Below are 43,649 nucleotides of genomic sequence, written 5' to 3'. Positions count from 1 at the left end.
GGAAGCCTCTCGCTCGCGTCGCCTGAAAGTATCTTTCCGGGTCTGCCGTGCCGAGTGAAACTTTCCCGTCATGGGTGCCCTCCCGGCCCTTCATGGGTCGCTATGGGGCCGGCGGACCTCGGAACGGCGGGCCTCACCTCAGGGCTCCTGGGGCAACCCGGCCGGCACCGGCTGGACGGGGACCGTCCACGGGAGCTCGATGGAGACCGTCTTGCCGCCCTCCCGGGTCGGTACGACGGTGAGCCTGCCGCCGCATTCGGCGGTGAGCCAGCGGATGATCACCATGCCGCGGCCGTTGTCCTGCTGGACAGCCGCGGGCAGCCGCTTCGGAAAGCGCGGATGGCTGTCGGTGACACCGATACGCAGCCGCTCCTCCCGGTCGAGACGCACGCCGACCGTGAAGGTGGGCGACTGCCCGAACGTGTGCTGCACGGCGTTGGTGGCCAGTTCGGACACGATCAGCCGCACGGTCTCGGCGACTTCGCAGTCCCCCGGCAGACCCCATTCGGACAGCACATCGGCGACGAATTTTCGGGCCACGGAAACCGAGACCGGTTCGCTCGGCAGGGTGACGGATGCTTCCTGATGGTCTGCCATGGCGACGTTCGTCCCTTTCCCACGGGACCGGAGCCCGACACCGAGCGGATGGTTCGAGTACGGTCCCGGACTGGTGCTTGCGCCAGACTGCCATTACCGGGCCGGTCGCGGGTGCGATCCACCGAGTAATGCATATATCTGTCGCTCGATGCGGTGAACTCTGCGTCGGCAGAGCGTATTCGGACGACTTGGAAGGAGTAAGGAGAACAGCCATGCAGCACGGTCCCGCGGTGCGCCGCCGCAAGCTCGGTGCCGAACTGCGCGCACTGCGCGCGGGCACGGGTCTCACGAGCGGAGAGGCGGCCCGCCTGCTCGGCTGGCACCAGTCGAAGGTGAGCCGCATCGAAACCGGCACCAGCGGGGTGAAACCGGCCGATGTGGAACGCCTGTTACACACGTACGGCGTCGAGGATTCCGAACTGCGTCGGCTTCTGGTCGTGTTGGCGGGATCCGAGGTCAACGGCCGGCACCACTGGTGGCACGCGTACCGCGGGGTGCTCCCGCCGGAGTACCGCGACTTCATCAGCCTGGAGTCCGGCGCCAGCGCCATGCGCACCCTGGAGACCTCTGTCGTACCCGGGCTGCTGCAGACGCCGGAGTACGCCCGCGCGGTGACGCGGGCCGCCGTGGACGGACTGGAGGAGAGCAAACTCGACACTCTGGTCGAAGTGCGCCTGGCCCGGCAGGACGTGCTGCGCTCGGACCCACCGCTCGAACTGTCCGCCGTCCTGGACGAAGCCGTGTTACGCCGCGAGGTGGGCGGCCCCGATGTCATGGCACGCCAGCTCCGCCGGCTGCGCGAGGCCGCCGTCCTGCCTCAAGTACGGCTCCAGGTACTGCCGTTCGCGGCCGGCGCGCACATCGGCGTGACCGGTCCTTTCGTTATTTTCTCATTTCCGAACACAACCGATCTGGATGTGGTTGTTCTCGACCACTTGACGAGTAGCCTCTATCTCGAACGGAAAGAAGACCTCCAGGCCTACGCCGAGGCCTTCAACGCCCTTCAGTTCCACGCCCTTTCACCCGAGGACTCGTTGGACTACATCGCCGCGATAGGCGACGACACGTAAGGAGGCACGTCATGTCTGCAATGCCTCGGTACGTACCCTCCAGCACTTCACTGCGCCATGTGTGCTGGCTGCGCAGCAGTCGCAGTACCGGGATGAACAACTGCGTAGAGACGGCACGCCCGAGCACCGGACCCTGGTCCGGAATGGTCGCGGTGCGCGATTCCAAGAACACGGCGGGACCCGCCCTGCTGTTCACCCCGGACGTCTGGGAGGGGTTCATCACCGGGCTGAACTGACCCCGCACGGTTCACCGCTCCACCGCACAACCGGCCGGCCGCCCCCGCGGACCACCGGCCGATCGCTCCACCCGCTCGTCGATCGATCGCTCCACCGGTTCACCGGTTCCGGCTGATCACGTCCACCGCGTGCTCGATCTGCTCCTCGGTGAGGTCCGCGCGGGCCGTCAGCCGCAGCCGCGAAACACCGTCGGGCACCGACGGGGGACGGAAACAGCCGACAGCGAGGCCCGCCTCGCGACAGTCGGCCGCCCATCGCACCGCCCGTTCGGGGGACGGTGCCCGCACGGAGACGACCGCGGCGTCGGGTCGTACCGCGGAGAGACCCTCCGCCGTCAGCCGCGTGTGCAGCGCCCTGGCCACCTCGCGGGCCCGCGCCGCCCGCTCCGGCTCACGGCGCAGCAGGCGCAGGGCCGCGAGGGCCGCGCCCGCAGCGGCCGGCGCCAGGCCGGTGTCGAAGATGAAGGTGCGCGCCGCGTTGATCAGATGATCGATGACGGGCGCCGGGCCGAGGACCGCGCCGCCCTGGCTCCCGAGCGACTTGGACAGTGTGACGGTGACGACGACGTCCGGGTCCCCCGCGAGCCCCGCGGCGTGCGGCGCGCCCCTGCCGCCGTCGCCCAGGACGCCGAGCCCGTGGGCGTCGTCGACGATCAGTCCGGCACCGTACTCCCGGCTCGCGAGGGCGAGTTCGGCGAGCGGGGCCGCGTCGCCGTCCACCGAGAAGACCGTGTCGGAGACGGTGACGGCGGGTCCGTCGTGAGTGCCGAGCGCCTTGCGCACGGCGTCGGGGTCCGCGTGGGAGACCACCTGCGTCGTGCCGCGGGCCAGCCGGCAGCCGTCGATCAGGGAGGCGTGGTTGCCCGCGTCCGAGACGACCAGCGAGCCGTGCGGCGCGAGCGCGGTGACGGCGGCGAGGTTGGCCGCGTAGCCCGAGGACAGGACGAGCGCGGACTCGAAGCCGCAGAAATCGGCCAGTTCGCGTTCCAGCTCGCTGTGCAGTTCGGTGGTGCCGGTGACGAGCCGGGAGCCGGTCGCGCCGCCGCCCCATCGGCGGGCGGCCTCGGCGGCGCCTTCGGTGACCTCCGGATGGCGGGCGAGCCCCAGGTAGTCGTTGCTCGCGAGATCGAGGAGCGGCGACTCGGCGGGGCGCGGGCGCAGCGTACGCACGAGTCCGGCCCGGCGGCGCGCCTCGGCCTGCTCGTCGATCCAGCCGAACGCCATGTGTCCTCCGGGTCTCGCTGCGGTGCGGTGGCAGTAATTTGTAGGCAGTGAACAGACCCTAGCGGTCGCCCCGACGGCGCATGATGTGGCAATACCCACACGTCGAACCATCTCTGTTGTGCAAACTCTCCTTGGCCGGGAGCGGTCGTATGGTCCAGGATCGGACCTCATGGACCTGCTGAACACGCTGGTGGACAAGGGGCTTCGGCGCGAGCTGCCGACCCGCGACGAGGCGCTGGCCGTACTGGCCACCTCCGACGACGACGTACTCGACGTGGTGGCCGCGGCCGGAAAGGTACGCCGGCACTGGTTCGGCCGACGGGTGAAACTGAACTATCTCGTCAACCTGAAGTCGGGCCTGTGCCCGGAGGACTGCTCGTACTGCTCGCAGCGTCTCGGCTCCACGGCCGGCATCCTCAAGTACAGCTGGCTCAAGCCCGACGAGGCCTCCAGGGCCGCGGCGGCCGGGCTCGCCGGGGGCGCCAAGCGGGTCTGCCTGGTGGCCAGCGGGCGGGGCCCGACGGACCGTGACGTGGACCGGGTCTCCGACACGATCAAGGCCATCAAGGACCAGAACGAGAACGTCGAGGTGTGCGCCTGCCTCGGTCTGCTCTCCGACGGCCAGGCCGAGCGGCTGCGCGAGGCGGGCGCGGACGCCTACAACCACAACCTGAACACGTCCGAGGGAACGTACGGGGAGATCACGACCACCCACACGTACGCCGACCGGGTGGACACCGTCCAGAAGGCGCACGCGGCGGGACTGTCCGCCTGCTCGGGCCTCATCGCCGGCATGGGCGAGTCGGACGAGGACCTCGTCGACGTCGTCTACGCGCTGCGCGAGCTCGACCCCGACTCCGTTCCGGTGAATTTCCTGATCCCCTTCGAGGGAACCCCGCTCGCCAAGGAGTGGAACCTCACCCCGCAGCGCTGTCTGCGCATCCTGGCCATGGTCCGCTTCGTCTGCCCGGACGTCGAGGTCCGGATCGCCGGCGGCCGCGAGGTGCATCTGCGCACCCTCCAGCCGCTGGCCCTGAACCTCGCCAACTCGATCTTCCTCGGTGACTACCTCACCAGTGAGGGCCAGGCGGGCAAGGCCGACCTGGAGATGATCGCGGACGCCGGCTTCGAGGTGGAGAACGCGGGCGAGGTGACGCTGCCCGAGCACCGCGCGCCGTCCGGCGGCGGATGCGGCTCGCACGCGGAGGACGGGTGCGGATCGCACGGCGCCGCCGGCTGCGGATCGCACGCCGAGGCGGGCTGCGGGTCCCACGAGGGCGGCGGCGTGTGCGGTTCGGCGCCCGTGGCTCCGGCCGAGGCGCCCGCCGACGCCCGTACGGATCTGGTCTCCGTGCGCCGCCGCGGTGCCGGAACGGATCTCGCGCCCAATGCCTGAGCTGTCCGTGCGGGAACTGCTCGACCTCGACCGGCGGCACGTCTGGCATCCGTACGGGCCCATGCCCGGCCGCCAGGAGCCGCTGGTCGTGGAGTCGGCGAACGGGGTCCGGCTGCGGCTGGCCGACGGCACGGGCGAGCTGGTCGACGGCATGTCGTCCTGGTGGTCGGCCATCCACGGCTACAACCACCCGGTCCTGAACGACGCGGCGCGCGGCCAGCTCGACCGCATGAGCCATGTGATGTTCGGCGGGCTCACCCACGAGCCCGCCGTGCGGCTGGCCAAGCGGCTGGTCGACATCTCGCCGGACGGTCTGGAGCATGTCTTCCTCGCCGACTCCGGCTCGGTCTCGGTCGAGGTCGCCGTCAAGATGTGCCTCCAGCACTGGCGCTCGCTCGGCCGTCCCGGCAAGCAGCGGCTGCTGACCTGGCGCGGCGGCTATCACGGGGACACCTGGCAGCCCATGTCGGTGTGCGACCCCGAGGGCGGGATGCACGAGCTGTGGCAGGGCGTGCTCCAGCGCCAGGTGTTCGCCGACGCGCCGCCGGCCGCGTACGAGGAGTCGTACGCGGACCATCTGCGCGAGCTGATCGGGCGGCACGCCGACGAGCTCGCCGCCGTCATCGTGGAGCCGGTGGTGCAGGGCGCGGGCGGGATGCGCTTCCACTCCCCCGCGTATCTGCGGGTGCTGCGCGAGGCCTGCGACGAGCACGACGTCCTGCTGGTCTTCGACGAGATCGCGACGGGTTTCGGCCGTACGGGTGAGCTGTTCGCGGCGGACCACGCGGGCGTGACCCCGGACGTGATGTGTGTCGGGAAGGCGCTGACCGGCGGCTATCTGACGATGGCGGCGACGCTGTGCACCTCGCGGGTGGCCGACGGCATCTCGCGCGGCGAGGTGCCGGTGCTCGCGCACGGCCCGACGTTCATGGGCAATCCGCTCGCCGCCGCGGTGGCGTGCGCCTCGGTCGACCTGTTGCTGGGGCAGGACTGGCGGACCGAGGTGAAGCGGATCGAGGCGGGACTGACGGAGGGCCTCTCGGAGGCCGCCGCGCTGCCGGGCGTGCGGGACGTACGGGTGCTCGGCGCGATCGGAGTCGTCCAGCTCGACCACGAGGTGGACATGAAGGCGGCGACGGCGGCCGCGGTACGCGAGGGCGTGTGGCTGCGGCCGTTCCGCGACCTCGTCTACACGATGCCGCCGTACGTCACCGGCGACACGGACCTGGCACGGATCACGCGCGCGGTGTGCGCCGCGACGCGGGAGGGCTGAGATGACGGTACTGGTGATCACGGGTACGGGCACGGAGGTGGGCAAGACGGTCGTCACGGCCGCCGTCGCCGCCACGGCCCTCGCGGCCGGACGGTCCGTGGCCGTGCTGAAGCCCGCGCAGACGGGTGTACGACCGGACGAGCGCGGCGACGCGGACGAGGTGGCCCGGCTCGCCGGTGCCGTCACGACGCTCGAACTGGGCCGCTACCCCGAGCCGTTGGCACCCGCGACGGCCGCCCGGCGAGCCGGACTGCCGCCCGTGTCGCCGGAGTCGGCTGCGGAAGCCGCGGCGAAGCTGGCCACCGAACACGATCTGGTGCTGCTCGAGGGGGCGGGCGGTCTGCTCGTCCGGTTCGACCACGAGGACGGGACGCTCGCGGACGTGGCCCGGATGCTGGACGCGCCCGTGCTGGTCGTCGCTTCGGCGGGGCTGGGAACGCTCAACACCACGGAACTGACGGCTCGTGAACTGCGGCTTCGGGAGCTGGAGTTGGCGGGGGTGGTGATCGGGAGCTGGCCGGACTCCCCCGATCTGGCGATGCGGTGCAATCTCGCGGACCTGCCGGCGGTGTCCGGGGCGCCCCTGCTGGGCGCCGTCCCGGCGGGCGTGGGCGGCCTCTCGCCCGCCGACTTCCGTGCCGGTGCGCCGGGTTGGCTGGATCACCGGCTGGGCGGACGCTGGAACGCCGGGGTCTTCGCGGCGGCACACACGGCCTGACGTCGGCCAGGGGACGCGCCGCGCCGCCCACGACCCGCGCCGCACGCCCGCCGCGCCACCCGGCAGGGAGCCGCCACGGCTGAGCCGTGCGGCTCCCTGCCGGGTGAACTCGCCTTCCGCGTGGCGCGGCGGGCGTGCGGCTGGCTTCCCGGGGGGACAATTCCGGTGAACCCTGTCTCCCGGGAGGTCCGAGATGCCGTTCAAGCCGCTCCGTTCGGCCGACTCCGGCAAGGTCTCCGCGGGGGCCGTGCACCATCCGGTGTTCGCCCGCTACTACGCCCGTCTCAGCGTCGGCGCCGAGACCCGGATGGGGATCGGCGGGCTGCGCGGACGGCTGCTCGACGGACTGTCCGGGCGGGTGATCGAGATCGGCGCGGGCAACGGGCTGAACTTCGCCCACTATCCGGGCACCGTGTCGGAGGTCGTGGCCATCGAACCCGAGCGGCTGCTGCGGCAGTTGGCGATGGAGGCGGCGCTGCGCTGCGAGGTGCCCGTCGATGTGGCGCCGGGCGTCGCGGAGGCCCTGCCGGTCAAGAGCGAGGCGTACGACGCCGCCGTGCTCTCGCTCGTGCTGTGCAGCGTGCGGGACGTGCCGAAGGCGCTCGCCGAGGTGCGGCGGGTGCTGCGCCCGGGTGGCACGGTGCGGTTCTTCGAGCACGGCCGGGGCGGCGGACGGGTCATGGGCGCCGTCCAGCGGGGCCTGGACGCCACGGTGTGGCCGCGGCTGTGCGGCGGCTGCCACGTGGCCCGCGACCCGATCGCCGCGCTGCGCGAGGCTGGATTCGAACTGGGCCCGTACCGGCGGCTGTTGCTGCCCGAGAAGGGGCCGCGCCTGCCCACGTCGTACTGCGTCCTGGGCACGGCCCGGAGGCCGCTCGACTGACGAGCACGCCCCCGGGGCTTCCGCGCCGGGGTCACAGACTCCAGCGGCGCAGTTCGTGGGCGATGTCGTGCACGGTCGCCTGACCGCTCTTCACCAGGCGGGCCAGTTCCCTCACCTGTTCGGGCGAGGTGACGACCTTCAGGCCGCTGGCGACGAGATAGGCGTAGGCGACGGCCGAGGCGAACATCGCGTTGGAGCGTTCGAGCGCCGGGACGTGCAGCAGGAGCTGGAGCAGCGCGGCGGCGCGGGCGTGCGGACTGTCGTACACGGGAATGCCGAGGATCTCCGCCTCGTGCCGGCTGACCGCGGCGACGAGGGCTCCCCAGTCGGTGACCTGGGGGTCTCCCGGTGTTTTCTGTTCGGCGATCATGAGGAGCCAGGCAAGGTCGACTCTGAGACTGCTCAAGGGATCAACGACGACCTTCGCTGGTGCCTTCACGCTCCGCGCCGAACTCCTCGGCGAAGACGGACTCGTACTGCTTCATGAAATCCGCGGCGGCCTCCACGAAGGTGTGGCCCACCTCCCCGGTGTCCTGGCGGACCAGTTCCTCGATGTAGCGGTTCACGCTCATCCCTCGTTCCAGGGCTCTCTCCCGGGCGGCGCGCGCGGTGCCTTCGTCCACCCGGACGTTCAGCTGAGTCTTCGCCATGCTTCGAAGCTAGCGCGATATCGCTAGCACAGGCAAGAGGGGCCGGGGGTGGAGAACCACGGTGGAGATTGCCCCTTACATCCATACGAGGGCCACACCCTGGGACGGAGACCGTGTGGCACCTCGGGGGGATACCGGGTGTGCGTCCGATCACACTACGCTCGGGCCGACCATGTGTCCGGACATCCATCCCAGGAGGAGGCGGTCTTGTCCACAGCTGCTGCCGAGCAGATTCCCGGCCGCGCGGAGGGGGACGGGATCGCCGCCCGCGCCCGCGGCCTGACCAAGGCGTACGGTTCCGGCGAGACCGCGGTACTGGCCCTCGACTCGGTCGACGTGGACATCGCGCGCGGCCGGTTCACCGCCGTCATGGGTCCCTCGGGCTCCGGGAAGTCCACCCTCATGCACTGTCTGGCGGGCCTGGACACCGTCTCGGCGGGGCAGGTGTGGCTGGGCGACACCGAGATCACCGGGCTGAAGGACCGCGAGCTGACCCGGCTGCGGCGGGACCGGATCGGCTTCATGTTCCAGTCGTTCAACCTGATCCCCACGCTCAACGCGGCGGAGAACATCACGCTGCCCATGGACATCGCGGGCCAGAAGCCCGACCAGAAGTGGCTCGACCAGGTCATCGACACCCTCGGGCTGCGCGACCGGCTCAAGCACCGGCCCGCCCAGCTCTCCGGGGGCCAGCAGCAGCGCGTCGCCTGCGCGCGGGCGCTCGCCTCCCGGCCGGAGCTGATCTTCGCGGACGAGCCGACCGGCAACCTGGACTCGCGGGCGGGCCTCGAAGTCCTCGGGTTCCTGCGCGAGGCCGTGGACGAGCTGGGCCAGACCGTCGTCATGGTCACCCACGATCCCGGCGCGGCCGCCCACTCCGACCTCGTGCTCTTCCTCGCGGACGGGCGGATCGTGGACGAGATGGAGCGGCCCTCCGCGGACGCCGTGCTGGAACGGATGAAGCGTTTCGACACCGTCCGGGTCACCTTCGACGGCGGGCGCGGCGAGCCCGGTGGAGCGGCCTCCGAGGGCGAGGGGGGTCCCGCGGCGGACGCCCGCGGCGCGGGTGACACGGCTCCCGTCGCCGGTGACACGGCCCACGGCAGCCCCGGCGGCACCGCTCCCGGCGGCGGCTCCGGCGACGCAACCCCCGACAAGGACTGAGGCGGTCGTGCTCAAGGCGACACTGCGAAGCTTTCTCGCGCACAAAGGGCGACTGCTGCTCTCGGCCCTGGCCATCGTGCTGTCCGTGGCCTTCGTCGCGGGCAGTCTCATCTTCTCGGACACGGTGACCCGTACGTTCGACCGGCTCTTCGCCTCCACCGCGGCCGACGTGACCGTGGAACCGAAGAACGATCTGACGTCCCAACTGCCCACCGGCGCCACCGAGACCGTCCCCGCCTCCCTCGTGGACCGGCTCGCCGGCGTCGAGGGAGTCGCCGCGACCCACGTGGACGCGTCGGTGGAGAACGCCCCGGTCGTCGACGGCGCGAACAAGTCGGTCGGACCGACGACGGGCGCCCCCACGATCGTCACCAACTGGGAGATCACCGAACGCAGTCCGGTGAAGCTGACCTCCGGTCACGAACCGCACGGCGCCGGCGAGGCACTGCTCGACGCGGACACCGCCGACAAGAAGCACCTCGGTATCGGCGACACCCTCACGGTGCAGGCGCAGCCCGGCTCCTTCAAGGTGCGGATCGTCGGCATCGCCACCTTCACCACCACCAACCCCGGTGCCGCGCTGATCTTCCTCGACACCCCGACCGCGCAGTCGAAGCTGCTCGGCCGCCCGGACGCCGGCACGAGCATCTCCGTGGACGCCGCGCCGGGTGTCGACGACGCCGTGCTCAAAAAGCGCGTCTCCGCCGCACTCGGCGCCGGGCCCTACGACGTGAAGACGGCCGAGGAGCAGGCGAAGTCGTCCGCCGAACAGCTCGGCGGATTTCTCGACGTCATTAAGTACGTGATGCTCGGCTTCGCCGGGATCGCGGTGCTCGTCGGCATATTCCTCATCGTCAACACCTTCTCCATGCTGATCGCCCAGCGCACCCGGGAACTCGGGCTGCTGCGGGCGCTGGGCGCCGACCGCCGGCAGGTCCGCCGGTCGGTGCTCACCGAGGCGCTGCTCCTCGGCCTGGTGGGTTCGACGCTCGGCCTCGCGGCCGGGATCGGGCTGGCGATCGGGCTGATCAAGCTGATGACCGCCTTCGGCATGAACCTCAAGTCCACCGAGATGGTGATCGGTTGGGGAACCCCCGTGGCGGCGTACGTCGTCGGCGTCGGCGTCACGTACATCGCGGCCTATCTTCCGGCCAGGCGGGCGGCGGGCGTCTCCCCCATGGCGGCCCTCTCGGACGCCGAAGTCGCGGGCGTGGGAAGGCCGTTGCGGGTACGGGCCGTGGTCGGCGGGGTCGTCGGCGCGGCCGGGGCCGCGGCTCTGGCGGGATGCGCGGCCTCGTCGAAGACCTCGACCTCGGCCTCGCTGCTGGGACTCGGTGTCGTCCTGACCTTGATCGCCACGGTGATCGCCGGGCCGCTGCTCGTGCGGCCGGTGATCCGGGTCCTCGGCGGCGCGTTCCCGGCGATCTTCGGGCCGGTGGGCCGGATGAGCCAGCGCAACGCGCTGCGCAATCCCCGGCGCACCGGCGCCACCGCGGCCGCCCTGATGGTCGGTCTCGCCCTGGTCGGCGGGATGTCCGTGGCCAGCGCGTCCATGAGCAAATCATTCGACCAGCAGATCGACAAAACCCTCGGTGCCGACTTCGTGCTCCAGAACGCCAATTACGTGCCGTTCTCGCACGAGGTCACGGACAAGGTGCGCGCCACCGAGGGGGTCGGGCTGGTGGTCCGGCAGCGGTTCACGCCGGTCGCGGTGAAACTGCCCGACGGCAAGCGGGTGGAGACGACCGCCTCGGCCTACGATCCGCGGCTCGACGACGTCGCCCACCTCACGTACACGCGGGGCGACTCTGCGGCGGCGCTCGGCGAGGGGCGCATCGCGATGGACGCGACGTTCGCCGAGGACCACGACGTGCGGGTCGGCAGCACGATTCCCGTCGAGTTCCCCGCCGACCGCACGACGACCCTGACCGTGGGCGCGCTCACCGACCAGGACGGCGGGGGGTTCGGGACGCAGGGCGGACTCTTCTTCGGCTTCGGCACGATCGAGAAGTACGTGCCCGGCGGGCAGGACTCGGCGCTGTACGTCAACGCGGCCCCGGGCACGGCCCCGGACCAGCTGCGGCCACGTCTCGAGAAGACCCTTGAGCCGTACCCGCAGGTCCAGGTCCGCGACCAGGCCGACTACAAGAAGCTCGTCCACGACCAGATCGCCGTGCTGCTCTACCTCGTGTACGCGCTGCTCGGGCTCGCGATCGTCATCGCCGTGCTCGGCGTGGTCAACACCCTCGCCCTGTCAGTCGTGGAGCGCACCCGCGAGATCGGGCTGCTGCGCGCCATCGGTCTCGGCCGGCGCCAACTGCGCCGGATGATCCGTCTGGAGTCCGTGGTGATCGCCGTTTTCGGCGCGGTGCTCGGACTGGCCCTCGGGATCATCTGGGGAGTCTGTGTCCAGCAGGTGCTCGCGCTGCAGGGCATGAAGGCGCTCGCCATCCCCTGGACGACGATCGTCGCGGTCGTGATCGGCTCGGCCGTCGTCGGCATCGTGGCGGCCCTGCTCCCGGCCCTGCGCGCTTCACGCATGAACGTCCTGGCGGCGATCGCGCACGAGTGACCGCACGGCGGCTCGGCCCCGGTCCGTCAGGGCCGGGGCCGACCGCGTGTTCGCCTCGGTCCTCAGGTCCGGGGACCAACCGTCGGCTCGCTCACAGGGGGCGAGTCCGACCGCGCGAAGGGACAGCCGATGTCACGCCCGTTCCGTTTCGGTGTCAGCCTCATCGCTCCCGCGACCGGTGCCGGGTGGGCCGCCAGGTGTCGCCGCGCCGAGGAGCTCGGTTACGACGTGATCACCGTCGCCGACCATCTGGGGATGCCCGCCCCCTTCCCCTCGCTGGTCGCCGCCGCGCAGGCGACCCAGCGGCCCCGGCTCGGCACGTTCGTGCTCAACGCGGCTTTCTGGAACCCCGCGTTGCTCGCCCGCGAGGTAGCCACCACGGACGCGCTGACGGGCGGCCGTCTCGAACTCGGCCTCGGCACCGGATACGTACCGGCCGAACACGAGACGGCGGGCCTGCCCTTCGGCACCCCGCGCGAGAGGGTCGACCATCTCCTGCGCACGGTCCAGGAGTTGGAGCGCCTGCTCGGCCCGGACGGACTCTCCCTCGGCACGCCGTGGCCGGGCGGGAAGGCGCCGGAGACCCCGGGCGGCGGACCGCCGCGGGTACCCCTGCTCATCGGGGCCAACGGCGACCGGATGCTCCGCATCGCCGCGGAGCACGCGGACATCGCCTCGTTCACGGGAGCGCGCACCGGGCGGAACGGCACCCTGGAACCGCTCTCGGCTACCGAGCTCGACGGACGCGTCACGCTCTACCGGAAGGCGTCCGCCGGACGCGAGGAACCCGCCGAGCTCAACCTGCTGATCCAGATCGTCGCCGTCACCGACGACCGCGGTGCCGCCGTCCGGCCGTGGCTGCCCCGGCTCCCGCATCTGACCGAGCGCGAGGTGCTGGACCTGCCCGTCGTCCTGATCGGTTCCGTGGAACAGATCGCCGGTCAGGTCCGGGACCTGCGCGAACGCTTCGGATTCTCGTATCTGACGGTGCTGGAGCCGAACCTGGAGGTCTTCGCTCCGGTGGTCCGCGCACTGAGCGGCCGGTGATCGTCGCCCCGCACGGCAGGTGATCGTCCGCATGTCGGAAATCCCGTTCCGGCACCTGGTCCCCGTGATGGGATCGGACCATGACCGACTTGCGGATACGGGCCGCGCGGCCCGAGGACCTCGACACCGTGCTCGCCTTCTGGAAGGTGGCCGCCGAGGGCACCAGCATCAGTGACGACCGGAACGGCGTGGAGCGCCTGGTCGACCGCGATCCCGGGGCGCTGCTGCTCGCGGAGCGCGAGGAAGGGCTGGTGGGCACGGTGATCGCCGGCTTCGACGGCTGGCGCTGCCATCTGTACCGGCTGGCGGTCCATCCGGACCGGCGGCGTCTCGGCATCGGCTCCGCGCTGCTGACCGCGGCGGAGGACCGTTTCGTACGCCTGGGCGGGCGGCGCGGTGACGCGATGGTGCTGGCACGGAACGAAACGGCCCACCATGCCTGGCGGGCCGCCGGGTATACGCCGGAGGAGCACTGGCGGCGCTGGGTGAAGCCGCTCACCGACTAGGACTCCCGGGCGCCGGCGTTGGGAGTCATGGGGAGGCGGGTACCGAGCCGCGGGCGGGTCTCCCGGAGCGGCGGGGCCGACGACGGCACCCCCACGGAGACTACTTTGCCGATCCTTTACCCTTGTTGGACCCGACCATCGTTCCTCCGACGAAAGGTGTGAGCGTCCGCCCATGGGCGAGCCTCCCAGTACCCGCGGCCGTGTTGCGCACGGTGGCAGCGGACATCGCGCGATCCCCCTGTCCCTGGCCGATCATGGGACGGAGGTGACCCGATGACCGAAGTGCTCCTCCTGCTGGTCGCAGTTCTGCTGTCGCTGATCTGCGGCGTGTTCGTGGCGGCCGAGTTCTCCCTGACCACGGTCGAGCGCAGCGAGCTGGAGCGGGCCGTGGAGCGCGGCGAGCGGGGCGCCTCCGGAGCCCTCAAAGCCGCACGGAACCTCACCTTCCAGCTCTCCGGCGCCCAGCTCGGCATCACCGTGACGAACCTTGTGGTCGGCATGCTCTCCGAGTCGTCGATCGCCAAGCTCATCGCGGGCCCCCTGGAATCACTGGGCGTCCCGCCCTCCGCGTCGAACTCGGTGGCGCTGGTCGTCGGTACGGCGCTCTCTACGCTCTTCCTGATGGTCGTCGGCGAGCTGGTGCCCAAGAACTGGGCGATCTCCACACCGCTGGCCGTGGCCAAACGGGTGGCGACGCCGCAGCGCTGGTTCAGCGCCGCGTTCCGCCCGTTCATCGCCCATCTGAACAACACCGCGAACCACGTCGTACGCCGCTTCGGCCTCGAACCCGCCGAGGAGCTGGCCTCCGCCCGCGGACCCCAGGAGCTGGTGGCCCTCGCCCGGCACTCCGCCAAGGAGGGCGCTCTGGAGGCGGACACCGCCGAGCTGTTCGTGCGCACCCTGAACCTCGCCGACCTGACCGCGGAGAACGTGATGACACCGCGCGTCCAGGTCATCGCACTGGACGTCCAGGCGACCTGTGAGGACGTGGCGAACGCGACCCGCGCGACCGGCCTGTCCCGCTTCCCGGTCTACCACGAGAGCCTCGACGAGGTCGTCGGCGTCGCGCACATCAGGGACGTGCTGACGGTGCACGCCACGAGCCGGACGCAGACGCCCGTCTCCCAGATCATGCGCGAGCCGCTGCTCGTACCGGAGTCGCTGACCGTGGACCGGCTCCTCGACCGGCTGGCCGGCAAGCGCACCATGGCCGTGGTCATCGACGAGTACGGCGGCACGGCCGGCGTCGCCACCCTGGAGGACATCGTGGAGGAGGTCGTCGGCGAGGTGCGCGACGAGCACGACCCGCACGAGACGCCCGACCTCGCCCCCGCCGGCACGGACGCCGACGGCCGGACGCTGTACTCGGCCGACGGGTCCGCCCGTACCGACCAGCTCGCCCGGGTCGGACTGCGGGTGCCCGACGGGCCGTACGAGACCCTGGCCGGGTTCATCGCGACCGAGCTCGGCCGGATCCCCGCCGAGGGAGACAGCGTCGAGGCCGACGGCTGGCGGCTCGACGTCGTGGACGCCTCGGGGCGGCGAGCCGCGCGGGTGCTGCTGCACGCCCCGGACGACGCCGAGGAGAGCACGCGATGACCGTCGTACAACTGCTGATCGGACTCGCGACCCTCGTCGTGAACGGCTTCTTCGTCGGCGCCGAGTTCGGGCTGATCTCGGTGCGCCGCAGCCAGATCGAGCCACACGCCGAGCGGGGCGACCGGCGGGCACGCAGTGTGCTCTGGGGCCTCGAACACGTCTCGGCGCTGCTCGCGACCGCGCAGCTCGGCATCACGCTGTGCACCCTGGTGCTCGGCATCGTGGCCGAGCCCGCCATCGCGCACCTGCTGGAGCCGGTGTTCCACGCGGTGGGTGTCCCCTCCGGCGCGGGTCACGCGGTCTCCTTCGTCATCGCGCTCACCCTGGCGACGTATCTGCACATGCTGCTCGGCGAGATGGTGCCGAAGAACGTGGCACTCGCGGAGCCCGTGCGGACGGCGCTGGTCCTCGGGCCGCCGCTGGTCGCGCTCTCCCGCGCGCTGCGCCCGGTGATCTTCGCGGTCAACGCCTTCGCCAACGGGCTGCTGAAGCTGCTGCGGGTCGAGGTGAAGGACGAGGTCGCCGCGACCTTCTCCGACGACGAACTCTCGCGTCTGGTCAAGGACTCCAGTGCGGCGGGGCTCATCGACCACCGTGCCCAGGAGCGGCTGCGGGACGCCCTGGAGCTGGGCCGCCGCCCGGTGCACGACGTCGTGCTCCCGGTGGAACGCGTCGTCTACGCGCGCGTGGGCGTCACTCCGGAGGAACTGGAGCGACTGTCGGCCGAGTCGGGGTTCTCCCGTTTCCCGGTCGTCGACGAGGGGCGCCGGATCGTCGGCTATCTCCACGTCAAGGACGCGCTGGACGCGACCCCGCGCGAGGTGCCGTTCCGCGTGGGGGACATGCGGCCCATCGCCCGCGTCCGGGAGAGCACCCCCCTGGACGACGTCCTGACCGCGATGCGCCGCAGCCGCACCCATCTCGCGGCGGTCATGGGCAGCGACGGACGGCTCACGGGACTGGTGACGATGGAGGACGTCCTGAGAGAACTGTTCGAGCAGCCGGCGTAGGCGGCGTTCGGGGCCGCCGCGGGTGACTCGTGGGAGCGGCGGCCCCGGCAGGACGATCCGACCGACCGATGGGTATGTGTTCGGGTTACCATCTTTCACGCCATGCAGATGAATGCCTCACACACCAGCCTCGTCGCGGTAGGCGACTCCTTCACCGAGGGCATGTCGGACCTGTTGCCCGACGGCTCGTACCGAGGATGGGCCGACCTCCTCGCGGGCCGTATGGCGGCCCGGGCACCCGGTTTCCGCTACGCTAACCTCGCCGTGCGCGGCAAGCTGATCGGGCAGATCGTCGACGAGCAGGTGGACGTGGCCGCCGCCATGCGGCCGGACGTGATCACGTTGGTCGGCGGCCTCAACGACGCCTTGCGGCCCAAGGTCGACATGGGACGCGTGCGCGGCCTGCTGGAGGAGGCCGTGGAGCGGCTGGCCCCGGCCTGCGAGCAGCTCGTCCTGATGCGCAGCCCCGGCCGCAACGGCCCGGTCCTCGAACGTTTCCGGCCTCGCATGGAGGAGCTCTTCACCGTCGTCGACGAGCTCGCCGAGCGGCACGGCGCCCTGGTGGTGGACCTCTACGGGGCACCTTCGCTCGCCGACCCGCGCTCATGGGACGTCGACCGGCTGCATCTGACCGCCGAGGGACACCACCGGGTCGCGGAAGCCGTGTGGCAGACCCTCGGATACGAGGCCGAGGACCCGGACTGGCACGTTCCGGCGGCGCCCACCGCGCCCCCCGGCTGGGTCTCCCGCCGCACGGCCGACGCCCGCTTCGCCCGGCAGTATCTGCTGCCGTGGATCGGGCGACGGCTGACGGGCCGCTCGTCCGGCGACGGACTGCCGGCGAAGCGCCCGGAGCTCCTGCCCTACGAGGGTCCTGTCACGGGCGGGCACAGCGGCTGAGTCGGCCCTGAAGGGCGGCTTCCGCCGTGTCGCTCTCTCGAGTGGCACGGCGGCCCATGCTCCGCATGGAGGAGGACGCTACCCGATCACCCCTCGGTCGCCACAGGGCGCACGGGGGGCGCTCGACAGCGCAGGTATGCAGTTGATGCGCCCGCTCGCGCGCCCGTGAGTACGGCCGGGGCCGGCGCGTACGCCGGGCCCCGCCGACGGCCCCTCCAGCTTTGCGGAGCATGGAGAGGAGCCGTCTTGCCATCCCGCGGGGATGGCAAGTAACAGGCCAGCCGGGAGTTCCCGCTGGAATCAACATCAAAGCACTCGAGCCTTGGCCTGAGAAGTACGCCCCAGAGCACCACCCGGGGAACTTGCGGGCACCTGTCCATGGGCGTGGCCGGGCCAAAGGCACGTGCGTACCTTTTGACACCGACACACCACCGGTGGACCGATCAGGGCCGATGTGCCCCATCGGCACCCTTGCGGCGGACTGCCGGCAGGGTGGGAAACCGGCCATCCCTGACGGCCACGCCTACTACCGGCCGAGGTCGCTCTGCGCCAGGTTCAGTACACAGAACGTGAGCGTGTGTGGACGCGTCGCCCCGGTTCGCCTCATGCAGCGGCGCGGGGCATCACGAGTGGAAACAGCCAGGCGAAGCGGCGCCCCGGCGACGATCACGCACTGTCCCCGGTGATTCCGCCGGAGGGCAGGGGGGTCGACGTCAGCGGGCCGTGCGCCATGACGATCGAGGCGAGTGGATACGGGGGACCGTCCGTGCCGCGCAGGACCAGCAGCGGCATACCGCGCTCGTCCTGGCGCCGCCCGAGCGACAGCCAGATCCGGTCGGTGCGGTCGACCTGCCCCGTCCCGAGGTCATAGATCCGCCCCCAGAGGAAGAACGGATCGGCGGCCGTGTCGCTCGCCTCCTGGAGGAGCTCGGGGACACCGTGCGCGGTGAGATGGACGGCGACTCCGTCCAGGGTGCCCGCGGCCACCTGAGCATGCCCGGCCGTCCGGGTCCGGACGTTGCGGGGAGCACCGATCGCGTCGAGCCAGTACTCCCAGTCGTCCAGGCAGGTGGCCTTGATGGCCACCGTGACCCGCTCGCCGTCCGCCGTGATCTGCATGGCCTCCAGGCGTGCGAGGTGGTCGGACTGCAGACTCGCGGCGACCGAGACCGCGCGGGCGGAGGCGCTGCCCCATCCGACCTGGCGCGACCGCGCTGCGGCCGGCCGCACCCGCGGAACCTGGCCGTCGACGCGCTGCGGCACCGGTGCCGCCCCGTGCTCCGCCACGACCCGTCCGGCACCGCGGTGGGCGAGATGCAGGACGATCGCACCGCGCGCGGGCGGCACGAGCGGCGAGGACAGGGAGGCACGGTCGTGCCGCGGCTCGGGGTTCTCGGCGCCGGGGACCGGCCCCCGGTGGTCCGGCACGGACGCGGGAGCGCGCTCGTGCCGGGGTTCGGACTCCTCGCCACCGAGCACGGGTTCCTCATCATCCGGATCGTCCGGCCCGGGCGCCTGGGCATGGTCGTGCCGCGGCTCGGGACCGCCGGCGCCGAGGCCTTGTTCCTCAGGGTCCGGCGCGGGCACGGACAAGGGGGCGGACACGGACAAGGGGGCGGGCGCGAGGGCAGGGGCGGACGCGGGCGCCCGGTCGTGCCGCGGCTCGATATCGTCGCCCGGGACCCGTCCCCCGCCGTTCGGCTCGGAAGCGGACGCACGCTCGCGGCGCGGCTCGACGTCGTCGCCGGGGATCAGCCCCTTGCGGTTCAGCGCGGTGGCGATCCGCATCGCGACCTCGCTCGGGTAGCCGCAGTCCTCCACGATCGTGTCCACGGCCGCGTGGTAGGCCTCCGGACAGTTCTGCACGGCCTCGACCTGTGTCCGCAGCCGTTCGAGGACACCGGCCCCGCCGGCCTCCACCAGACGCCCCTGCGCCTCCAGGTCGGCGACGAACTCCCGCGCCAACGCGCTGAGTTGCTCGGCAAGATTGGCTTCGACGACCGAACGGATCTCGGGCACGGTGGTCATGCCGCCACCCCCAGATACTCGCTGCGCAGCTTGGCCAGCGCCCTGAACTGCAGGGTCTTCACCGCGCCTTCGGACCGTGACATCTGGCGTGCCGTCTCCAGCACCGAGAACTCCATCAAGAAGCGCCGCGTGAGGACTTCGCGTTGTGGTGGCCGCAGTTGCTCCAGAGCCCGGCGCAGCAACTCCTCGTCCAGACTGATCAGTACGGTGTCCTCGGTGCTGACCGTGAGATCTTCGTCGAAGCCGAGCATGTCCTCGACGACGAATTCGCGGCGCTGGGCACTCTTGCAATGGTCGATGACCTTGTTCCGGGCGATGGTGATCAGCCACCCGACAAAACCGATGCCGCGATAGGTGAAGGTCTCGCGTTTCATCCAGGCGTTGAGAAAGGTCTCGCCGGTGATGTCCTCGGCGACCTGCCGATTGCGTACACGGCGTTGTACGTAAGCCAGTACCGCGGGGTGATGCAGGGCGTAGAGCTCCCCGAAAGCGTCCCGGTCGCCCGCGAGCGCGCGGGCGATAAGGGCCGGTTCTCTGGTGTCGAACCGCGGTGTGGCGGCGTTAGCCTCGGCGATCAAGGCCTACTCCGTTCATGAGTGGATGAACTGTGGTGGGCAGGTGCTGCGACGGTCCGCTCCGGCCATGGCCGGGCTCGGGCGCCGGATGACCGGGTCGTCGTGTCCGAAGGTTTCGAGGCGCCCCCGCGGTTGCCTCGCAGCTCCGGAGCCTGGTCGAGCTGATGCCGAGGCGGTGCAAATAGGGTCCCCTCAAAGGGACTTGCATACGTGCGACTAACTCACAGTCATGCAACATATGCAACTTGCGTACACGTACGCAAGTTGCTTCGCCGGTATGAAGACGAGACTTTTTGTGGGGAACTGACGTACGACCCGTCCCCCTTGGCCTGCCATGACTGTTAAACGCCGATTGACCTGCGAAGATGCACGCATGCAAGTCGCGTGCAAGTTGCATACACGCGCGCTACTCTCCGGAACATGCGGAGCATGGAAGAGTCCCCCCACGAGTCCCGCGGTGAGCGACAAGCTCTCGCAAGGAGGGTGGGCGAGTACCTCACGAATGCCGCGACAGCGGCCGGGTACGACGTACGCCCACGAGCCGGTGGCCGGGCTCAACTGGCCATCGCGATTGGAGTGAGCCTGACGACGATCAGCAGAACACTGGAAGGAAAGACCCTCCCCCTTCCCTCGCAACTGACGACATGGGCGTCAGTACTTGGCCTCGACCAGCGAGAGATGTTGGTGAACAGCGGCATGCTTCCGCCGGAACACGGGCCTCAGCCTGCGACACGGAGGGTAGCCTCGGTATCACTCACCCCGGAGGAGGCCATGGACGCATGGGGAATCACTGATCTCAGAATCCGCACAATGCTCAGCGGGAACATCGTCCAAGCTATCGAGCTCCAAAAGGATCTCGATGCCGACGACAGCCGGGGGGCCACTGCAAGGGGGTAACAAGACGTGGCGTACAGACTGGCAACCGCGTCCGCCGCCAGCTGCACAGCCGGCTGGACATTCGTGGGCGTGGGCGTCTGGCACCATGCATGGGAAGCGGCGACAGTCGGGATCGGCCTGTTAACCATGGGCGTGGCCGGGGCACTTGCGGCCCTGCTCCGTCACACGGTGACGCAGGTCGATACCCGCACACGACATGATCTCAGCGTCCTGGCGGAACACCGACGACGCCTCGAGCTGGACATCCAAAAACGCGAGCTGGACCTGGCCCGGCGAGAGAAAGCCATGGCCCGCAGGGCCACCATCACCGCCATCAGACTCGGCAGTCATGCCCGAGCCCTCGACGAGGCGCGCAACGCGAACACGGCACTGCGCGCCAAGAACTCCCAGCTCATGCAGGAGATCGAGGAAGTCAACGACGAGCGCAACCAACTGATCACGGCAGAGCTCACCTTCGCCCACGACCGATTCACGTCGAGGACGTACGGAGGTCTGCGCGCTGTTGTCGGCAGCGAGCAGCCCCACCCCGATCCGCACGCGCAGGCGGGTTACGGAAGCCGCCCCCCGCGTTCCGGATCATGAGTACCACCCTGCCAAAACGTTCCACCGAGCCATCCATCCCTTCATACGGTGAACAACTCCCCTCCGTTCAAAGGAGTTGAGCGTCAATCCGCCGCGATGACCGGCGGCCGCAGGAGCGACGACACGGCCTGTGGTGCGCGCCCGAGCGCGACACCTCCGTCCCGTCCCCGCACCTCCTCACGCACGCCCCGGTCCGCCGGGGGGTGCCGCTCCGCCACGACCTGCGCATCCGGGACGCCGCGGACATAGCGGGAGCCACTCCGGACAGCCGGTATGCTCCGTACACGTGACTGCCGCGCCTGCCAAGCCCCGTATCCCCAACGTTCTCGCCGGACGCTATGCCTCCGCCGAGCTCGCCACGCTCTGGTCCCCCGAGCAGAAGGTCAAGCTGGAGCGTCAGCTCTGGCTCGCCGTGCTGCGGGCCCAGAAGGACCTCGGGATCGAGGTGCCGGACGCCGCCATCGCCGATTACGAGCGGGTCCTCGACCAGGTCGACCTCGCCTCCATCGCCGAGCGCGAGAAGATCACCCGGCACGACGTGAAGGCGCGGATCGAGGAGTTCAACGACCTCGCCGGCCACGAGCACGTGCACAAGGGCATGACCTCCCGCGACCTCACCGAGAACGTCGAGCAGCTTCAGATCCGGCTCTCGCTGGAGCTGACGCGCGACCGTACGGTGGCGGTCCTCGCCCGGCTGGCCAAGCTCGCCGGCGAATACGCCGAGCTGGTCATGGCCGGCCGCTCGCACAATGTGGCCGCGCAGGCCACCACCCTCGGCAAGCGCTTCGCGACCGCCGCGGACGAGATCCTCGTCGCGTACGGCCGTCTCGAGGAGCTGCTCGCCCGCTACCCGCTGCGCGGCATCAAGGGCCCGGTCGGCACGTCCCAGGACATGCTCGACCTGCTGGGCGGCGACGCGGCCAAGCTCGCCGACCTGGAGCGGCGGATCGCCGGGCACCTCGGCTTCTCGCACGCCTTCACCTCCGTCGGCCAGGTCTACCCGCGCTCGCTGGACTACGACGTCGTGACCGCGCTGGTGCAGGTCGCGGCCGCCCCGTCCTCGACCGCCAAGACCATCCGCCTGATGGCCGGGCACGAGCTGGTCACCGAGGGCTTCAAGCCCGGCCAGGTCGGCTCCTCCGCGATGCCGCACAAGATGAACACCCGCTCCTGCGAGCGTGTCAACGGTCTGATGGTCATCCTGCGCGGCTACGCGTCGATGACCGGCGAGCTGGTCGGCGACCAGTGGAACGAGGGCGATGTGTCGTGCTCGGTGGTGCGCCGGGTCGCCCTGCCGGACGCGTTCTTCGCGCTGGACGGTCTGCTGGAGACCTTCCTGACCGTCCTCGACGAGTTCGGCGCCTTCCCGGCCGTCGTCGCCCGCGAGCTGGACCGCTACCTGCCGTTCCTCGCGACGACCAAGGTTCTCATGGGCGCCGTGCGTGCCGGTGTCGGCCGCGAGGTCGCCCACGAGGCCATCAAGGAGAACGCCGTCGCCTCCGCCCTGGCCATGCGTGAGCAGGGCGCCGAACGCAACGAGCTGCTCGACAAGCTCGCCGCGGACGAGCGGATCCCGCTGGACCGCGCGCAGCTCGACGAGCTGATGGCCGACAAGCTGTCCTTCACGGGAGCCGCGGCCGACCAGGTGGCGGTCGTCGTGGGCCGTGTCGAAGAGATCGTGAAGCAGCACCCGGAGGCCGCGGGCTACACGCCCGGCGCGATCCTCTGATCCCACCTCGCACAAGCGGACCTGGAGGCCGCCCGCGACCGGCTCGTGCCGTCGTCGCGGGTGGCCTCCCGGCGTTCGGCGGCACGGAGCCGCGCCCGAAGCGGCGTGGAGTCGCGCCGTCGGCGGTGTGCAGTCGTGTCCAAGGCGGTGGGGGCCGTGTCCAAGGCGGTGCGCAGCCGTGGCGAAGCCGATGTGCAGTCGTGCCGAGGGCGGTGCGCAGCCGGGCCCAAATGGGTCGCGGACGAAGATCCGCCTCGGCAGAATCCCCGACATGGAGCGTCTGGCGGAGATCGCGAACCGGCTGACCGAGGTCGACGGCATCGTCGGTGTGTGCCTGGGAGGCAGCCGGGCCAGTGGTACGCACCGTCCTGACTCCGACTTCGATCTGGGCCTGTACTACCGGCGGCCGCTGGACACCGCGGCGCTGCGCCTGCTCGCGGCCCGGCTGACCGGTGGCCCGGTGGAGGTGACCGAGCCGGGCGGCTGGGGGGGCCGTGGGTGGACGGTGGCGGCTGGCTGACCGTCGACGGTCACCGCGTCGACTGGATCTACCGCGACCTGGACCGGGTGCACCGCGTCTGGCGGGACTGCCTCGCCGGACGGTTCGAGATCGGGGTCCAGCCCGGCCACCCCCTGGGCGTGTACTCCCACTCCTACGCCGGTGAGGTGGCCGTCGGGCAGGTCCTCGCCGACCCCGGCGGTGAGCTGCGGAAGCTGACGCGCACCTACCCCGAGCCGCTGCGTGGAGCGCTCATGGACAACGCGCGATGGGAGGCGCCGTTCATCCTGGCCGCCGCCCGCAAGGGGGCCGCCGGCGGCGATGTCTTCTACGTCTCCGGCTGTCTCTTCCGCGCGGTCGGCCTTCTCGCGCATGCCCTCCATGCCCATGCCCGACGCTGGGTGCTCAACGAGAAGGGGGCGATTCGGGCCGCGGGAGAACTCGCCGTCGCCCCGGCGGACTTCGCCGGGCGGGCCCACGGGCTGTTCTCCGCGCTCGGCACCACCCCGGAGACGCTGACTGCCGCGCTCGACGACGCCGACGGGCTGGTCGCCGACGTGCGCGATCGCCTCGACCGCTGACCAGCCAGCCGGTCGGGCCTGTCTCCGTAGCCGCGGATCACGACGCTCGCGTCAGGACGCTCCCCGTGTCACGGCGGGTCTATGTCCGTGATCACCGCGAGCAGTCTGAACTCCTGGCCCTCGCCGAGTCGGGAGATGCCGAGGACGACCCAGCGGCCCGTCTCTTCCGCTCGCCACACCTCCGCGTTCCTCAGGTGCGCGCCCAGGGAGGCCCAGGGCTCCGGTATGCGCTCGTCGCCCTGCTGGGCACGCAGGAACACGCCGTCGAGGCTCACCCACTGCGGCTTCCCCCACCGGTCGGCGAGCCGCTGCGCGAGCGCCTCGCGCAACGCCTCGTACTGCTCGGCCTCCTCCCGTTCGCCGTGCCGGTCCCCTGCGGAATCTCCGCTCCGCTCCAACTCGACGACATGGAAACCTGGTCCCCCGGGACCGCCGTACGACCCGGCGACTGACCCGCCGTGCCCCGTGGGAAAGTCCTCGGCGCACAGCCGGTCGATCGTGGCGAGTTGCCGCGCGATGGTCATGACGTCCAGTAAAGCCGCCACCACTGACAATTGGTGAGGCGTCAGGAAGCCACCGCGGTCACGCGTCCCTGCGCCGGACGCACCACGCGCCCGCGCCCAGAGCCGCCGCCGTCCACAACGCCGTCACCGCAAGCCCGCCCCAGGGTCCCGGCGCGCCGTCCCACGACGCGTGCAGAACCGTCTGACCGGCCTTGTCCGGCAGAAAGTCCGCCACGCCCCCCGGCGCCGACCCGACGACGAAGGACACGATCAGGAGGAACGGGATCAGGATGCTCAGGGTGGCGACCCCGCTGCGCAGGACGGCCGCCAGGCCCGCCGCGAACAGGGCCATCAGGGACAGGTAGACCGCGCAGCCCACCACGCCCCGGAGTTCCGCCGTCCAGGTCAGGGCGTCCGCCCGGGACCCGAGCACCGACGTCCCGGCCACGAGACTGAGCGCACCGGTGACCAGGCCGATCCCCAGAGCCGGTACGCCGATCGCCACCGTCTTCGCCAGGAACCAGCGCCCCCGGTCCGGAACCGCGGCCAGCGACACACGCAGCGCGCCGCTCTGGTACTCGGCCGAGACCGCCTGGGCTCCGAAGGTGATGGCCGCGATCTGGCCGAAACTGACACCGAAGAACGTCGAGAACAGCGGGTCGAAATCCGGGCCGTCGGAGTCGTCGAGGCCGGCGAGCGCGGAGAACGCGACCGTGGCCGGGAGGACGGCCACCAGGCCCCACAGGAGCGGGCGCAGCGTCCGGATCTTGATCCATTCCGCGCGGAGGGCGGGTGCGAAGGACATGGTCAGGCCTCCTGAGGCTGGGTCGGGGCGGCGGCGAACTCGGTCTCGGTGGCGGTCAGATCCAGATAGGCCTGCTCCAGCGTGCCCTCCTCCGCGGCGAGTTCGAGGATGGAGAGGCCGGCGGCCGAGGTGAGGAGCCCGATGTCCTCCAGCCGTGCGTCGTACGCGGTCCAGCGGCCCTCCTCACCCTCGACGGCTTCGATGCCCTGTTCCGCGAGCAGGCCCCCCAGCGCACGGCTGTCCGTGCTGCGCACCCGGACCCGGGGCCGCACGCGCGCGTCGATGAACTCACGCATCGGCATGTCGGCCAGAAGCCTGCCTCGGCCCAGGACGACGAGCTGGTCGGCGAAGGAGGCGGTCTCGTTCATGAGATGGCTGGAGACGAGGACGGTGCGCCCCTCCCGGGCCAGCCGGCGCAGCAGCTCCCGGATCCAGATGATCCCTTCGGGATCCAGCCCGTTCGACGGTTCGTCCAGGAGCACCACGGGCGGGTCGCCGAGCAGGGCGGCCGCGATACCCAGACGCTGACGCATGCCCAGGGAGTACGTCCTCACCCGGCGCCGGGCCACCGCGGCGAGCCCCGTCTCCTCCAGCACCTCGTCGACCCGGCGTTCGGGGATCCGGTTGGTGACGGCGAGCGCCCGCAGGTGGTTCCGGGCGGTCCGCGATCCGTGGGCGGCTCCCGCGTCGAGGAGGGCGCCCACCTTCCGGAGCGGTTCGTCGAGCGTGGCGTACGCGCGGCCGCCGATGGTCGCGGTGCCGGAGGTGGGCCGGTCCAGGCCCAGCACGAGCCGCATGGTGGTGGACTTTCCGGCACCGTTGGGGCCGAGGAATCCGGTGACACGGCCCGGGAGAACGCTGAAGGTCAGGTGGTCCACGGCGCGCTTGCCGCCGTACTCCTTGGTCAGGTCTTGGACGTCGATGCTGGTCATGGGCCCAGCCTGGCCGCCGTCGGCCGCCGCTCGCCTCCCCCGTAGGTGGAGATCGTCTCCCCCGCCCGGGGGAGGTCCGTTGTCAGTGGCCGCTGGCACGATGGCGCAATGGCCCGGTTTCTGCGCCCGCTGCTGTGGGGGACGACGTACACGCGATTGCTGCACCTGTGGGTGCCGATGCTGTTCGTCAGCGTGTGGCTGTACATCGACGCGTCGAGGCCGTGGGTGCCGGCGGTCCTGCTCATTCCGTTCGGGCTGATCCCGGCCGTGCGGCGGGGCGAGGGGGTGCAGGCGCGCTTCATGCTGGCGCCGGGCGAACGGGACGGCGAGGACCTGGGCTTCTCGGTCGCTCCGTCGGCCGGATGGCGGGACCGGTGGCGGACCCTGCTCTGGCTGGAGGCGCGCCTGCTGCTGGGCGTGACGGCCTCCATGACCACCGTGTGGCTGCCCATGTTCGCCGTCGACCTCACCAGGGCGGCCCTCGGCTACTGGCCGTCCGGCGACCCCGTGATCCGGCTCCTGGACCCGCACTGGAGCTGCGCGCTGCTCATTCCCCTGCCCCTGCTCGCCCTGTACGGCGCGGTGGTCGGCCTGGGCGAGCTGACCACGGCGCTCGCTCGACGGCTCCTCGGTCCCTCCCCCACGGAGCGGCTCGCCGCGCTGGAGGAGCGCACCGAGCAACTCCTGGAGCGCAATCGCATAGCCCGGGAGCTCCACGACTCCATCGGCCACGCGCTCACCGTCGCGGTGGTGCAGGCCGGCGCCGCGCGCGCGGCCGGCGACCCGGAGTTCACCGGCCGTGCCCTGACCGCCATCGAGGAGACCGGAAGAGCCGCTCTGGAGGACCTGGAGCGGGTGCTCGGGGTGCTGCGCGAGGCGGAACGCCCGGCGAGCGGCCGCCCCACGCTGACCGACGCCGACCGGCTGCTGGAGTCGGCGCGCACCTCCGGGGCCAAGGTGGACGTCGAGGTGACGGGTCCTTTGGAGACGGTGGCCGGTCCGGTGTCCAGAGAGGGCTACCGCATCCTCCAGGAGTCGCTCACCAACGTGCTGCGGCACGCCGGAAGCGTTCCGGTGCGGGTGCGTATCGATGTCAGGGACGGCGCGCTCTCGCTGGAGGTCCGCAATCCGCTGCCGGACGGCAGAGTCGTGGCCGGACGGGGCAGTGGTCTGCGCGGCATACGGGAGCGGGCCGCGCTGCTCGGCGGCAGCGCCCGGACGGGCCCGCACGAAGGTGACTGGCAGGTGCATGCAGAACTGCCGTTGCACTGATCTACGCTGGCCGGATGCCGGTCACCGTTCTGCTCGTCGACGACGAACCCCTCGTCCGCGCGGGGCTGCGCGCCGTTCTGGAGGCGCAGCCCGACATCGAGGTCGTCGGTGAGGCCGCCGACGGCGCCGCCGTGATCCCGCTGGTCCGGCAGTTGCGGCCGGACGTGGTCGCCATGGATGTCCGGATGCCCCTGATGGACGGCATCGAGGCCACCCGCGCGCTGTTGCGGACGGTCGCCGACCCGCCCAAGATCCTTGTGGTGACGACGTTCGAGAACGACGAGTACGTCTACGAGGCGCTGCGTGCGGGAGCCGACGGGTTCCTGCTGAAGCGGGCGCGGCCGGCCGAGATCGTGCACGCGGTGCGGCTGGTGGCCGAGGGCGAGTCCCTGTTGTTCCCCGCCTCCGTACGGCAGTTGGCGGCCGACTACGGGGAGGGCGGGGCCAGTCCGGCGGCGCGGGCGGCCATGGAGCGGGCCGCGCTGACCGAGCGCGAGGCGGACGTGCTGCGGCTGATGGCCCGGGGGATGTCCAACGCCGAGATCGCCGGGCGGCTGGTCGTCGGCACGGAGACGGTCAAGTCGCACGTCAGCTCCGTACTGGCGAAGCTGGGGGCCCGGGACCGTACTCAGGCGGTCATCGCGGCCTACGAATCGGGGTTCGTGGCGCCGGGCTGACGGCGGCCCGCGGACCGAATGGGTCCCCGGCCCTCGCCGGGGTCCCCCGCGACGAGTACGATCCGGCCAACACGCGTACAAGCTGGGAGGACGGACGTTGGGGCAGTTGACCGGCGGGGATCCCTCTCTGCTGCGACGGATCAATTCCGCGGTGGTCCTGCACGCCTTGCGTGCCACGGACTGCGCGACCCTCACCGAGATCACCCGGGTGACCGGACTGTCACGGCCGACGGTCGAAGGGGTCGTCGAGGGGCTGATCGAGAACGGGCTCGTCGTCGAGAAGGCAGCCGAGGAGGGTGCCACGCGGCGCCAGGGGCGTCCGGCGCGCAGATTCCGGTTCCGGGCCGAGGCGGGGCACCTGCTGGGCCTGGAGATCGGCCCGCACCGCGTCGCGGCGCTGCTCGCGGACCTGGACGGGCGCGTGTTGGGCGCGATGGCCAAGGACGTGGACGAGAGGGCGTCCGCCGACGAGCGGCTGGAGCGGCTGCGCGTGGCGGTCGCCGAACTGCTGCGCAGGGCGGGCGTCGCCCGTAGCTCCCTGCGCGCGGTGGGCGTCGGAAGCCCCGGCATCGTCGAGGCGGACGGCACCGTACGCCTGGGCACCGCGCTGCCGGAGTGGACGGGTCTGCCGCTGGGCGAGCGGCTGAGCCGTTCCTTCAAGTGTCCGGTGCTGGTGGAGAACGACGCCAACGCGGCGGCGGTCGCCGAGCACTGGAAGGGCGCTGCGACCGAGTCCGACGACGTCGTGTTCGTCCTGGCGGGACTCAGCCCGGGCGCCGGCGCGTTGATCGGCGGGCGGCTGCACCGGGGATTCGGCGGCGCGGCCGGTGAGATCGGCGCGCTGCATCTGCTGGGCCGTGACGTCACCCCCGAGACGCTGCTGTCGACGACGGACGAGCCGTTGCACCCGCTCGACGAGCAGGCCGTCGCCAAGGTGTTCGCGCTGGCCAAGGACGGCGACCAGCGGGCGCGGGCTGCGGTCGAGCGCTTCATCCAGCGGCTGGTGCACGACGTGGCGGCCCTGGTCCTCGCCCTGGACCCGGAGCTGGTCGTCATCGGCGGCTGGGCGGCCGGCCTGGACGGCGTACTGGAGCCGCTGCGCAGGGAGTTGGCGCGCTACTGCCTGCGTCCCCCCAAGGTGGCCCTCTCGATGCTGGGGGAAGCGGCGGTGGCGACGGGTGCGCTGCGGCTGGCCCTCGACCATGTGGAGGAGCAGTTGTTCGCGGTGGAGGGAACCGTGACCGCGCGCCGCTGAAGTACGAGCGGCGCGGCGGTCCGGGCCGGACGACGGCTCAGGAGGCGCGGCGCTCCGGGTCGTGGTGGATCTCCACGCCGCCTGAATCACCGAACGTGAGCCGGCAGGTGTCGGCGCGGTACGTGGCCACGGAGACCGCCGCGGTGCGCCCCTCGGTAAAGAAGCGGGTCGTGACGACGAGAACGGGCGCACCGGGAAGGCGGTCGAGCTCCTTGGCGTCGTCCGCGCGGGCCGAGCCCAGCTCGACGGCGCGGTCCTGGCCTTCGAGCTCCAGTCGCTGGAGCTCGCGCAGCACGGCACGCGCGCGTGCGGCGCCCGAGGGCGCGTCGATCGCCGACAGGTCCGGCACAGAGGACGCCGGGATGTACAGGAGCTCGGCGGCGACGGGCTGGCCGTGCGTCGCCAGGGAACGGCGCACGATGTGCACCGGCTCGCCGTCGGCGGTCTCCAGGATGCCGGTCACCGGCGCGGGGGGCGCCGCCACCGCGCAGTCCGCGGCGTGCCAGGCGTCACCGGCCGCCCCCGGCCACACATGCTGTTCGGTTCCGACGGCCACACCCACGCGCGGGGGCGCGACGGTGGTCCCCACCCCGCGACGGCGCTGCAGCCGGCCTTCCAGTTCGAGCTGTTCGAGTGCCTGGCGCAGGGTCGCCCGCGCGACACCGAAGCGGGCTGCCAGATCACGTTCGTTGGGCAGGATCTCGCCCACCGTGAACTCGGAGTCCAGTGCTTCGCTGAGCACGGTCCTGAGGTGCCAGTACTTCGGTTCCGGCACCGATTCCAACTGCGTGGTCCCCACCCTGTCCTCCGCAATCGCCGTGGCCCGGCGGCGTTTTAACGCCCTTGTTTATTAAAGGTTCCTGCACTATCCGCGACGATAGGGCCGCCCCCACCCTTGGTCAAGACCAATCCTCGAACCCTTACGGACTGCACAGGCGCCCCGCCGCGGAGCGTTCACGGGGTGTTCTCGCCGGGCGACGTTCGTGACACAACGCCGAAAGCCCCCGTACAAAGACGGGGGCTTCCGCTGTCCTGTGGTGCCCCGGCGGGAGGCGTACGCCGGCGGCCAGGGCCTGTCGTCCGGATCACGCGGCGGGGATCGACACCAGCTTCTCCGGGTTGCGCACGATGTAGACGCACTGGACACGCCCGTCCGCGACGTCCAGTTGGATGATGCTGTCGGGCTTGCCCCCCGACAGTGCGAGCACCGCGAGACCGCCGTTGACCTCGAGGAAGCGCAACGACAGGCCGGACGCGCCCTTCTTGGTGACGCCGATGACGAACCGGCCGACCTTCTCGGCGCTGTCGAGGACGCGCAGCGGTGCCTGGGCGAGGCCGCCGCTGTCGCCGATGAGCCGTGCCTCCGGTGCCAGCAGGGACATCAGCCCCTCCAGATCACCCTCGCCCGCCGCGGCGAGGAACCGCTCGGTGAGGTCACGGCGTTCGGCCGGGTCCACCTCGTAGCGTGGCCGCCGTTCCTCCACGTGCTTGCGCGCCCGCCCGGCGAGCTGACGCACCGCCGGTTCGCCCCGGTCGAGAACGGTGGCGATGTCGGCGTACGGATAGCCGAACGCCTCTCGCAGGACGAACACCGCGCGTTCCAGCGGTGACAGGGACTCCAGGACGACGAGGACGGCGAGGGAGACGGAGTCCGCGAGGACGGCCCGCTCGGCGCTGTCGGGCACGGTGTCGCCGAAGTCGGTGATGTACGGCTCCGGGAGCCACGGTCCGACGTAGGCCTCGCGACGCGACTGCACCTGGCGCAGCCGGTCGATGGCGAGCCGGGTCGTGACACGGACCAGGTACCCGCGCGGCTCACGCACGTCCGACCTGTCCTCGGCGGACCAGCGCAGCCACGCTTCCTGCACGACGTCCTCCGCGTCGGCCACTCGCGCGAGCATGCGGTACGCCACACCCATCAGTACGGGGCGGTGTTCCTCGAAGACATCGGTCGCCGTGTCGATTGCCACCGCACCATCCCACCCGACACATTCCCGGGTGTCCAGGCGAAACGGCCGGGCGAATCAGCCGCCCCGGAGCACAATGGCCGCGGACCGCCGGTGACCGACGGTCCCGACAACGGGAGGAACGACGATGCGATACGGGGTACTGGGCACGGGCGACGTGGGGCGCGCCCTCGCCGGCAAGCTGGTCGAACTGGGCCACGAGGTCTGCCTGGGTTCGCGTACGAAGGACAACACGGCGGCCGTCGAGTGGGCCGACGGCGCGGGTCCCACGGCCCATCACGGCACCTTCGCGGACGCGGCGGCGTTCGGCCAGGTGGTCGTGAACGCGGTGGGCGGGCGGGTCGCGCTCACCGTGCTGCGGTCGGCCGGGGCGGAACACCTTGACGGCAAGGTGGTGTTGGACGTCTCCAATCCCCTGGCCGTCGAGGACGGGGAGCTGCGGCTGTCTCCCGTGGAGTCGGACAGCGTGGGCGAGCAGATCCAGCGGGAGTTCCCGGGGACCCGTGTGGTGAAGAGCCTCAACACCGTCAACTGCCAGGTGATGGTGGACCCTTCCAGGGTGCCGGGCGAGCACCAGATCTTCGTCTCCGGTGACGACGAGGGCGCCAAGGAGCAAGTGACGGCGCTGTTGGGCGAGTTCGGCTGGCCCGAACAGCGTGTGTTCGACCTCGGGGACATCCGGACCGCGCGGGCCGTGGAGATGTACCTGCCGTTGTGGGTCAAGCTCATGCAGGGCATCGGGCACGCGGACTTCAACATCGAGGTGCGCGGGGCGCGCTAGCGCGGGCTGCGGGGTCGGGGGAACCCCGGATGCGGCGGACGCGGGGCACGGGCATCCGGTCGGCGCCGGGTGCCCGTGCCCGGCTCCACCGTCCCCGCCGTGGGGTGCCTGGCGTCAGGTGACCGGGTTCTGATGCCTGAGCTGTGATGCCTGGCGCAGGTTCATGACGGCTCGGGGCTACCCGTCGGTAGCGGTTGCTGACAAGCTGTCTACGAGATGGTTCGTCACAGCTTCAGACGAGGAGCAGCCCCATGTCCGACACGGTCACCGTCAGCCTCCCCTCACCGCGTGGCCCGAAGGCGGTCACCGTGTCCTACGCGCGCGAGGGCACCGGCGAACCGCTGCTCCTGCTCCACGGCATCGGCCACCACCGCCAGGCCTGGGACCCGGTCATCCCCATCCTCGCCGCCGAGCGCGACGTCATCGCCGTCGACCTCCCGGGCTTCGGCGCGTCCCCGGCGCTGCCCGACGGACTCACCCACGACCTGTCGACGGTGGTGCCTCTGCTCGGCGCGCTGTGCGAGGCGCTGGAGATCGAGCGGCCGCACGTCGCCGGCAACTCGCTCGGCGGGCTGCTGGCCCTGGAACTGGGCCGCGAGAAGCTCGTACGGTCCGTCACCGCGCTCTCGCCCGCCGGCTTCTGGTCGCCGGTGGAGCGGCGGTACGCCTTCGGCCTGCTGATCGCCATGCGCCAGACGGCCCGCCGCATGCCCCTCCCGGTCATCGAGCGGCTCTCCCGTTCCGCGGCCGGGCGGACCGTGCTGACCAGCACCATCTACGCCCGACCCGCCCGCCGTTCACCCGACGCGGTCGTCGCCGAGACCCTCGCGCTGGCCCACGCGGAGGGATTCACCGACACGCTCCGGGCGGGTACGAACGTCCAGTTCACGGACGACATCCCGACGCTCCCCGTCACCGTGGCCTGGGGAACCCGCGACCGGCTGCTGATCCGCCGCCAGGGCATCCGGGCCAAGCAGATCATTCCGCGGGCGCGGCTGGTGCGGCTGCCCGGCTGCGGCCACGTCCCGATGAACGACGACCCGGCGCTCGTCGCCCGCGTCATCCTCGACGGAAGCCGCTGAGCCGTCCTGGGTGACGGCGCCCGAGAGGACTTGGGCGGCAGCGGTCGAACCGTCCGGGGCAGCGGAGTCCGCGCTGTCCCGGGGCACGGTCTTCGTGCGGCCCCTTTCGGCGGCCCGTTGACCGCGCCCGAGGACGACGCTCAACGCGCCTGACCCGAGGGCGACTCCGGCGCCCACGAGGGCACTGCCCGCGGCCTGCGCGATCCCGTAGGCGCCGGCGCCCACGAGCGGCGCGGTGCAGGCGGCGGAGACCGGGATGAGGCCCGAGAAGAGCGTGGCGCGCTCCGCGCCGATGCGCTGCACGCCCATGTACCAGCAGACGAAGCCGACGACCGTGACGACCGCCGCCTGCCACAGCAGCGCGGTCGCCTCGGTGACGTCCGGCATCCGCAGCCACGCTCCACGGCCGGTGATCACCCCGACCAGCGCGGACTCGGCCGCCGCCACGGCGCACACGGTGGCCGACAGCAGCCGCGGCCCGAGCGGACGCAGCACCGGTACGGCGAGTACGGCGAAGCCGACTTCCCCGGCCAGCGCGGCCAGGGAGCAGGCGATCCCGGCCGCGTCCGTGCGGCCCCATCCCTGAACGGCGAAGGCGCCGAGCACGACGAGCAACGCCCCGTACAGAACGCGGCGTTGTGGACGGCGGCCCTCCTGAAGCGGCACGAGCACCGCTACGACGACGGGGGCGCAGCCCACGAAGACGCCGGGGACCGCCGGCTCGGCCGTGCGCTCGGCGGCGAGCACCGCAAGATTGAAACCGACCATGCCGACGGCCGCGACCAGAGCGAGTCGCCCCCACTGGCGGGCCGTGAGCAGCCGCAGCGGGGCGGCACCGCCCCGGCCGACGAGGGGCAGCAGAAGGACGCAGGCGAGGCCGTAGCGCAGGAACTGGCCGCCCGCGTACGGATAGTGGCCCAGCACGCTGTTGGCGGTGAAGGAACCTCCGACGAGGACACAGGCGAGGGCGGCGAGCAGCGCGCCCCGGGTGGTGGTGGCGTTCATGACGGTGACGCTATGAACGGGTGCGGCCCGGATTAAGGTCCACTTCCATGACGTCATCGGGGACCAATCGCGGAGTGCCCTCGCGTCCCGCTCCGACAGCACCGACCACGGCTCCGGCAGATCCGGCCGAATCGGCGCCCTCCTGGGAACTGCTCCTGCCGGCCGCGTCGGCTCCGGCACGCGCGCGTGGACGCACCCTGCAGGCCGCGCTGCGCGAGGCGGTCCGCTCCGGGCGGCTCGCTCCCGGCACCCGGCTGCCGTCCACCCGTGAGCTGGCCGGGGATCTCGGTGTGTCGCGGGGGCTCGTCACCGAGGCGTACGAGCAGTTGACGGCGGAAGGGTATCTGCGCAGTGACCGCGGGTCCGGCACCTGGGTCGGCGGCGCGGTGCGGGCCGTCGTCCCCCGCGCGCGTGACCGTGCCCCGCGGGCGGGCGGGGTGCGGGCCGACTTCGTCGCGGGAAGCCCCGACCTGTCTCTCTTCCCGCGTTCCGCCTGGGCCGCCGCGCACCGGGGGGTCCTGGCCGAACTGCCCCACCAGGCACTGGGCTACCCGGACCCGCGTGGTCTGCCACGACTCCGGACGGCCCTGGCCGGACTCCTCGTGCGTCGCCGGGGTGTGGTCGCGGACCCGGAGCGCGTCATCGTGGTCTCCGGCGTCGCCCAGGCGATGACACTGCTCGGATTCGCCCTCCACGCGCGCGGGACACCCCGCGTGGGCGTCGAGCGTCCCGGCAGTCCGGAGCTCCGCTCGCTGTTCGCCTCGGCCGGCGTCGGCACCGTACCGCTGCCGCTCGACGACGACGGTCTCGCGGTCGCTGCGCTCGAAGCCTCCGGTGTACGAGCCCTGGTGACCACGCCGGCTCACCAGTTCCCCACGGGGATCGCGTACTCGGCACGGCGTCGCGCCGAACTCCTCGACTGGGCCCGGTCCGTGAACGGGCTGCTGATCGAGGACGACTACGACGGCGATTTCCGCTACGACCGTGCCCCGGTGGGTGCCCTCCAGGGGCTGGACCCCGAGCATGTCGCGTACACGGGCTCGGTCAGCAAGTCGCTCGCTCCGGGGCTTCGGCTCGGCTGGCTCCTCGTCCCCGCCTCCCATGTCGAGGAGGTCGTCGAGCGCAAACGCACCATGGACCTCGGCAACCCGGTCCTCGACCAGGCGCTCCTGGCCCGTTTCGTCGAACGCGGCGACTACGACCGGCACCTGCGCCGCTGCCAGCGTGCGTACCGGGAGCGGCGTGACGTCCTGGTCGCGGCCCTGGAGGAGCATTTCCCGGGTACGGAGGTCTCCGGAATCGCGGCCGGTCTGCACGTCGTGGCCGCACTGCCCGGCCGCTACGGACCACAGGACCGCTTCCTGGAACGAACCGCGGCGGCCGGGGTCGTGGTCCGGCCGACGGCACACTACGGAGCGACGGCCGTGGACGGCGTACGGCTCGTGCTGGGGTACGCCCATCTGCCGCCCGAACGGATACGGGACGGCGTGCGGCTGATGGCGGACGCCGTACGCGGCTTGGGCGCACCTGACGGGTCGGCGACGCTCTGAGGCGCCACGGCCGGGGGCGGGGCGGGTGGCTCCTGGCCAACGCGGCGAGGCGGCCAACGCGGCGGCTCGGCCGGCCCGGTCGGCTCGGCTCAGTAGACCCTTCCGTCGGCGGCACCGCAGGCGCCGTGACGATTCCCCCCTGTCTCAGGGCCGGTTGTTCACCCGTGGTTTGCGTGGGCGCTGCGGCGTACCAGTAGGTGTGGCTCTGCACACTGGCCGAATCCGTCCCCGGAGGCGTATCCATGTCGCACCGTCCGTTCCGTTCGTTTCCCGGTCGCCGCAGCGTGCTGCGCGGCTCGCTGGCCGCGTCGGCGGCACTGGCCCTGCCCACCACGCTCGGCTCGGCGCCGGCATTCGCCCTGTCCGGCCGGCCGAAGGCGGGCTGGGGCGTCCAGACCGGCGACGTGACCACCGACTCCGGCCTGGTGTGGGTGCGCTCCGACCGGCCCGCGCGGATGGTCGTCGAGACCTCGGCGACCGCGTCGTTCCGAGAGTCCCGCAGATGGCACGGTCCGCTGCTCGGCGCCGACACGGACTTCACGGGGACCACCCGGCTGCACGGGCTGCCGTCCGGCGAACAGATCCACTACCGCGTCCTGCTCGCGGACCCGGACGACCCCCGGCGCACCGGCGAGCCGGTGAGCGGCACGTTCCGTACGGCTCCGCACGGGCGGCGGCGCGGCGGTGTGCGCTTCCTCTGGTCGGGCGATCTGGCGGGGCAGGGCTGGGGCATCAACCCGGACATCGGCGGCTACCGCATCTTCGACGCGATGGCCCGGCTCGATCCCGACTTCTTCCTGTGCAGCGGTGACAACATCTACGCGGACGGCCCGGTCGCCGCGACGGCCGCGCTCCCCGACGGCGGTACCTGGCGGAACATCACGACCGAGGAGAAGTCCAAGGTCGCCGAGTCGCTGGCGGAGTTCCGTGGCAATTTCCGCTACAACCTGCTCGACGAGAACCTCAGCCGGTTCAACGCCCAGGTGCCTTCCGTCATCCAGTGGGACGACCACGAGGTGCGGAACAACTGGTACCCCGGTGAGGTGGTCGCCACCACGGACACGCGCTACACGGAGAAGAGTGTCGACGTCCTGGCGGCGCGGGCCCGGCGCGCGTTCAGCGAGTACTTCCCCGTGTCGACCCTGCGGCCGGGCGACCGTGACGGACGCGTCCACCGGGTCATGCGTCACGGCCCGCTCCTGGACGTGTTCGTCCTCGACATGCGCACCTACCGCAACGCCAACTCCCCCGACGACCAGACGACGGATCCGCAGGGCATTCTCGGTGCCGCGCAGTTGGAGTGGCTGAAGCGCGAGCTGTCGCGTTCGCGGGCCGTGTGGAAGGTGATCGCCGCGGACATGCCGCTCGGCCTCGTCGTGCCGGACACGACCGAGGGGCGGCCGAACATCGAGGCCGTGGCGCAGGGCGACCCGGGCGTGCCGCTCGGACGCGAACTTCAACTGGCCGAACTGCTGCGGTTCATCAAGCACCGGCGGATCACGGGCACCGTGTGGCTCACCGCCGACGTGCACCACACCTCGGCGCAGCACTACCAGCCGTCGCGGGCCGCGTTCACCGACTTCGAACCGTTCTGGGAGTTCGTCTCCGGCCCGCTGAACGCCGGAGCCTTCCCGGCGAGCGCCCTGGACAACACGTTCGGCCCGGAGCGGGTGTTCGTGAAGGCGCCCGTCGCCTCGAACGTCTCGCCCGCGGGCGGCTACCAGTTCTTCGGCGAGGTCGACATCGACGGCGACAGCGGCGAGCTGACGGTACGCCTGCGCAAACAGGACGGGACCGTGCTGTTCACGCAGGTGCTCCAGCCGGGACGCGTAGGCCAGTAGGAGCACCGGTGCGCCGTGCCCCGCACGCCGGTCCCACCCCGGCCGCCCGGCACGGCGGACCCACCGCGTGGCTGCCCCTCGTGTCGGCCCGGCGGGGTAAGTCGTCGCAGGTCAGAGGTGATTGTCAGTGGTCGCCTCTACGGTTTTTGCATGACGCGATCTTTGCAGGCCGTGGCCTACACCCGACCCTCCGTCCTGGAGTCCGTGCCCGGTGGGCGGCGGCTGGGGCTCGAGACGTCGCGGGGCTCGACGCCCGCGGGGATCGAGGACCATCCGCGGTTCTTCGCGGGCTTCCTGACGTCACCTCAGGTGGCCGCCGCGGGTCTGCTGGCGGTGGCCGATGTCGCCGCGGCGCGTTACTACCAGCCGCGACTGCGGGCGTCCCTCGACCCGGTGGTCACGGGCAACGGTGACCGCCTGCGGTTCGAGTCCTTCTCCGGCTGCGGCGGGGTGTACGCGCGTCTGGACGTGCTGGCACCTGGCCTCGACGGCGACGAGATCGGGCACGGGACGACGAACGTCGATGTCAACAACCCGCTGCGCGAGGCCCTCTCCCGCATCGGCACGGACGATCCGCTGCATCTTCGGGTGGGCCCCGACGAGATGGCCGTGACCACGCTGGACGGACCGGTGGTGGAGAAGAAGGTGCCGTTGCCCGACCGGTGGCTGCGGGGATTCGCCGAGGCCCAGGTGACGGCGGCCGGGTTCGACCTGCGGGCCGAGCTCCCCGCGGCCGAGGCCGTACGGTTCCTGCGCTCGCTCCCGCGCGGCACGGTGCGCGGCAGGCCGGGCGGCCCCCAGTGGGTGGTGCCCGCGGGCCGGGGACTCCGTCCGACAACCCGGCCGGTTCCGGAAGCCGTCTGTCTGCCCGGACCCGACCGGCTGATCGCCCTCCAGCGGGTGCTGCGCCATGCGACGGCCCTGCGCGTGTACGGCCCGCCGGTCACCGGCGACGCCACCGTGGCCGGCGCCTGGGAAGCCGTTCTCCCCGGAATGCGGCTGACACTCACGCTCTCGCCGGACGTGTCCCGGGGCTTCTCCGGAGAGGGCGGGGTGCTGGACGCCCTCGCCACCGACGAGGCGGCCGAGGACGCCGAGCTGATCGCGGTGCTGCTGGCGTGGGAACCCCGCGTCGACGTGGGTGACCTGGCCGCCGGCTCCGGCCTGCCGGCCGAGCGCGTGAGAGCCGCCCTGATCCGGCTGGGCACATCGGGGCGCGTGGGCTACGACACCGCGGAAGCCGCGTATTTCCACCGGGAACTGCCCTACTACGCGGGGCGGGCCGAGCGGCACAATCCGCGCCTGCGGTCGGCGCACGCCCTCGTCTCCGCGGGCGCGGTCGCCCTGGCCGGGGCCGTCGGCACGGTGACGGCGGACGACGGGCATGTGCACCGGGTCCGCGACGACGCGGGAAGGCTGAGCTGCTCCTGCCTGTGGTGGGCGAAGTACCGGGGCGGCCGCGGGCCGTGCAAGCACGCTCTGGCGGTACGGATGGTGCGGCGGGGCGCCAGGGTCGAGCACGGAGGCGGGCACGGGGCGACCCGGGCCACAGGACAACCCGAGAAATTCCAGGAAGTTCCGTTCGGCGGGGGCGATGGACGATGAGCGACGAAGCACTGCTGAAGGCGGTACGGGCGGGGCGGACGGTCGAGGCCGCCGGGCTCCTGGACGGGATGACCGATGCCGAACGCCGGTCCTGTCTGCCCGCGTTGAAGGAGCTGCGCAAGGAGCTGCGGTCCGCGCCGTGGAACGCGGAGTCCCGCGTGACCTGTCCCGCGCTGCACGCGGCGGGCGCGGCGTGTCACACGGGCGCCGCCGGCGCGGCGACCTGGATCGCCGGCGTCGACATGCGCTGGTCCCAGGCCTCCCCCGGTGTCCTGCTCCATGTCCTGGGCGACCGCGAGTCCGGCTGGCTCGCCGATCTGACGCACCGCCTCGCCGCCCGGCCGACGACGTCCCTGGTCCCGTTCGCCCTGCTGTCGGGACTGGTGGGGCTGTCCGGCTGCGCGGTTCCGACGACCGACGCCTATGTCCAGGGCTGGTTGGAGCACACCGGCGCCTCATGGCACAACGGAGACACCGTGGCGCAGCGACTGCGCAAGGAGCCACATCTGTCCGTGATGATCAGCGCGCTCTTCGAGTCGCTGGACGTCACGAGTCGGATCGCCTGGCTGTTCGGCGACGGACCGGGGAGCTGGTACAACGCCCTCACGGAGCTGGCCGAGGAGGGCACCCTCGACCGCCAGGTCCTGGTGGACGCCTGCGTCGCACGGCTGCTGCGCGGGGGCGCACCGGCCGACCAGCGGGTGTTCCTGCGTCTGCTGTCGTCCCTGGCTCCGACGCGTGAAGAGGAACGCGAGCGCACCGGCGACTGGACGGCGCTCGCCTGCCAGGCCGGTCCGGCCGTCGCCTGGCACGCGCAGTCGGTGCTCGCCTCTCTCGCGCTGGACGGTGAGTTGACGCCCCGGCAGCTCGCCGAGATGTCCTCGGGCGTGCTCTTCCGTACGGAGAAGAAGCTGGTGCGCGCTCAGCTCGTCCTGCTGGGGAAGGTCCTCAAGCGTGATCCGTCCACCGCGGGCGTGCTGCTGCCCGCGGCGGCGGAAGCCTTCGGGCACGAGGACACAGAGGTGCAGGAGCGTGCGCTGAAGCTGGTGGAGCGCCATGCCGGCGCCCTCCCCGACTCGGATGACGCGCGGGCTCGGCTCGAAGACCTCAGCGCCGACTTGAGCCCGGGGCTTCGGCTGCGGGCGCGGCGCGTCCTCGGCGTCGAGGCTCCGGGCTCCGCCTCGACGGTCCAGGAGGAGGTACTGCCGCCCGTTCCGGAGCGGGAGCGGCTGGCGGCGGCACCGGAGTCGGTGGCCGAACTGGCCGAGGAGGTCAGCGCGATCATGGCCTCCGGCGGTGGAGTCGCCGCGTTCGAGCGCGCTCTGGACGGCCTGGTCCGTCATGCCCACCGTGACCGGGACGCGCTGGTGGAGGCCCTCGGCCCCGTGGTCGCGCGCTGCTGGTGGAAGGACCGCGATCCGAGCTACCCGGTCGTGGACCGAAGCTTCCGTGAGTCGGCGCAAGGTCTCGAAGTCGTCCTGGCGGCCCTGTTCGAGGGGGTCAGCATGGACACGCTCCACGCGGCGGTGCAGCGGGGACCGGCGAGCGGGAACTGCCATCACAGCGCGCTCTCCCGCGCCCTCGACGCGCGCCTGTGGGAGGCGGGCTACCGCCTTCGCACCGAACCGATGCCGTTCCTGCTGGCCACCCCCACCTGGGACAGCGGGCTGCTGGAGCCGGACGAGCTCGTGGAACGCCTCACCGAGTACCGACGGCTCGACGCCCGGCCGGGCACGGCCGACTTCGCGCAGGCACTGCTGCGCGTGCGGCGCGACGACTCCGTGACGACGGCGGCAGCCGCGGCGCGGGCCCGCGCCCTCGGCAGCCCGGAGGGATACCGCCTGGCCCAGTGGCTCACCTCCGAAGCGCCGCTGCTCCCGACGGTCCGCCGACGGACCTCGGGCCCCCGCGTCCTGTTGGAACTGGGCGAGCTCGAAGAGATACAGGGCCTCTTCCCGAGAGAGTTCCGGCTGCTCGGCCGCCCCCTCACGGCGTTCAAGGACCGCTCGTACTGCTGGCACTGGGGCGGCACGCACCGGCGGTACTGGCCGGCCGTCGTACCGGGACGCCGGGAACTGGTGGCGGCGCGGCTCCTGAGCGACTTCAGCACGGCCGCGGTGGAGGACGGCCGCATGCACACCGCGTTGCTGCCGCTGCTCGCCGAGGCCGACGGCACGGCGGGCGAAGCACTGCATCTGTGCGTGGCGTACGGGCTCGGTGCCCGGCATGCCGAGGACCGGCTCGCCGCGGTGGACGCCCTGCTGGTCCTCGCCGCCCGGGGACAGCTCGACGCCGGCCGGCTCGGCGCGGACCTCGGGGAACTGGTGCTGAGGGGCGCTCTGAAGAAGTCCCGGCTGGCCGAGTCGATCCGCACGGCGGCGGCCACGGGTGCGTACGCCACGGTCTGGTCGGTGCTGCGCGGTCTGTTGCCGGCTCTGCTCGCCGAGCTCGCCGCCGACGGTGCGGGCGGCGGTACGGGCAGCGGCGCGGTGCGAGGGCTCGGTGAGCTGCTGGCCATCGCCGCCGACTGCGCCGAGCGGGCCGGGGCGCGTGGTGATCTCGCGCATCTCGCCGGCGCCGCCGAACGGCGGGGCTCGTCCAGGATGGTGACCCAGGCCCGACGGCTGCGGACCTCGCTGACACGGGAGGCGGTTGCCTGACGCGGGGAGCTGTTGCCTGATGTGGGAAGCCGCCGCCCCATACAGGGAGCCCCCCAACGGGAAGGTCTCGTCTCAGGGCCGGCGGTGGTCCGGCGGCCCTGACCAGGTGGGCAGTCAGGTCTTACGTTCGAGGCAAAAGACCCGTAAAAAGAACTGCAAATAGGACAGAAGGACACTTAACCGATCAGTCACAAGCCGTTCGTGATCACGCAACACCATTCCTTCACAGTGACTGTATGACTCCAGACATGTCTGATGTGACACGTGCGAAGCACGGACGGCCCGTTCACCACTGGCGACGGGACGTCGTCGAACTCGCCGCGCTGTTCACGGCCGTGGCGGTCGCGGACGGAGTGGCCAACCTGATCGGGCACGGGCCCGACGGTCCCGCGCTGCTGGTGATCTCGGCGGTGTTCCTGGTCGCCACGGCCGGATTCCACACATGGTGGGCACGCCGCCACGGTCACGCGCCGCCGACGAGCGATACCGGCGCCCGGCCGCCCTCCGACGGGCGAACGGGCGCGCTCTCCGCGGCGGATGCGACGGCCTCCACGCCCCTGCCGGCCGTGGAGGCGACCGTGCTGCTGCGGATGCGGACGACGGTGAAGGACGCGCCGGGTTCGCTCGCCGCGCTCTGCACGGCGCTCGCGGAGCGCCAGGTCGACATCCTGAGCCTCCAGACGCACCCGCTGGCCGACGGAACGGTCGACGAGTTCCTGCTGCGCGCGCCCGCCGAGCTGGCCACCTCCGAGATCACCCGCAGCGTGGCGCAGGCCGGCGGCACGTCGACCTGGATCGAGCGGGCCGACGCCCACGACCTGGTGGACGCGCCGACCCGGGTGCTCGGCCTGGCCACCCGTACAGCACTCGACGCCTCCGAACTTCCCCTCGCGTTGCGGCAGTTGCTCGGGCGGTGCACGATCCGTTCGCTGCCCGCGACCTCCCCCGTCTCCGGCCGGGCGACGCAGGGAGCTCCCGTGGAGGGGGCGCTTGAGGACACGGTGATGCGGCTGCGCGCTCCGGAAGGCGGCGTGATCACGGTGGAGCGGCCGTATCTGCCGTTCACACCGACCGAGTTCGCCCGGGCGCGGGCGCTGGTCGAACTGGACGCGCGGCTCGGCCCGCGCGTTCCGCGCGGACAGGACCTGCTGACGCTGCCCGAGGGCAACGCGATCACCGTGCAGCGCGCGGACGTCTCGGACGTCGAGGCCGCCAAGGCGATGCACGAACGCTGCTCGCCGCGCACGCTGAGCATGCGGTACCACGGCCCCGTCGGGGACGCGTACCGGTACCTCAACCACCTGCTCAGCCCCAGTTTCGGTCGCACCCTCGCCGTGCGGACGGCGTCCGGCAGGATCGTCGGGCTCGGTCATCTGCTCTGGGACGGCGACGAGACGGAGGTCGCACTGCTCGTCGAGGACGAGTGGCAGCGGCGCGGAATCGGCATCGAACTGCTCGGCCGCCTGGTGGCGATGGCCGTCGAGGCCGGCTGCGAGAGCGTGTACGCCGTCACGCAGGCGTCGAACACCGGCATGGTGGCCGCCATGCGTGGTCTCGGCCTCCCGCTCGACTACCAGATCGAGGAGGGCACCCTCGTCATCACCGCCCGCCTGGACACGCCATCGGTGACGTCTCCGTACGCCGAGCGCCACGGTCACGGCCACGCCCAGTAGGCGACGGCGAGGGAGACGGGCCCGGGAACAGGGAAGCGTCGCGGCCAGGCCGAACGCGCCCGGCGCCACCGGCCACCACGGGACCCCCGAACACCCAGACGCCCCCGGCCACCCCCGAACACTCTGCCGCCACCGGCCACCCTGACCCGACCAATACCGGCGAACGCCCCCGGCCCCCACCGATATCGGCGCCAAGTGCTCAGCGCCACCAGCGTGTCCCGGGACCAAGCGCTCAGCGCCACAGCACGTCCCGGGACCAAGGAGCGCCCCCCCCCCCACCACGTTCCCGGGGGGCTCCCCCCCCC

The 43,649-nt window shown here is 71.6% G+C and carries 36 protein-coding genes and 2 pseudogenes; 26 read left to right on the top strand and 12 right to left on the bottom strand.

What is annotated here, in order from left to right; all coding sequences use genetic code 11:
* Nucleotides 1-138: 138 nt before the first annotated feature.
* On the bottom strand, nucleotides 139-597 hold the full coding sequence (locus tag ACWEBX_RS23500) for an ATP-binding protein (RefSeq protein ID WP_451886778.1): 459 nt from the start codon (nucleotides 595-597) through the stop codon (nucleotides 139-141).
* A 212-nt stretch (nucleotides 598-809) separates the two neighbouring features.
* Here ACWEBX_RS23500 and ACWEBX_RS23495 point away from each other — a divergent pair, with 212 nt between their 5' ends.
* Together ACWEBX_RS23495 and ACWEBX_RS23490 are read left to right on the top strand one after the other, a co-directional pair.
* On the top strand, nucleotides 810-1,667 hold the full coding sequence (locus ACWEBX_RS23495) for a helix-turn-helix domain-containing protein (RefSeq protein ID WP_451886777.1): 858 nt from the start codon (nucleotides 810-812) through the stop codon (nucleotides 1,665-1,667).
* A gap of 11 nt (nucleotides 1,668-1,678) precedes the next feature.
* Complete coding sequence (locus tag ACWEBX_RS23490; RefSeq protein WP_451886776.1) at nucleotides 1,679-1,903, top strand: DUF397 domain-containing protein; 225 nt, start codon at nucleotides 1,679-1,681, stop codon at nucleotides 1,901-1,903.
* 99 nt (nucleotides 1,904-2,002) lie between these two features.
* Here the strand turns inward: ACWEBX_RS23490 and ACWEBX_RS23485 are convergent, their stop codons facing one another.
* A complete protein-coding gene (locus tag ACWEBX_RS23485; protein WP_451886775.1) occupies nucleotides 2,003-3,127 on the bottom strand; it encodes an 8-amino-7-oxononanoate synthase in 1,125 nt (374 codons plus the stop codon).
* A gap of 169 nt (nucleotides 3,128-3,296) precedes the next feature.
* Between ACWEBX_RS23485 and bioB the strand changes: the two genes are divergently transcribed.
* The 4 genes from bioB (at nucleotide 3,297) to ACWEBX_RS23465 (ending at nucleotide 7,397) form a co-directional block, all read left to right on the top strand.
* A complete protein-coding gene (gene bioB, locus ACWEBX_RS23480) occupies nucleotides 3,297-4,523 on the top strand; it encodes a biotin synthase BioB (protein ID WP_451886774.1) in 1,227 nt (408 codons plus the stop codon).
* Nucleotides 4,516-5,796, top strand: a complete 1,281-nt coding sequence (locus tag ACWEBX_RS23475) for an adenosylmethionine--8-amino-7-oxononanoate transaminase (RefSeq protein WP_451886773.1) — start codon at nucleotides 4,516-4,518, stop codon at nucleotides 5,794-5,796. Before bioB ends, ACWEBX_RS23475 begins: the two co-directional genes overlap by 8 nt.
* A gap of 1 nt (nucleotide 5,797) precedes the next feature.
* Nucleotides 5,798-6,514: a dethiobiotin synthase gene (gene bioD / locus ACWEBX_RS23470; protein ID WP_451886772.1), complete on the top strand. Its 717-nt coding sequence runs from the start codon at nucleotides 5,798-5,800 to the stop codon at nucleotides 6,512-6,514.
* Between the two features lie 193 nt (nucleotides 6,515-6,707).
* Nucleotides 6,708-7,397 carry a class I SAM-dependent methyltransferase gene (locus tag ACWEBX_RS23465; protein WP_451886771.1) on the top strand — a complete coding sequence of 230 codons (690 nt, stop codon included), beginning with the start codon at nucleotides 6,708-6,710 and terminating at the stop codon, nucleotides 7,395-7,397.
* A 31-nt stretch (nucleotides 7,398-7,428) separates the two neighbouring features.
* Here the strand turns inward: ACWEBX_RS23465 and ACWEBX_RS23460 are convergent, their stop codons facing one another.
* Complete coding sequence (locus tag ACWEBX_RS23460; protein WP_451886770.1) at nucleotides 7,429-7,803, bottom strand: fic family toxin-antitoxin system, toxin component; 375 nt, start codon at nucleotides 7,801-7,803, stop codon at nucleotides 7,429-7,431.
* 4 nt (nucleotides 7,804-7,807) lie between these two features.
* Entirely contained in the window at nucleotides 7,808-8,047 is a 240-nt protein-coding gene (locus ACWEBX_RS23455) for a toxin-antitoxin system HicB family antitoxin (protein ID WP_339127977.1), read from the bottom strand.
* A 207-nt stretch (nucleotides 8,048-8,254) separates the two neighbouring features.
* On the opposite strand from ACWEBX_RS23455, the gene ACWEBX_RS23450 reads away from it, so the two are divergent.
* From ACWEBX_RS23450 to ACWEBX_RS23420, 7 genes are all read left to right on the top strand, one after another.
* Nucleotides 8,255-9,211: an ABC transporter ATP-binding protein gene (locus ACWEBX_RS23450; protein WP_451886769.1), complete on the top strand. Its 957-nt coding sequence runs from the start codon at nucleotides 8,255-8,257 to the stop codon at nucleotides 9,209-9,211.
* A gap of 7 nt (nucleotides 9,212-9,218) precedes the next feature.
* A complete protein-coding gene (locus ACWEBX_RS23445; protein ID WP_451886768.1) occupies nucleotides 9,219-11,783 on the top strand; it encodes an ABC transporter permease in 2,565 nt (854 codons plus the stop codon).
* A gap of 129 nt (nucleotides 11,784-11,912) precedes the next feature.
* Complete coding sequence (locus ACWEBX_RS23440; protein WP_451886767.1) at nucleotides 11,913-12,830, top strand: LLM class F420-dependent oxidoreductase; 918 nt, start codon at nucleotides 11,913-11,915, stop codon at nucleotides 12,828-12,830.
* 80 nt (nucleotides 12,831-12,910) lie between these two features.
* The gene (locus ACWEBX_RS23435; RefSeq protein WP_451886766.1) at nucleotides 12,911-13,336 is read left to right on the top strand and encodes a GNAT family N-acetyltransferase; all 426 of its coding nucleotides are present in this window, start codon (nucleotides 12,911-12,913) and stop codon (nucleotides 13,334-13,336) included.
* 273 nt (nucleotides 13,337-13,609) lie between these two features.
* A complete protein-coding gene (locus ACWEBX_RS23430; protein WP_451886765.1) occupies nucleotides 13,610-14,935 on the top strand; it encodes a hemolysin family protein in 1,326 nt (441 codons plus the stop codon).
* Nucleotides 14,932-15,945 carry a hemolysin family protein gene (locus ACWEBX_RS23425; protein WP_451886764.1) on the top strand — a complete coding sequence of 338 codons (1,014 nt, stop codon included), beginning with the start codon at nucleotides 14,932-14,934 and terminating at the stop codon, nucleotides 15,943-15,945. Before ACWEBX_RS23430 ends, ACWEBX_RS23425 begins: the two co-directional genes overlap by 4 nt.
* A gap of 102 nt (nucleotides 15,946-16,047) precedes the next feature.
* On the top strand, nucleotides 16,048-16,845 hold the full coding sequence (locus ACWEBX_RS23420) for an SGNH/GDSL hydrolase family protein (protein ID WP_451886763.1): 798 nt from the start codon (nucleotides 16,048-16,050) through the stop codon (nucleotides 16,843-16,845).
* 666 nt (nucleotides 16,846-17,511) lie between these two features.
* Here the strand turns inward: ACWEBX_RS23420 and ACWEBX_RS23415 are convergent.
* Nucleotides 17,512-18,873 (bottom strand): BN159_2729 family protein, encoded by a 1,362-nt coding sequence (locus tag ACWEBX_RS23415; RefSeq protein ID WP_451886762.1) that lies wholly within the window; start codon nucleotides 18,871-18,873, stop codon nucleotides 17,512-17,514.
* Nucleotides 18,870-19,451 (bottom strand): RNA polymerase sigma factor, encoded by a 582-nt coding sequence (locus tag ACWEBX_RS23410; protein ID WP_326789111.1) that lies wholly within the window; start codon nucleotides 19,449-19,451, stop codon nucleotides 18,870-18,872. The genes ACWEBX_RS23415 and ACWEBX_RS23410 overlap by 4 nt, the downstream gene beginning before the upstream one ends.
* 1,062 nt (nucleotides 19,452-20,513) lie before the next feature.
* Between ACWEBX_RS23410 and ACWEBX_RS23405 the strand changes: the two genes are divergently transcribed.
* The 3 genes and pseudogenes from ACWEBX_RS23405 to ACWEBX_RS23395 all read left to right on the top strand — a co-directional run bounded on the left by ACWEBX_RS23405 (nucleotide 20,514) and on the right by ACWEBX_RS23395 (nucleotide 23,736).
* Nucleotides 20,514-20,927 (top strand): hypothetical protein, encoded by a 414-nt coding sequence (locus tag ACWEBX_RS23405; RefSeq protein WP_451886761.1) that lies wholly within the window; start codon nucleotides 20,514-20,516, stop codon nucleotides 20,925-20,927.
* A 286-nt stretch (nucleotides 20,928-21,213) separates the two neighbouring features.
* The gene (gene purB / locus ACWEBX_RS23400; RefSeq protein WP_451886760.1) at nucleotides 21,214-22,656 is read left to right on the top strand and encodes an adenylosuccinate lyase; all 1,443 of its coding nucleotides are present in this window, start codon (nucleotides 21,214-21,216) and stop codon (nucleotides 22,654-22,656) included.
* A 271-nt stretch (nucleotides 22,657-22,927) separates the two neighbouring features.
* A pseudogene (locus ACWEBX_RS23395) lies at nucleotides 22,928-23,736 on the top strand (nucleotidyltransferase domain-containing protein).
* A 68-nt stretch (nucleotides 23,737-23,804) separates the two neighbouring features.
* Here the strand turns inward: ACWEBX_RS23395 and ACWEBX_RS23390 are convergent.
* From ACWEBX_RS23390 to ACWEBX_RS23380, 3 genes are read right to left on the bottom strand one after another with little or no spacing between them, the layout of a single operon-like run.
* Nucleotides 23,805-24,260 carry a hypothetical protein gene (locus ACWEBX_RS23390; protein ID WP_451886759.1) on the bottom strand — a complete coding sequence of 152 codons (456 nt, stop codon included), beginning with the start codon at nucleotides 24,258-24,260 and terminating at the stop codon, nucleotides 23,805-23,807.
* 58 nt (nucleotides 24,261-24,318) lie between these two features.
* Nucleotides 24,319-25,044, bottom strand: coding sequence for an ABC transporter permease subunit (locus ACWEBX_RS23385; protein ID WP_451886758.1), 726 nt, complete (start codon nucleotides 25,042-25,044; stop codon nucleotides 24,319-24,321).
* Between the two features lie 2 nt (nucleotides 25,045-25,046).
* Nucleotides 25,047-25,976, bottom strand: a complete 930-nt coding sequence (locus ACWEBX_RS23380; protein ID WP_451886757.1) for an ATP-binding cassette domain-containing protein — start codon at nucleotides 25,974-25,976, stop codon at nucleotides 25,047-25,049.
* 108 nt (nucleotides 25,977-26,084) lie between these two features.
* Between ACWEBX_RS23380 and ACWEBX_RS23375 the strand changes: the two genes are divergently transcribed.
* The 3 genes from ACWEBX_RS23375 (at nucleotide 26,085) to ACWEBX_RS23365 (ending at nucleotide 29,180) form a co-directional block, all read left to right on the top strand.
* A complete protein-coding gene (locus ACWEBX_RS23375) occupies nucleotides 26,085-27,248 on the top strand; it encodes a sensor histidine kinase (protein WP_451886756.1) in 1,164 nt (387 codons plus the stop codon).
* Nucleotides 27,249-27,262: 14 nt separating this feature from the next.
* Nucleotides 27,263-27,925, top strand: a complete 663-nt coding sequence (locus ACWEBX_RS23370) for a response regulator (RefSeq protein ID WP_451886755.1) — start codon at nucleotides 27,263-27,265, stop codon at nucleotides 27,923-27,925.
* A gap of 97 nt (nucleotides 27,926-28,022) precedes the next feature.
* Nucleotides 28,023-29,180, top strand: a complete 1,158-nt coding sequence (locus tag ACWEBX_RS23365; RefSeq protein WP_355769198.1) for an ROK family transcriptional regulator — start codon at nucleotides 28,023-28,025, stop codon at nucleotides 29,178-29,180.
* A gap of 37 nt (nucleotides 29,181-29,217) precedes the next feature.
* Here ACWEBX_RS23365 and ACWEBX_RS23360 read toward each other — a convergent pair whose 3' ends face one another.
* Nucleotides 29,218-29,979, bottom strand: coding sequence for a GntR family transcriptional regulator (locus ACWEBX_RS23360; RefSeq protein WP_451886754.1), 762 nt, complete (start codon nucleotides 29,977-29,979; stop codon nucleotides 29,218-29,220).
* Nucleotides 29,980-30,265: 286 nt separating this feature from the next.
* Nucleotides 30,266-31,150: an RNA polymerase sigma factor SigJ gene (sigJ, locus tag ACWEBX_RS23355; protein ID WP_451886753.1), complete on the bottom strand. Its 885-nt coding sequence runs from the start codon at nucleotides 31,148-31,150 to the stop codon at nucleotides 30,266-30,268.
* Nucleotides 31,151-31,274: 124 nt separating this feature from the next.
* On the opposite strand from sigJ, the gene ACWEBX_RS23350 reads away from it, so the two are divergent.
* Together ACWEBX_RS23350 and ACWEBX_RS23345 are read left to right on the top strand one after the other, a co-directional pair.
* Nucleotides 31,275-31,928, top strand: coding sequence for an NADPH-dependent F420 reductase (locus ACWEBX_RS23350; protein ID WP_451886752.1), 654 nt, complete (start codon nucleotides 31,275-31,277; stop codon nucleotides 31,926-31,928).
* A 251-nt stretch (nucleotides 31,929-32,179) separates the two neighbouring features.
* Nucleotides 32,180-33,010, top strand: a complete 831-nt coding sequence (locus ACWEBX_RS23345) for an alpha/beta fold hydrolase (RefSeq protein ID WP_451886751.1) — start codon at nucleotides 32,180-32,182, stop codon at nucleotides 33,008-33,010.
* A gap of 600 nt (nucleotides 33,011-33,610) precedes the next feature.
* On the opposite strand, the pseudogene ACWEBX_RS23340 reads toward ACWEBX_RS23345, so the two are convergent.
* A pseudogene (locus ACWEBX_RS23340) lies at nucleotides 33,611-34,015 on the bottom strand (EamA family transporter); the annotation flags it as partial.
* 47 nt (nucleotides 34,016-34,062) lie between these two features.
* Between ACWEBX_RS23340 and pdxR the strand changes: the two are divergent.
* From pdxR to ACWEBX_RS23315, 5 genes are all read left to right on the top strand, one after another.
* Nucleotides 34,063-35,565, top strand: a complete 1,503-nt coding sequence (pdxR, locus tag ACWEBX_RS23335; RefSeq protein ID WP_451886750.1) for a MocR-like pyridoxine biosynthesis transcription factor PdxR — start codon at nucleotides 34,063-34,065, stop codon at nucleotides 35,563-35,565.
* 242 nt (nucleotides 35,566-35,807) lie between these two features.
* Nucleotides 35,808-37,406: an alkaline phosphatase D family protein gene (locus ACWEBX_RS23330; protein WP_451886749.1), complete on the top strand. Its 1,599-nt coding sequence runs from the start codon at nucleotides 35,808-35,810 to the stop codon at nucleotides 37,404-37,406.
* Nucleotides 37,407-37,556: 150 nt separating this feature from the next.
* Nucleotides 37,557-39,011: an SWIM zinc finger family protein gene (locus ACWEBX_RS23325; protein ID WP_451886748.1), complete on the top strand. Its 1,455-nt coding sequence runs from the start codon at nucleotides 37,557-37,559 to the stop codon at nucleotides 39,009-39,011.
* Nucleotides 39,008-41,671, top strand: coding sequence for a DUF7824 domain-containing protein (locus tag ACWEBX_RS23320; RefSeq protein ID WP_451886747.1), 2,664 nt, complete (start codon nucleotides 39,008-39,010; stop codon nucleotides 41,669-41,671). The genes ACWEBX_RS23325 and ACWEBX_RS23320 overlap by 4 nt, the downstream gene beginning before the upstream one ends.
* 248 nt (nucleotides 41,672-41,919) lie before the next feature.
* Complete coding sequence (locus ACWEBX_RS23315) at nucleotides 41,920-43,344, top strand: GNAT family N-acetyltransferase (protein WP_451886746.1); 1,425 nt, start codon at nucleotides 41,920-41,922, stop codon at nucleotides 43,342-43,344.
* The last annotated feature ends 305 nt before the right edge of the window (nucleotides 43,345-43,649 follow it).

This window comes from Streptomyces sp. NPDC005070, from assembly GCF_053600395.1.
The sequence above is the reverse complement of the archived record's forward strand: the minus strand, read 5'-3'. Positions and strand labels throughout refer to the sequence as shown.

Coding starts and splice junctions, on each gene's coding strand:
- ACWEBX_RS23500 (WP_451886778.1), bottom strand. CDS start 597: ATGGCAGACCATCAGGAAGCATCCGTCACCCTGCCGAGCGAACCGGTC.
- ACWEBX_RS23495 (WP_451886777.1), top strand. CDS start 810: ATGCAGCACGGTCCCGCGGTGCGCCGCCGCAAGCTCGGTGCCGAACTG.
- ACWEBX_RS23490 (WP_451886776.1), top strand. CDS start 1,679: ATGTCTGCAATGCCTCGGTACGTACCCTCCAGCACTTCACTGCGCCAT.
- ACWEBX_RS23485 (WP_451886775.1), bottom strand. CDS start 3,127: ATGGCGTTCGGCTGGATCGACGAGCAGGCCGAGGCGCGCCGCCGGGCC.
- bioB (WP_451886774.1), top strand. CDS start 3,297: ATGGACCTGCTGAACACGCTGGTGGACAAGGGGCTTCGGCGCGAGCTG.
- ACWEBX_RS23475 (WP_451886773.1), top strand. CDS start 4,516: ATGCCTGAGCTGTCCGTGCGGGAACTGCTCGACCTCGACCGGCGGCAC.
- bioD (WP_451886772.1), top strand. CDS start 5,798: ATGACGGTACTGGTGATCACGGGTACGGGCACGGAGGTGGGCAAGACG.
- ACWEBX_RS23465 (WP_451886771.1), top strand. CDS start 6,708: ATGCCGTTCAAGCCGCTCCGTTCGGCCGACTCCGGCAAGGTCTCCGCG.
- ACWEBX_RS23455 (WP_339127977.1), bottom strand. CDS start 8,047: ATGGCGAAGACTCAGCTGAACGTCCGGGTGGACGAAGGCACCGCGCGC.
- ACWEBX_RS23440 (WP_451886767.1), top strand. CDS start 11,913: ATGTCACGCCCGTTCCGTTTCGGTGTCAGCCTCATCGCTCCCGCGACC.
- ACWEBX_RS23435 (WP_451886766.1), top strand. CDS start 12,911: ATGACCGACTTGCGGATACGGGCCGCGCGGCCCGAGGACCTCGACACC.
- ACWEBX_RS23430 (WP_451886765.1), top strand. CDS start 13,610: ATGACCGAAGTGCTCCTCCTGCTGGTCGCAGTTCTGCTGTCGCTGATC.
- ACWEBX_RS23425 (WP_451886764.1), top strand. CDS start 14,932: ATGACCGTCGTACAACTGCTGATCGGACTCGCGACCCTCGTCGTGAAC.
- ACWEBX_RS23420 (WP_451886763.1), top strand. CDS start 16,048: ATGCAGATGAATGCCTCACACACCAGCCTCGTCGCGGTAGGCGACTCC.
- ACWEBX_RS23415 (WP_451886762.1), bottom strand. CDS start 18,873: ATGACCACCGTGCCCGAGATCCGTTCGGTCGTCGAAGCCAATCTTGCC.
- ACWEBX_RS23390 (WP_451886759.1), bottom strand. CDS start 24,260: ATGACCATCGCGCGGCAACTCGCCACGATCGACCGGCTGTGCGCCGAG.
- ACWEBX_RS23385 (WP_451886758.1), bottom strand. CDS start 25,044: ATGTCCTTCGCACCCGCCCTCCGCGCGGAATGGATCAAGATCCGGACG.
- ACWEBX_RS23380 (WP_451886757.1), bottom strand. CDS start 25,976: ATGACCAGCATCGACGTCCAAGACCTGACCAAGGAGTACGGCGGCAAG.
- ACWEBX_RS23375 (WP_451886756.1), top strand. CDS start 26,085: ATGGCCCGGTTTCTGCGCCCGCTGCTGTGGGGGACGACGTACACGCGA.
- ACWEBX_RS23370 (WP_451886755.1), top strand. CDS start 27,263: ATGCCGGTCACCGTTCTGCTCGTCGACGACGAACCCCTCGTCCGCGCG.
- ACWEBX_RS23350 (WP_451886752.1), top strand. CDS start 31,275: ATGCGATACGGGGTACTGGGCACGGGCGACGTGGGGCGCGCCCTCGCC.
- ACWEBX_RS23345 (WP_451886751.1), top strand. CDS start 32,180: ATGTCCGACACGGTCACCGTCAGCCTCCCCTCACCGCGTGGCCCGAAG.
- pdxR (WP_451886750.1), top strand. CDS start 34,063: ATGACGTCATCGGGGACCAATCGCGGAGTGCCCTCGCGTCCCGCTCCG.
- ACWEBX_RS23330 (WP_451886749.1), top strand. CDS start 35,808: ATGTCGCACCGTCCGTTCCGTTCGTTTCCCGGTCGCCGCAGCGTGCTG.
- ACWEBX_RS23325 (WP_451886748.1), top strand. CDS start 37,557: ATGACGCGATCTTTGCAGGCCGTGGCCTACACCCGACCCTCCGTCCTG.
- ACWEBX_RS23320 (WP_451886747.1), top strand. CDS start 39,008: ATGAGCGACGAAGCACTGCTGAAGGCGGTACGGGCGGGGCGGACGGTC.
- ACWEBX_RS23315 (WP_451886746.1), top strand. CDS start 41,920: ATGTCTGATGTGACACGTGCGAAGCACGGACGGCCCGTTCACCACTGG.